At 68.0% G+C, this 57,671-nt stretch carries 50 protein-coding genes and 2 tRNA genes (2 of these 52 only partly in view); 19 read left to right on the top strand and 33 right to left on the bottom strand.

Annotation, left to right across the window (positions count from 1 at the left end):
• Both ACVUH9_RS00755 and ACVUH9_RS00750 read left to right on the top strand, forming a co-directional pair.
• Positions 1-170: the 3' end of a hypothetical protein gene (locus tag ACVUH9_RS00755; protein WP_475752958.1), read on the top strand. It extends 1,075 nt beyond the left edge of the window; the window shows 170 of its 1,245 coding nt (coding positions 1,076-1,245); its start codon lies off the left edge, out of view; it ends in the stop codon at positions 168-170.
• Positions 171-853: 683 nt separating this feature from the next.
• On the top strand, positions 854-1,813 hold the full coding sequence (locus ACVUH9_RS00750) for a hypothetical protein (protein WP_475752956.1): 960 nt from the start codon (positions 854-856) through the stop codon (positions 1,811-1,813).
• Positions 1,814-2,114: 301 nt separating this feature from the next.
• Here ACVUH9_RS00750 and ACVUH9_RS00745 read toward each other — a convergent pair whose 3' ends face one another.
• The 5 genes from ACVUH9_RS00745 to ACVUH9_RS00725 all read right to left on the bottom strand — a co-directional run bounded on the left by ACVUH9_RS00745 (position 2,115) and on the right by ACVUH9_RS00725 (position 9,907).
• Positions 2,115-3,371, bottom strand: coding sequence for a DNA cytosine methyltransferase (locus tag ACVUH9_RS00745; protein WP_475752954.1), 1,257 nt, complete (start codon positions 3,369-3,371; stop codon positions 2,115-2,117).
• Positions 3,372-3,501: 130 nt separating this feature from the next.
• The gene (locus ACVUH9_RS00740; protein ID WP_475752952.1) at positions 3,502-4,563 is read right to left on the bottom strand and encodes a hypothetical protein; all 1,062 of its coding nucleotides are present in this window, start codon (positions 4,561-4,563) and stop codon (positions 3,502-3,504) included.
• Between the two features lie 460 nt (positions 4,564-5,023).
• On the bottom strand, positions 5,024-6,634 hold the full coding sequence (locus ACVUH9_RS00735; RefSeq protein WP_475752951.1) for a hypothetical protein: 1,611 nt from the start codon (positions 6,632-6,634) through the stop codon (positions 5,024-5,026).
• Between the two features lie 33 nt (positions 6,635-6,667).
• Positions 6,668-7,999 (bottom strand): serine/threonine-protein kinase, encoded by a 1,332-nt coding sequence (locus ACVUH9_RS00730; protein WP_475752948.1) that lies wholly within the window; start codon positions 7,997-7,999, stop codon positions 6,668-6,670.
• Positions 8,000-8,374: 375 nt separating this feature from the next.
• Entirely contained in the window at positions 8,375-9,907 is a 1,533-nt protein-coding gene (locus ACVUH9_RS00725; protein WP_475752946.1) for a hypothetical protein, read from the bottom strand.
• 70 nt (positions 9,908-9,977) lie between these two features.
• Here ACVUH9_RS00725 and ACVUH9_RS00720 point away from each other — a divergent pair, with 70 nt between their 5' ends.
• On the top strand, positions 9,978-10,910 hold the full coding sequence (locus ACVUH9_RS00720) for a hypothetical protein (RefSeq protein WP_475752944.1): 933 nt from the start codon (positions 9,978-9,980) through the stop codon (positions 10,908-10,910).
• A 490-nt stretch (positions 10,911-11,400) separates the two neighbouring features.
• Complete coding sequence (locus ACVUH9_RS00715; protein ID WP_475752942.1) at positions 11,401-11,814, top strand: hypothetical protein; 414 nt, start codon at positions 11,401-11,403, stop codon at positions 11,812-11,814.
• A gap of 24 nt (positions 11,815-11,838) precedes the next feature.
• Here the strand turns inward: ACVUH9_RS00715 and ACVUH9_RS00710 are convergent, their stop codons facing one another.
• The 4 genes from ACVUH9_RS00710 to ACVUH9_RS00695 form a co-directional block, all read right to left on the bottom strand.
• Positions 11,839-12,210 carry a hypothetical protein gene (locus tag ACVUH9_RS00710; protein WP_475752940.1) on the bottom strand — a complete coding sequence of 124 codons (372 nt, stop codon included), beginning with the start codon at positions 12,208-12,210 and terminating at the stop codon, positions 11,839-11,841.
• Positions 12,211-12,371: 161 nt separating this feature from the next.
• A complete protein-coding gene (locus ACVUH9_RS00705) occupies positions 12,372-14,309 on the bottom strand; it encodes a hypothetical protein (protein WP_475752939.1) in 1,938 nt (645 codons plus the stop codon).
• Between the two features lie 124 nt (positions 14,310-14,433).
• The gene (locus ACVUH9_RS00700; RefSeq protein ID WP_475752937.1) at positions 14,434-15,078 is read right to left on the bottom strand and encodes a hypothetical protein; all 645 of its coding nucleotides are present in this window, start codon (positions 15,076-15,078) and stop codon (positions 14,434-14,436) included.
• Between the two features lie 40 nt (positions 15,079-15,118).
• Positions 15,119-18,559, bottom strand: coding sequence for a DNA polymerase III subunit alpha (locus ACVUH9_RS00695; protein WP_475752935.1), 3,441 nt, complete (start codon positions 18,557-18,559; stop codon positions 15,119-15,121).
• A gap of 22 nt (positions 18,560-18,581) precedes the next feature.
• Here ACVUH9_RS00695 and ACVUH9_RS00690 point away from each other — a divergent pair, with 22 nt between their 5' ends.
• Positions 18,582-18,866, top strand: a complete 285-nt coding sequence (locus tag ACVUH9_RS00690; protein ID WP_475752933.1) for a hypothetical protein — start codon at positions 18,582-18,584, stop codon at positions 18,864-18,866.
• A gap of 802 nt (positions 18,867-19,668) precedes the next feature.
• Here the strand turns inward: ACVUH9_RS00690 and ACVUH9_RS00685 are convergent.
• A complete protein-coding gene (locus ACVUH9_RS00685; protein ID WP_475752931.1) occupies positions 19,669-19,935 on the bottom strand; it encodes a hypothetical protein in 267 nt (88 codons plus the stop codon).
• A 209-nt stretch (positions 19,936-20,144) separates the two neighbouring features.
• On the opposite strand from ACVUH9_RS00685, the gene ACVUH9_RS00680 reads away from it, so the two are divergent.
• The 12 genes from ACVUH9_RS00680 (at position 20,145) to ACVUH9_RS00625 (ending at position 30,801) form a co-directional block, all read left to right on the top strand.
• The gene (locus ACVUH9_RS00680; RefSeq protein WP_475752929.1) at positions 20,145-20,600 is read left to right on the top strand and encodes a hypothetical protein; all 456 of its coding nucleotides are present in this window, start codon (positions 20,145-20,147) and stop codon (positions 20,598-20,600) included.
• Positions 20,601-20,728: 128 nt separating this feature from the next.
• Positions 20,729-21,166, top strand: coding sequence for an autotransporter (locus ACVUH9_RS00675; RefSeq protein ID WP_475752927.1), 438 nt, complete (start codon positions 20,729-20,731; stop codon positions 21,164-21,166).
• A 204-nt stretch (positions 21,167-21,370) separates the two neighbouring features.
• Positions 21,371-22,006 (top strand): hypothetical protein, encoded by a 636-nt coding sequence (locus ACVUH9_RS00670; RefSeq protein ID WP_475752925.1) that lies wholly within the window; start codon positions 21,371-21,373, stop codon positions 22,004-22,006.
• Between the two features lie 123 nt (positions 22,007-22,129).
• On the top strand, positions 22,130-22,720 hold the full coding sequence (locus ACVUH9_RS00665) for a PadR family transcriptional regulator (RefSeq protein ID WP_475752923.1): 591 nt from the start codon (positions 22,130-22,132) through the stop codon (positions 22,718-22,720).
• Positions 22,717-23,463 (top strand): ATP-binding cassette domain-containing protein, encoded by a 747-nt coding sequence (locus ACVUH9_RS00660; RefSeq protein WP_475752921.1) that lies wholly within the window; start codon positions 22,717-22,719, stop codon positions 23,461-23,463. The genes ACVUH9_RS00665 and ACVUH9_RS00660 overlap by 4 nt, the downstream gene beginning before the upstream one ends.
• On the top strand, positions 23,460-24,206 hold the full coding sequence (locus ACVUH9_RS00655) for an ABC transporter ATP-binding protein (RefSeq protein WP_475752919.1): 747 nt from the start codon (positions 23,460-23,462) through the stop codon (positions 24,204-24,206). The genes ACVUH9_RS00660 and ACVUH9_RS00655 overlap by 4 nt, the downstream gene beginning before the upstream one ends.
• A complete protein-coding gene (locus tag ACVUH9_RS00650) occupies positions 24,203-26,767 on the top strand; it encodes an ABC transporter permease (protein WP_475752917.1) in 2,565 nt (854 codons plus the stop codon). The genes ACVUH9_RS00655 and ACVUH9_RS00650 overlap by 4 nt, the downstream gene beginning before the upstream one ends.
• Positions 26,742-27,893, top strand: a complete 1,152-nt coding sequence (locus ACVUH9_RS00645; protein ID WP_475752915.1) for a DUF2600 family protein — start codon at positions 26,742-26,744, stop codon at positions 27,891-27,893. Before ACVUH9_RS00650 ends, ACVUH9_RS00645 begins: the two co-directional genes overlap by 26 nt.
• A gap of 517 nt (positions 27,894-28,410) precedes the next feature.
• Positions 28,411-28,632 carry a hypothetical protein gene (locus ACVUH9_RS00640; protein WP_475752913.1) on the top strand — a complete coding sequence of 74 codons (222 nt, stop codon included), beginning with the start codon at positions 28,411-28,413 and terminating at the stop codon, positions 28,630-28,632.
• 54 nt (positions 28,633-28,686) lie between these two features.
• Complete coding sequence (locus ACVUH9_RS00635; RefSeq protein WP_475752911.1) at positions 28,687-29,298, top strand: hypothetical protein; 612 nt, start codon at positions 28,687-28,689, stop codon at positions 29,296-29,298.
• Positions 29,299-29,426: 128 nt separating this feature from the next.
• Positions 29,427-29,651: a hypothetical protein gene (locus ACVUH9_RS00630; protein ID WP_475752910.1), complete on the top strand. Its 225-nt coding sequence runs from the start codon at positions 29,427-29,429 to the stop codon at positions 29,649-29,651.
• A 40-nt stretch (positions 29,652-29,691) separates the two neighbouring features.
• A complete protein-coding gene (locus ACVUH9_RS00625; protein WP_475752908.1) occupies positions 29,692-30,801 on the top strand; it encodes a hypothetical protein in 1,110 nt (369 codons plus the stop codon).
• A 470-nt stretch (positions 30,802-31,271) separates the two neighbouring features.
• Here the strand turns inward: ACVUH9_RS00625 and ACVUH9_RS00620 are convergent, their stop codons facing one another.
• The 16 genes from ACVUH9_RS00620 to ACVUH9_RS00545 form a co-directional block, all read right to left on the bottom strand.
• On the bottom strand, positions 31,272-32,417 hold the full coding sequence (locus ACVUH9_RS00620) for a tyrosine-type recombinase/integrase (RefSeq protein WP_475752906.1): 1,146 nt from the start codon (positions 32,415-32,417) through the stop codon (positions 31,272-31,274).
• A gap of 302 nt (positions 32,418-32,719) precedes the next feature.
• Entirely contained in the window at positions 32,720-33,163 is a 444-nt protein-coding gene (locus tag ACVUH9_RS00615; RefSeq protein WP_475752904.1) for a hypothetical protein, read from the bottom strand.
• A 2-nt stretch (positions 33,164-33,165) separates the two neighbouring features.
• Positions 33,166-34,068, bottom strand: coding sequence for a replication-relaxation family protein (locus tag ACVUH9_RS00610; protein WP_475752903.1), 903 nt, complete (start codon positions 34,066-34,068; stop codon positions 33,166-33,168).
• The gene (locus tag ACVUH9_RS00605) at positions 34,065-36,656 is read right to left on the bottom strand and encodes a type IV secretory system conjugative DNA transfer family protein (protein WP_475752901.1); all 2,592 of its coding nucleotides are present in this window, start codon (positions 36,654-36,656) and stop codon (positions 34,065-34,067) included. The genes ACVUH9_RS00610 and ACVUH9_RS00605 overlap by 4 nt, the downstream gene beginning before the upstream one ends.
• Before the next feature lie 35 nt (positions 36,657-36,691).
• The gene (locus tag ACVUH9_RS00600) at positions 36,692-36,865 is read right to left on the bottom strand and encodes a hypothetical protein (protein WP_475752900.1); all 174 of its coding nucleotides are present in this window, start codon (positions 36,863-36,865) and stop codon (positions 36,692-36,694) included.
• Positions 36,862-38,079: a DNA cytosine methyltransferase gene (locus tag ACVUH9_RS00595; protein ID WP_475752899.1), complete on the bottom strand. Its 1,218-nt coding sequence runs from the start codon at positions 38,077-38,079 to the stop codon at positions 36,862-36,864. The genes ACVUH9_RS00600 and ACVUH9_RS00595 overlap by 4 nt, the downstream gene beginning before the upstream one ends.
• Positions 38,072-39,394 (bottom strand): lysozyme family protein, encoded by a 1,323-nt coding sequence (locus tag ACVUH9_RS00590; protein WP_475752898.1) that lies wholly within the window; start codon positions 39,392-39,394, stop codon positions 38,072-38,074. Before ACVUH9_RS00590 ends, ACVUH9_RS00595 begins: the two co-directional genes overlap by 8 nt.
• A complete protein-coding gene (locus ACVUH9_RS00585; protein ID WP_475752896.1) occupies positions 39,391-39,930 on the bottom strand; it encodes a hypothetical protein in 540 nt (179 codons plus the stop codon). Before ACVUH9_RS00585 ends, ACVUH9_RS00590 begins: the two co-directional genes overlap by 4 nt.
• Positions 39,931-39,947: 17 nt before the next feature.
• Complete coding sequence (locus ACVUH9_RS00580) at positions 39,948-42,242, bottom strand: hypothetical protein (protein ID WP_475752895.1); 2,295 nt, start codon at positions 42,240-42,242, stop codon at positions 39,948-39,950.
• Positions 42,239-44,674 (bottom strand): ATP-binding protein, encoded by a 2,436-nt coding sequence (locus ACVUH9_RS00575; RefSeq protein ID WP_475752893.1) that lies wholly within the window; start codon positions 44,672-44,674, stop codon positions 42,239-42,241. Before ACVUH9_RS00575 ends, ACVUH9_RS00580 begins: the two co-directional genes overlap by 4 nt.
• Positions 44,671-45,396 carry a hypothetical protein gene (locus tag ACVUH9_RS00570; RefSeq protein WP_475752891.1) on the bottom strand — a complete coding sequence of 242 codons (726 nt, stop codon included), beginning with the start codon at positions 45,394-45,396 and terminating at the stop codon, positions 44,671-44,673. Before ACVUH9_RS00570 ends, ACVUH9_RS00575 begins: the two co-directional genes overlap by 4 nt.
• Positions 45,393-45,782, bottom strand: a complete 390-nt coding sequence (locus ACVUH9_RS00565; RefSeq protein WP_475752889.1) for a hypothetical protein — start codon at positions 45,780-45,782, stop codon at positions 45,393-45,395. The genes ACVUH9_RS00570 and ACVUH9_RS00565 overlap by 4 nt, the downstream gene beginning before the upstream one ends.
• Entirely contained in the window at positions 45,779-46,756 is a 978-nt protein-coding gene (locus ACVUH9_RS00560) for a hypothetical protein (protein WP_475752887.1), read from the bottom strand. Before ACVUH9_RS00560 ends, ACVUH9_RS00565 begins: the two co-directional genes overlap by 4 nt.
• 203 nt (positions 46,757-46,959) lie before the next feature.
• Complete coding sequence (locus tag ACVUH9_RS00555; protein ID WP_475752885.1) at positions 46,960-47,409, bottom strand: ArsR/SmtB family transcription factor; 450 nt, start codon at positions 47,407-47,409, stop codon at positions 46,960-46,962.
• 134 nt (positions 47,410-47,543) lie between these two features.
• Positions 47,544-47,702 carry a hypothetical protein gene (locus ACVUH9_RS00550; protein WP_475752883.1) on the bottom strand — a complete coding sequence of 53 codons (159 nt, stop codon included), beginning with the start codon at positions 47,700-47,702 and terminating at the stop codon, positions 47,544-47,546.
• Between the two features lie 318 nt (positions 47,703-48,020).
• Positions 48,021-48,686 carry a hypothetical protein gene (locus tag ACVUH9_RS00545; protein WP_475752881.1) on the bottom strand — a complete coding sequence of 222 codons (666 nt, stop codon included), beginning with the start codon at positions 48,684-48,686 and terminating at the stop codon, positions 48,021-48,023.
• A 149-nt stretch (positions 48,687-48,835) separates the two neighbouring features.
• On the opposite strand from ACVUH9_RS00545, the gene ACVUH9_RS00540 reads away from it, so the two are divergent.
• Positions 48,836-49,183 (top strand): hypothetical protein, encoded by a 348-nt coding sequence (locus ACVUH9_RS00540; RefSeq protein ID WP_475752879.1) that lies wholly within the window; start codon positions 48,836-48,838, stop codon positions 49,181-49,183.
• 322 nt (positions 49,184-49,505) lie between these two features.
• Here ACVUH9_RS00540 and ACVUH9_RS00535 read toward each other — a convergent pair whose 3' ends face one another.
• The 6 genes from ACVUH9_RS00535 to ACVUH9_RS00510 all read right to left on the bottom strand — a co-directional run bounded on the left by ACVUH9_RS00535 (position 49,506) and on the right by ACVUH9_RS00510 (position 56,429).
• Positions 49,506-51,770: a penicillin-binding transpeptidase domain-containing protein gene (locus ACVUH9_RS00535; protein ID WP_475752877.1), complete on the bottom strand. Its 2,265-nt coding sequence runs from the start codon at positions 51,768-51,770 to the stop codon at positions 49,506-49,508.
• 419 nt (positions 51,771-52,189) lie between these two features.
• Positions 52,190-53,896, bottom strand: coding sequence for a hypothetical protein (locus ACVUH9_RS00530; protein WP_475752875.1), 1,707 nt, complete (start codon positions 53,894-53,896; stop codon positions 52,190-52,192).
• A 21-nt stretch (positions 53,897-53,917) separates the two neighbouring features.
• Positions 53,918-55,141 carry a hypothetical protein gene (locus tag ACVUH9_RS00525; RefSeq protein WP_475752873.1) on the bottom strand — a complete coding sequence of 408 codons (1,224 nt, stop codon included), beginning with the start codon at positions 55,139-55,141 and terminating at the stop codon, positions 53,918-53,920.
• A 364-nt stretch (positions 55,142-55,505) separates the two neighbouring features.
• Positions 55,506-55,853 (bottom strand): hypothetical protein, encoded by a 348-nt coding sequence (locus tag ACVUH9_RS00520; RefSeq protein WP_475752871.1) that lies wholly within the window; start codon positions 55,851-55,853, stop codon positions 55,506-55,508.
• The gene (locus ACVUH9_RS00515; RefSeq protein ID WP_475752870.1) at positions 55,802-56,089 is read right to left on the bottom strand and encodes a hypothetical protein; all 288 of its coding nucleotides are present in this window, start codon (positions 56,087-56,089) and stop codon (positions 55,802-55,804) included. Before ACVUH9_RS00515 ends, ACVUH9_RS00520 begins: the two co-directional genes overlap by 52 nt.
• A 266-nt stretch (positions 56,090-56,355) precedes the next feature.
• Positions 56,356-56,429 (bottom strand) — tRNA-Val (locus ACVUH9_RS00510).
• A 116-nt stretch (positions 56,430-56,545) separates the two neighbouring features.
• Between ACVUH9_RS00510 and ACVUH9_RS00505 the strand changes: the two genes are divergently transcribed.
• Positions 56,546-56,616: transfer RNA gene (locus tag ACVUH9_RS00505), tRNA-Cys, on the top strand.
• 27 nt (positions 56,617-56,643) lie between these two features.
• On the opposite strand, the gene ACVUH9_RS00500 is transcribed toward ACVUH9_RS00505, so the two are convergent.
• On the bottom strand, positions 56,644-57,671 hold the 3' portion of the coding sequence (locus tag ACVUH9_RS00500) for a glycosyltransferase family 39 protein (RefSeq protein WP_475752868.1). The gene runs 397 nt beyond the window's last position; 1,028 of the gene's 1,425 nt are visible here — the last part of the coding sequence; its start codon lies off the right edge, out of view; its stop codon occupies positions 56,644-56,646.

Here is a 57,671-nt window from a genome sequence, read left to right as displayed (position 1 = left end):
CGAAGGGCATGACGGCGGGGCCGTGGTTCTCGACCGTCCGTTGGAATGGGCTCCAGGCGTTGAGCTCGAACGTCTATCTCAAGCCGGCCAAGGTGCAGCGTCGGGCGACGAAGAAGACCGCGCGCCCGAAGGCGACCTCGGCTGCCGCTGGGGGCCCGCGGCACCGTTAGGCGGGAAGAGAGGCCGATGCTGTCTCGGCCGCGTTCCTGGACAAGGGATTGAGCCCCGCCGGGTGACGTTTTGCGCCTCGCCACCGAGAGTGCCCTGGGGGTTGACCACCCGGTCGTCTTTCACCGGGCGTCGGGCGTCCAGTGTCGCGGGGGGGCGAAGGCTCCGCGGTGCGAGCCAGGCCAGTTCGGCACGAGACCGACCTCGATCAGGCCACGAACCCAAAAACCTGGCGCGTAGCCGCTCAAGGTGGCCTCTACCCGAAAGGACCCCAGAAAGCAGAAAGGCCCCGGAAACCGGGGCCCTTCTGAACTTCTTCGAGGTGCGCGATACAAGACTCGAACTTGTGACCTCACGCATGTCAACGACGCGGATTGGTCACGGGTTTGCCGTGATTTGCAGGGAAAAGGTGCCGACGTCCGCGTGGGCGATATGCGCGGATCTGCGCGGTTTCGCGGGGGTTAGGGCCACGAGGCCTGTCGCCGTGGCCTAAACCGTTGCGAGCCTGCGCCCCGATGCGATCGTCGGCATTTCGTGCCAGGTGCGCCGGTCAAGAATGCGACCTCGTTATTTCGGGCGGTGCCCTCCCACTGCTTGAAGAAGAAACCCACACCCTCTTCGTCACACTGCTTGCGGCTCGATCGTCTCCGCCGCAAGATAGGACCGCCCTCTAGGGTTGCCCGTGATGACGACGTCCGGAGCCGCAACCGCCGCTCAACTTCGCCGTGCGATCGTAGATGCGCTCTACCCGATCAGCGCGTACGAACTAGAGGACGCGTGCGTCGCGCTGGGGCTTGCGCCAGCCGACGAAAATGAAAACCCCTTCCACAGCAAGCGGCAGTACGTGTCGCGGCGGCTCGTTGGACTGGCGCTCCCGGGGCTCGTCGACCTCGGACGCAAGATCGAGGACCACCACGAAGACGAGGTACTGTCGCGACTACTGGCGAGTACCGGCGCGTCCGGCGTGGACGGTGAACTCAAGAACCTGATCTTCGCGGCCGACGGGCCGAAGCCGCGCATCGTTCTCCGTGACGCGATCAACAACGTCGTCGACATCGTCGAGAACGCCCAGTACTGCTTGGTCTACGATCGACCGCTTTCGGCGCACGGGCTCACTTGGGGTGAACTCACCGCCTGGTGGGCAAGGCGCGAAGCCACCGACCCCGACGAGCCGACTACACCCAGGAACCTCTATCGGCGGCTACGCGAATCGTTGAGCTCCGAGAGTCCTCCTGAGCTGGTCCTGTTCGAGGCATACGCGAGCCGGTATCGTCGCGAGCTCGGCGGAGCGATGCCGGCGCTGATCCCGCAGGTCTACCTCCACTACGACCCCTACACCATGCGAGAGCTTGCGGCCCGGAACGGCAGCTCAGCTTTGGTCCGGCAGCGAATGGACTTTCTACTGCTCCTGCCCAACAAGGCCCGCGTCGTGATCGAGGTCGACGGCAAGCAGCACTACGCGATCGGAGATCGAGCGAGCCCCGCTCTGTACGCCGCGATGGTTCGGGAAGACCGGCGTCTCCGACTCGCGGGCTATGAGGTCTACAGATTCGGCGCGGCCGAGTTGATGGCCGACGACGGAGCCGCCGCTGCGGACGCGTTCTTCACGGCGCTGCTGCAGCGCCATGGCATCGGCACCCAGTAAGGCTCAGTACGTGCCGGGTGACGGCGTGCCGGCCGCCAGGAACCCCGCGAGGGCGCGCGCAACAAGATCCGGTGCCTTGCGAGCCGTAGACGGGCTGTACATAGATATCTAAGGGGCAAGGTGACCCTGGCTGGTCTGGAAGCCGACGCACCGTTCGTGGCGAGCGAAGTCGCGCGCTGGGGCCTCAAGCCTGAACCGTAGCGTGCTAGGTAGGTCACGATCCACGTGGGCTAGCCAAGGGCGGTTCGGCCCGACGCCGCTGCCGAGCCGAGCGGATTCGGTGCTGTGGCCAGGTAGCCAGCTAGCAGGGGGCCGGCGTCAACCTCTCCAGGAGGCTGGCCACCTGGCGACCGATCGCTGCCGCCAGCGGCGGGGGGACCGCGTTGCCGACCTGGCGGTAGCGTGAGTGGCGTGCACCGTTCTTGATCTGGCCAGGAGTTCCCGGGGCCGCGGTCACGAAGGTGAAGTGGTCGGGGAAACCCTGGATTCGGGCTGCCTCACGGACCGAGAGTCCGCGAGGTGTCTGGTAGTGGTACGCGAAGTCGGCCTTGGTGTTCGCCGTCCAGGCCAGCCAGTCGGGATGAAGGCGGCGATAGGCGTAGAAATGCCGGCGGGCAAGCCTCTCACCATTGCCGGCCGGACCCCACTTGTCGGTGCCGAGATACCGCTTTAGCAGGTGCTCTGGCAAGTCGTACACGTTTCCGCCAGGAGGTATCGCTTCTAGCCGCAGCTTCGTGTCGTCGCGGATCCGCGACGGGACGTGATCTTGGGCGGCGATACTGCTCCGGCGCATGAGAGTCTGATACGCCGACGACGGATCGCTGGAGTAGAGTTCCCCGGGTTCGAGCAGGTCACTTAGCGCCTGCCGGACCGTGACCGCCCGACCGTCCGCAGGATCGGCGAGGATCTTCTGTAGTCGGGTTGCGGTCTTGCTGTCGACCGATGCGATGTGTCCGCCAGCTCCGTTCCGAAGTAGCTTCGACAGTCCCGTGCCGACGGGCATCTCGGGGGTGCCGATTTCGGCGCGTAGGCCGATGAAGACGAGGCGAGGTCGACGCTGGGGGGTCCCGAAGTCACCAGCGTCCAGGACACCAGATGTGACGTTGTACTGGCCGCCTAGAGAAAGGTCGTGGGCGATCTGCGCCCTGACCGCGCCGCCCTTGAGCTGGCTCATTCCAAGGACGTTCTCGAGCACTAGCGCCCGAGGCTGAAGCTCCTCGAGGAGACTGACGAACTCGCGGTATAGGCGGTTTCGCGGGTCGTCTATGAGGCGGTCGTGATTTCGGACCTGGCTGTATGCCTGGCACGGAGGGCCACCGGCAAGGATGTCGAGTTCAGTATCGGCGAGGGCTGCAATGAGCTCTTGCTGCTTCTCGGGCAGCGTAAGGTCGCCCTCAACTACCGTGGCCTCTGGGAAATTCTTCCGATACGTCGCGCAGGAATCGGGATCATGATCAGCGGCCGCGACGAGACGAATGCCCGCGTCGGTGAAGCCCTGAGACAGGCCGCCGGCCCCGCAGAACAGGTCGACGGCAGTCATCGGAGTCTCGCGCGCCACCGTCCCGACAATACGCCAGACGTCGGACAAAATGAGCCTGCGATCGTCTGGCCCGGTTCCTGAATCGTCGGGGTTCGTTCCGGCTCTCTGGCCGGGAGCTGCCAGCTTCGGGGCTCGTCAGATCCGTCCCTCAGCTGCCATACGACGGCGTCAGCGAACCGAGCTGCTCAAGCCATTCCCCGAGACCGATGATTCGCCCGCTCTCAATCAGTTCACGGAGCGCCACGCGGTTCCGGCCCGTCGGGCTATCGAGATTGTGGACCGTCCAGAGCGCTTCGGGGCAGATGTGAACGACGGAGTCGAGAAGCATCCGGTTCATCGCACTATCGGTTGCATTGGCAACGAGCCGCGCGGGATCGAATTCGTTCGTCACCCACACGTATTCGAACGGGTCCCGAAGAATGTTCGCGTTGACGTATGTAGCAAAATCAACACCCATCTGCTTCTCTCGGTCAGCTCGGACTGACCACTTCGCAGAAACGAGAATCCTCCGCGTGTCGTCGTCTCCAACCCAGAGGTCGACCTTCTCGACTTTGTCGCCTACTCGAGCGGGACGAAAGCCTGGGATCGTCGCGAGCGCTGTCTGGGTGCCATACAGCGCGGGCGGGCTCGGCAGCCGGGCTATAACCGCAGCCAGTACATCTTCGAAACCTCGACCCAAGAGATTCGCGCGCTTGTTACCCGAGCCGATGTAGGCGTAGATCTTACGGATGACGTCATCAATCAGGTCATCGTCCGGGTCGTAATCATCCGAGCCGGAAAACAGTGGCTCAAGGATCGCTCGAAGTGCCGGATCGTCACCTGGCTGCGGCATCTCGTCGCGCGGGAAGAGCTTGAACTGGGTCTCAGTGGCTTTGCGGACCATTTGATCTGCTTCCGCAGCGGTGACCGCACCGATCACTTCACGGAACATGAAGTCGATCTCGTCCTTAAGTGCGGTCGGGGGCGTACCCAGGTGGGCTGCGAGCCACTTGTGAAACACGAGGCTGCGCGGATACCACGGCTTTCCAGGCTGCGACTTATCGGATTCGTAGCAATGAGCGAGGCCCGTGCGGCTATCCACCCAGAGGAGGAGCCGGTAGACATCGCGCCACGCATCTGCTGGGTTGATAGCGCGCGGCCCGAGGAATTCATCTATAAGGCGCCGACGGTTTTCGAGGCTAAACGGCGCGAGCACAGGACCGATCTCCATCCTGGACACTATGACCCACGCGGCGGCGGATCCAGATCAGTGGCAGTACGGCGTTGGATGCTGGCGAGCTGACGGACGTAGGCGCAACCTGGGCTGATGGAGGCGTCTGTTGCCGAAGCCGTCGGGTACTCGGTCAGCGTGCACCGCTCCGTGGACACCGCGAACTCCTGTTGCCGCGTTCCTCGAGATCGAGCCACGCAGCGGGACGGGGTGCTCACGAGCGAACTTCACGCCCCCAGCGCGGGCGGACTGGGCGGAGGTTCTTCGCTGCCGTGATTCCCTGCGCGCCTGCGCGCCGCGATCTTGATGGAGCTGACGACGCCTTGGGAAGCCGCCGAGTGACATCTTCGACGCCGAAAGCGGAGCCCGCGTGTCGCCGCAAGCGCTAGGCGCGGCCGGCCGTCGGCACGCTGATCGTCAGCCCCAGTGGGGCAACGAGTGCGGTACACAGAAGATTCGTCTAGTCCGTTGTTCGCCCAAGAAGCAGCGAGTTGAGCTCCTGCTCAAGTTCGGCTCGAAGGGCTAGCGTGCTCGCTCGTTCGCGGCGGACGTGCTCGACTTGGTCGACGGCTTTACGGATCGCTGACCGAAGCAGGTCAAGGCCCGAATCGTCAATCCTGAAAGCATCGAATCGTATGGCAGCGGGTGCCGACTTGAGCGACGCGAGCACTCCGCCTTGCGCTTGGAACACGCTACCGACGACGGCCACGTCGTTGGACGGTCCGAGCACCTGCGTCGTGACGACAACGACTTCTCCTCCAGGTCGAAGGTCGTGTTCGCCGCTAACGGCACCGAACAAGCCTGAATCATCTTCGTCGAATACGGCGCGAATGGGCGCGACCAACGCCTCCACGTCTCGTCCTCGAACCTCGTCCGGGAGGCGACGGCAGTGGTAAGAAGCGGTGGCCTCGATCAGAGCGGCTCGGACGACCTCAGCGATCGCGTCCGCCGGAGCTCCGGGTGCCACAAAGAAGGTGAAGTCTCCGGACAGGCTTTGGGAGCCGGGCTGGATCTGGAGGTCCGCGTGGCCCGTTGCTTCTCTGGCGGCATCTAGCGCGTACTGCATGTCCTGGCCCCAATCGCTTCGACCTTGCTCGGGGAGATTGGCGATCGTCACGACGAACTCGGTACGGTGCTGTCCAGCGATGTCAGCCTTACCCCCGACTCGCACGCCGACGGCGACCGGCTCTCCGCTTTCCTCTGTGGTCGGAGGCTTCATCTCGGCGTAGTGCGCGCGCCACCGCTCACGCGGGTAGCGAGCGTTGAAGGGCTCCCAGCGACAGATCCAGTCAAAGACAAAGAGCATTGCTCGGTGCGCATCCTGCGCGGCCAGGGGCACCCCTTCGGCGGCCTGGCGACGTGTCGCTGCGAACCAGTGGTACTCCCCGAGGTCGGCGGCGAAGACCCCAACGTCGAGCCACTCCTCGCTTCGCTGGTGTGCGTCCCACAAGCGTGGATCTCGATCAAAGCTCGAGCTGTAGAGGCCTGAACCGTAGGCGTCCTCCTGCTGCGCGCGCCACCGCCCCAGGACGTCACTGAATGCCGCGACAGCATGTTCGAAGGCGGCAGTGGGATCCTTCGCCATCAGCGCGCGGTCGGCCGCGGCGATGCGCGCGCGAAGACGGTCGTCAGCGATGGCCTCGGCGTGCGTGATGTCGCGCAAACTCACAGCGAAGACCTGGCGGATGAGGCCGTGAATGAACTCCAGTGCCGCGCTAGCCCATTCACGCAAGTGCCCAGCGTCGGGGATCACGGTCTCATGCTGAGCGGCGTTCCGTGCGCGATGGAGTGCCCGGACCTCACGCCTGCGAGGCGAGCGCCACGACGCGAGCTCCTCAACCTTCGCGAGTAGCTCCGGGACGTTCTTGTAGGACCTATCCGGTGCTTCGAGGCGTGCCGCTGCGAGACCGAGTGCGAGTTCGCAGGCGCCGTCGATCGCGACCAATGCGGCGTGCCGTCCGACCAGGGATTGGTCGCGGCTGGCGATGTCGGCTCGCTCCAAGAACAGCCGCAGGCGAACGAGCGCCAGGAGATCCGAAGCGGGTAGTTCCGGCTCGCCTATCGGGCTCACGCGTTGTCCTGGGAGGCTGGCCGGGATGGGCAGCTAGTTCTTGGAACCTGCATCTACGAACGCCTTGATGATGATCGGGTGTACTGAATCGTTAACGCGAAACCAGGCAGCGTGATCTTGCTGTGCCTTGACGGCCGCGCCCACGAGGCGTGCGTCGCCCTTTGAATCGATGTCATCCAGTGTTGAGCGCAACATCGAAGCCACGGCGTAGCGGTTATGTGTGGCGCCGATGCGAAGCACCTCTTCGAGCGCCTTGACCTGTAGGTCGGAATCGGTACTGATCTGGAAGATCGTCAGATAGAAGCGCGCGAACCCATCGCAGTCGTCCCACGGAAGGCTCCCGGCCGAAGCACGCATCACCTCGGCGACCATCTGCACGAATCCCGCTCCGCGCTCGGTCATCCACGTCTGGAGGAGAGCGGGGGGCAAGAACGGCGCGATCTCGTAGTGCAGCTCGAAGTCATCAGCGTGGCGCTGGAAGTGCTCGTCAAGTTCCTTGATGATTCCGGCGCGTGCCAGAGACCCCGTGTCGGCGTTCCAACGTTCGACCAGGTCCTGCGCAATCTTCTTGAGGCTGCCCGAGGGAGCTGCGAGGAGAGATTCGAAGGCCCGCAACATCTCGGTGGCCGAGCTGTGACGATCGTCCTGGCGGTACTCGGTCGCCTTTTCGATGAAGGCTCGAAACTGCGCGGGGACTAGGAGTGGATCAAGCGGAGCCAGGTGGACGGGATCGCGATCGGTCAGCATCCACCAGAGCACGCGCCCGAGGGCATAGACATCAGCTTGAGCGCCTACGCGTTTGAGGTCGGTGCACTGCTCTGGAGCCATGTAGCCTTCAGATCCGAGCCCGACTGAGGTCTCGGTGATGCCGCGGCCCGCGTTGTTCGGACCGATGTCCTTAGCTAGGTCGAAGTCGCTGACGACAGGCGCCCCATCGAGCAAGAGGATGTTCGGCGGCTTGATATCGCGGTGCAAGATCTTCTGGCCGTGCGCGTAGGCGACGGCCTCGAGCACATTCCTGAACAGATCGATGCGTTCGGATTCCTCGGGATTCTCGCGCCGAATCCAGGTCTGAAGATTGCCGCCGCTGGCGCGGGGCATGATGATGAAGGGGGTGCCGTCCTTTCGATTGCCGGTGGCTTCCACGGGCATGATGTTCGGATGGCGAAGGCGCTTCCCGAGCTGCCCACCGTTGCGGAACCGCGTGATCCACTCCTCCGCATCGTCCCCGTCCGGGACGGCACAGATCTTGACTGCGTAGTCGTCGTCGACTACTCGGCCGTCTTCGACGAGGTGGCACGGATAGACCGTCCCGAAACCACCTTCGCCTAGAGGTTGGTGCTGCGTAAGAAACCGCCAGGGCATCGTCGGGAGTGTAGGGGAGCTACAGCCAATAGCGTTTCTTCGCGTTCGTGGCGATGGCGGCAGAACCTGCACGGTCGGCCCGGGATCCAGGCGTTAAGGGCAAGGCTTGGAGTCGACCGGTGGTTGACACTGGACGCCGCCCTCTAGGGACGCGACGAGGGGCCCGTCGAAGTTCACCCCATGCGACCGATCCACCCGCTGCTCCAACTGGGCGTAGACGTCCATCGTCATCCGGGAGTCGGCCTGGCCGACCTAGCTCATGACCTACATGACGTCGAACTGGTTGGCGCGTAGAGCGATCGAGATATAGGTGCGCCAGAGAGGCTATGCGGGCTGATGCTCGGCAGCGCCAGGAGGCAGTGGACGGCGCGTTGCTCACTGGCAAACGCGGCTGCCTCGCCGACGATCGTCCCGACCCGCTCGCGGGCGAGCCGTCCTCCGTCTCGGTTCTGGACGGGGTAGTCGCTGGGCGCGGTCGGGTGCCCGGCGCGTTGGAGGCGGTCGCGTGAACGACGAGGGTGGTGGTGGGGGGCCAGTGCACGTCACTGTAGGCCGGGAGTCGGCGTCGAGAAGAGCCGGCGTACCTAGCACACAATCGACGACGTTCGCGCCGATCCAGAAGATGTCCCGCAGCTCGTTCATCGTCGAGAAGAGCGTCATGCGGCCCAGTGGCCCCGCCTCCTCCAAACGAGCTACGAGTTCGGACTTCGTGTTGGCGGAATGCAAGTAGTGGCCATGGAGATAGGCGTCCAAGAGCTGCCGCACGTCGATCGAACTTTGCTCGTCGCTGTCGCCGACAACCACGCCGGTTCCGAGCCCTGCACGAACGCGATTGCGTTCGGAATCCACGTGCGCGTCGAGTTCCTGGATCGCCTCGCCCGCGAGGGGGCCGCCGCGCTCGTGAACGCTCCGCTTGAGGAGATTGAAGGTCGGCCTATAGCTGGTGGGCTCATTGGGGTTGTAGACCTGGCGGAACTGCGTGATGGCCGCCCGGACAGCTTCGTCGTCCGGCTCCCGCATCTCTTGGTGAGAGCGCCGTCCGCCGAGCGCCAGCTTGGCGGCCTTCGGCGCCTGCTCAAAGAAGCGCATGTGGCCCAGGCGGCGGACATTGGCAGCATAGGCACGAAGGCGCGTCGTCTCTTCCCTGGTGAATGGACGGTAGATCTCAGCGGGTCGATCGAGGACGTACGGCTTGGCGGCACCGGCCCGTGTTGGGCTGCCAAGGACTATCGGAGTGGTTTCCGCGGAGTAGAGGGCTGAGCGACGATCTACGTCGAGGACGCCGAGGGCCCCGCGGACAACCACATGTGTCTCGAGGACTGCTCCACCGAGGCTGCGCAGCGCCTTTGCGACGGACCACTCGTAGGTGATTCCTGACCACCGTTCGACGTTGGCGCGCTTGATAGCGTCGCCGCTGACGACGGTGCCGTGCAACCAGTCGTCCAGGACTCGAGCTGCGTCGAAGGTCTCGACAGGCTCGGGGAATCGACCCGCGTCGAGGTCAGCCTGGTCGACGCGGTGCATCAGAGGCTCGGCTTGAGCGGAGTTGAAGCGGCGTTGCAGCTCCTCAAGCAGAGCATGGGTGCGGGCCGCGCTCGGACCGGGGCGGACACGACGCCTCAAAATTTCGACGACCGTGTCGTGGTTGGTGGCTTCTCCGGCGAGCAACACGCGCCGAAGGACTACTCCGGCAACCTCCATGGCCTCCTCGTTGGCGCCGCGCATGATGGTGTAGCTCCCGAAGTGGAGGCCGGAGGGCTGCGTGAAGAACGTGCGGGTAGCAAGCTTCCAGCACAGATCATTGAAGGCGTCGAGGCAACGCCTATCGCGGTCGGTGAAGGGCTGGAAACTTTGACCCCAGTTCTCAAGGAGGAGGGCGTCGACAAGCTCTCGGGGCCCGGTCGGCATGGCGCTAGCCTACGGCCTGTCTCCTGGGTAAGGAAGCGTCCAGCGTACGGCGCCGACTATGGTGATGGCGATGAGCGAGCGTCCTGCGGGTGAACCACCGGAGAGCCTTCTCCCTAGCGTGATGCGGCAGGCGGAGGCGTTTGGCGCCTCTTTGCGGCCAATACGGCCGATGATCCAACAGGCGCAGCAGTGGGTGGCGGACCTGGAGATCGCGACGCGTCCCACCGTTGAGCGCCTCGACAAGTGGGCGGACGGCGTTCAAGCGGCCGTGCAACCTGCGCGTGATTGGCTCGACGCCAACGGCGACAGGGTGATCGAAATCATGGCCGCGGTGCAGTACGCGGCTGCCAGCGGGCGGGTCGAGAACTGGATGGATCTCGACGAGCAGGAATGGACCGCGGCGCTCAAGCTGATGGCCGCCGACGACGGTGTGCCCCTGGCCTGGGTGCCGCCGGGCGCGGTCGTCAAGGCGCTCATCGCCGCCAGCGACCATGAGGCACGGGACGCTGTGCTCCTCGCCCACTCCGACGAGATCGTCGAGTCAGCGCGAGAAGTCGTAGCGGCCATCACCCATCCGGAACTAGCCGACCTGCGAGCAGCGGTTCTCGCCGGCTGGGATGCTTGGGAAGCTGGCCTGGTCACACCCGCGCAGACCACAGCGGCGGCCTGCGTCAGCGAGATAATCAACGCCCGGTACGGATTCAATCGCTTCGAACAGTTCTGCAAGGAACTTGCTCCGTTGCGTGACTCTCACCCGGAAACCTGGCAACTCACCCGACTCCGCGCGACCGCGGTTCGATGCAGCCTTAGCACCGCCGTCCAGAACACCAGGCGGCGTCTTCCGGGCTTTAATCGACACGCGAGCGTGCACGGCGTTGTCGCGGCAACCTTCACCCGTCCTAACGCAATCCGGGGGTTGATGTTGGCGACAAGCGCGGCTCGGGAGCTACAATTTGAGCGCTCCGGCGAATGGCTCAACGGCGCTGATTCTGAGAGCCGGTAGAACGGCGCGAACACGGGGACATAGCTTCGAGGAGAACCGTTCGATCGGTGGGAGTGGCGGTCTCGCGATACTCCGGTTGGGTTCAGGGCCGTTCGACCGAGCGGTTCGGCTATCGGCCCGCTTAGAAGCCGATCGCCTTCCTTCAGGGGCCAGGGGCCGCCCGATGGGATGCCCGCTGCAGTAGATGGTGATGACGGTAACTCGTTCGTCACCGAGAATGGGAAGCTCGTACGTGCGACTGCCTGGCACCTCGGACGCAGCGACAGACCGCTGCCGCTCGTTCCGGCTCCCGTCGAACTCGCCAAGCCCGCGTTCGCCTCCTTTGACGTCGAGCTCGCCGAAGCGGCGTTCGTTGCCCTCGGCGCCGAGGGGAAGGCTGCAAACCGCCTGGCCGTGGTGCTGGACTGGTACCGCCTCGCTCTGAGCAACGCCGAGGCCGTGACGCTCGAAAATCCGGGTCGGCGCGACACGCGCGGCCCTAGAGGTCTTGGTGGACGAAGGCAGGATCGGCAAGCTGGCAGACGCCTACTGTCACCTCGTCAGCGAATCTGACCCGCCGAAGACCATCTACACCGAGGAACAATGCGGGAAGGAAGGTAAGCCGCTCAGCGACAACGGGTTCTGGCTCGCGCGACTTAACTTGCTGCGCAACGCGATCATGCACGGCGACGGAGACGGTATCCCCGATGAGCTGTGGGAGCACGACGGCCATCCCCAGCTCAACCACATTCACGATCGCCTGATCGACGCGCTTCGGGCATACCTGCGGCCGAAACGAACGACCCGTTGCTTCGCATTGAGCCCATCGAGCGAGATTCCCGCCGGACCTTCGAGAAGTGGGCCGCCCAACACGTCACAGAAGTGGGCCGCTCAACACGTCAAGTCTGACGGCGCACGCGAGTGACGGGAAATGGATGCCCTGCCGGGGTCACCGCATCGCGGCGGTGATGAAGCCCGGGTCGGGCATCGCCACGGTGGACTGTCCGAAGTCGGGGCAGACTCGGTTGAACCGGTACCCCTCGTACGGCGCGGCGAGGGTCCACCCCGTTCGCTGCAACAGGCTGGGCGGCGCGCTACCCCAGCGACCACCGACGCCGCGAACGATGACCCGACCGTCGCTTTCCTGCACGTAGGTCTCAAGGTAGATCGGCGGTTTGTCTGGCGCTACGAACTCGGCCAGCTGCCGATCGGAGCGCCGTCGCCGCATCCAATCCGGTCGGCGACGCCAAACCCAGACCGCCCATATGGCGAGGGTCGCCAACGCGACCAGAAGCCCCGCATACAACGCGATCGTCTCCACACCGCAAGTGTCCTCGATGTCCCCGACGGATCGGGGTACATGTCGAACTGACCATCGGCGTGGCATCCGCCGTGATTGCGCTGGGAGGCCAACTGCTCGGCGGCTGACGGCCCGCTGCGTTCTGAAGCGGCGACGCACCGCCCGCCGGCTCGGCCGGTTCGCTATTCGTCGGCGAACCAGACGTCGAGGGGACGCTCACCTGCTTCGAAGCGCGACCGCTGGTCCGCCAACTCGTTGCGCCAGCGCTCCAATTCGACAAGGGGCACCTGTTCGGTCTGAGCGCTACGCATGCTTTCCTGCGCCACCAGGCGCCCCAGGTCGCGAACGAACCCGTCGACGGTCCCAAGCGACCCAAGACTCGGCTGCTGCCCATGAATCACCGCGTTGCGACACCTCTCCGCACGCTCCAGGAGCCGGACGAAGAGCCTTCCCTGCTCGTCCAACCAAGCTGTTGCGGCCTTCGGCTCGCGGAGCACCGTGATGGCCTCCCGCACCAAACGGTGTTCTGGACGCTCTACAGCGATGCTCGTGGCCAACGGGCCAAAGTACAGCTCCAGCCGGGTGAGGCCCGTGGCAGACCAGTAACTCACTGAGGAGTCCTTCTCGTCGCGCGGCCACACCAGGTCCTCGACCATCTTGGCGAACGGCCCCGAACGGCCATGCGTCTTCCACACCCCCGTCCGCGCATTCAGGCACATCGCTTGAGCCCACCGGAGCCGCTGCAGCCGCAACCACGGAGCCAGCAGGTAGCGCTCTGTCACCTCGGGCCAGGCCTCACCCTTGACCTGCACAACGCTCAGCGTGCGCTCCAGAGCCCTGGTGCCCAACGCCACTCTCTGCTCCGCACGAGGGATACGCGAGACCGCCACAACCCAACGGGCATCCTCAACTGCGGCAGCCGCCAACGCGTCACCGGACGCAAGCCGCTCGGTAAACGCCGTGCCGATGTGGCGCAACTTCGCCGGAGTGCTGTCGAACGCCGGGTGCTGCGAGCCTCTCCGTACGGCCTCCGGGTGAAGGTCGAACCGAAGGCGCGAGCCGTACCACCCCGCCTTGTCGCGGTACACGGACTCGCCCGAGCAAAGAACCCAGCCCGAGTGGTCCTCGGCGACCTCAATCAGGCCCTCCAGGAGGTCCCGGGCGCGGGCGGGCGCCTGCCCAACGGCCGTGTCGGTCAGCGACACACGCACGAGCACGCCCTGAACGTCGTCCGGCAACTCGAGATGACCAAGCCACGTCGAGGCCTCCTCCCAGTCGGCGAGTTCGCGCGGAGGCACGTACCCCTCGATTTGCTCCAGCGGTCCTCCGGCCCCAGCACCTTCAGGCACCAAGCCCACGTTGAAGAGCTGAACCGGTCCGAGCGGCTGCCAGAAGTCGACCCATGCGTGAGCGAACAAGAGCCACACGACGACGTCACCTCGTTCGGCGTCGGCAGCGACCGCCTCACGACAGATGGCCCGACGACGCGACTCTGAAAAGCCCGCCGGAGACCTGGGGTCGCAAGTATCAGCTGCGTCGATCGCGCCGGCATGAGCGGCCGACGTACTGGAGTCGTTCAGCAGGCCGGATAGAAGCTCTGCCAAACCTCCGAAGTCGGACCAGACATGGCCCCGGAGTTCACAGAGTTCCCGCAACACCATGATGCGGTGCTCGCCGAGCTCTGCATCAACCGCAGCGTCCTCAAAGGCTTGAACAACGTCATCCCACGCCGCCGCCGCGACCTCCGGCTCACAGAGCCGCTCGGTCAGCACCTGCGCAGCAAGGCTCACGGCCCTCGAGCCAGTGCCCGTCGACAGCTGCTTTGGCCCCACCGCACCTCGAAAGCTATTCAGAGCAGCGCCAATCGCCTTCACGGTCGAGGGTCCAAGACCCCTGCACATGTCATACGCATCGTTGGCGAGCGAGGCGCGGTCATCCTCGTTCGTTGCGCCGTGCCCCGCCAAAATCGCCTCACACGTGTTCCCTATCTCCTCAAGAACTGTCCGCGGTCCCAACGTGAGCAACGAAGCGCCTGCACCGCCAGCCGCTAGCTGACCTTGCAAGGCTGAGTGCCAAGCGGACATGCGGGAGGACATCGGCTCCTTGTTCGTCACGAACATCGGCGCAGCCTAGCCGCCGGGCCGGCTGGCCCGGCGCGTAGCGCTAGGAGACCCGCAGCCTGCCGATAAGTCGAGTCGGTCGCTCAGCGGCTAGCGGCGGATTGCAACGACCGGGCCGGGGTCGCTAGTACCAGACGATCTTGAATCGCTGGCCGCTGCAGTAGCGCCGAAGCTTGATGCCCTGCGCTGAGCCGGCGCCGCGATTCTGGCTGGAGTCAACGTACTCGACGTCCGCTTTCACGCTGGTTCGGGCCATCGCCATCGGATACTCGTCGCGATCTTTGCCCGTGCGGGTCGGCATGCCGGCGAGCAACTTGGCTCGGCGCTGGGCAGCGCCCTTGCGGTGGATCGTCAGGATGCGCGGCCAGCCCTTCTTGATTGCCCGTTCCCAGTGGTCTCGGACGGCCGGGTACTTCGTTCGGGAGAGTCCGACTGAAACGGTCTTGCGAACTACAACGCAGTTCTTTGGGTCTGCCTCGGTGCGCTGAGGTGTCGGTACAGGCTTGGAGGGCTCGGGCGAGTCTTTCGATGGGCTCGAGCCGGTGTCCGACGGGCCCGCGCAGGGGCAGGACAGTCCCTCGCAGTAGATCCCGTCACCGTCGCTGTCTCGGGTGTCTTTGGCTGCTTGGGCTGCCGCCTGGTTGGCGTAGTCCGAGCAGGTAGCAGCGACTGCTCGCTCGACGCCAACCGGGGCGCCTCCTAGGGTCAACGACAGTGCGAAGAGGCCGAGCAGGCAGAGGCTGACTAGGGCTCGGGCGGGGCGAAGCACCGCGGCAGCGTAGCGGGCGGGGCAGCGGCGTGGCGCTGGGTCATCTCCCTCTTCGGCCCTGCCCGAAGTGCTGGACGCTGGGCGGGTTTCGGAACTGCTGCGGTACTGGGGTGCCGTCGGCGGTCGGGCGAAGCTGCCCTCCCTCCCGCTGGCGCCACCTCTCCAGTTGCTCGGGCGAAAGCTCGTGTAGCCGCCGCGCCGGGGTGTTGGCGGACGCGAGGACATCGTCGAGGGCTCGGACGCGGCGCACGACGATGTTGATCTGTCCACCTCCGGCTGCGTGTCGTTCGAGGCGCCCTTCCGCGGCGACCAGCGGTTCGGTTCGGACCACGAGGCGATCGCGGAGGTAGACGGCGGGCGGGACGACGAGGTTAACGGTGCCCTCTTCGTCCTCCAACAACAAGAACGTGACGCCCCTGGCACTGGCAGGTCGCTGCCTGGCGAGTACCAGTCCGGCAACCCGGACTGTTGAGCCGTGTCGGGTCCGCGGGAGCTGGTCGCTCGGCAGGACGCGTGAGGTCGCGAGTTGCGGCCGCAGGAGCGCGAGGGGGTGGGGCCCGGTGGTCAGGCCGGTGGCAGCGTAGTCAGCGATCATGCGATCCCACGCCGAGGAGTCCTTGAGATCCGGCGTTGCATGGGCGCCGGGGGTCAGCTCTAGCGCGAGCTGCGTGCCGGCCTTGACGTTGTGGCCGGGCGTGAGGAGCCCGACCTGCCAGAGCGCGGCGCGTCGTCGACGAGGGACCGGAACGCCGTCTTGGCCGGCGAGCTCGTCGCAGGCGCCCGCCCAGGCCAGGCGCTCCAGCGACGGGACGCTGAGCCCCAGACGGGTCGCGAGGTTCCCCAACGACTCCCACGGGCCGTGTGCGTCGCGTTCGGCAACTAGCGCATCGGTCTCGTCGGCTTGGACGCCCTTGACGTATCCGAGCCCGATCTGGATCGCTCCGTCGTCGGTGATCGTGCAGTCGGTATCGCTGGTGCGCACATCCGGGGGTAGGACGGTGATTCCGCGGCGTTGGGCGTCGTGGATCAGCGCATCGGGCGGGTAGAACCCCATCGGCTGCTCGTTGAGCAGCGAGACGCAGAACTCGACGGGATGGTGCACCCGCAACCAGGTCGACTGGTAGGCCAGCAGTCCGAAGGCGGCGGCGTGGGCTTTGGGGAAGCCGAAGCCGGCGAACCCGCGGACCATGTCCCAGACCTGCTCGGCGGTCTCGGGCGTGACGTCTCGGTGCGTCTTTCGGGCGCCGTCGACGAACTGCTGGTGGTGGGCCTCGATCGCCTCGGCGGAACGCTTGCGACTCATCGCGCGTCGTAGCCCCTCGGCCTCGCCGGCGGTGAACCCGGAGAAGGCTTGGGCGACCTCGATGACCTGGTCTTGGAAGATCAGCGTCCCGAGCGTTTCGCGGAGTGCGGGTTCGAGGGAGTGGTGGAGGTAGGTGATCTGGAAGTTCGGGTCTGCGCGGAGGCGTTGGAGGCGGTCGATGTAGGGGTCGATCGCGCCGCCTTGGATCGGGCCGGGCCGGACGATCGCGACCTGGATGGCCAGCTCGTCGAGCGTCGCCGGGCGGGTACGCAACAGCGACCCCATCTGCGCGCGACTCTCGATCTGGAAGACGCCGGTGGTCTCCGCGCGCTGGATCGCACCGAACGTCTGGGGATCGTCCAGCGGGATCCGCGAGAGATCCAGAGGGTTCTGTTCAGGGTGGCGCTTGGAGATCAGCTCGACGCTGCGCTCGACGCAGGAGAGCATCCCGAGACCCAAGAGATCGATCTTGAGAAATCCGCCGTCTGAGCAGCTGTCTTTGTCCCACATCACCATCTGCCGGCCTGCCATCGCGGCGGGTACGGCGGGGCAGCAGTCGATCAGCGGTCGGGTCGCGATGATCATCCCGCCCGGATGCTGCGAGAGATGGCGCGGCAGGCCGTGGGCCTCGTTGGACAGGTGAGCCAGCCATTCCCACCGGTCGCGCGGCGCGTTCTCGTCGGTACCGCGCAGCCTGGGTCCGTGGTGTGGGGTGACCTGGGCGGTGGCGATGTCCTCGGCGACGTTCATCGCCGACCAGCCCTCGGAGCCGCGTGCGACGCGCTCGAGCTCGGCGGCGGGCAGGCCGAGCGCGGCTCCGAGCTCGCGAATCGCTCCGCGGGAGCGATAGGTCGGGAAGGCGGCGACGAGGGCGGCGCGGTCGGTGCCGTAGCGCTCGTGGACCTGCACGATCAGCTCCGCTCGGACGTCGCGCGGAAAGTCCAAGTCGATGTCGGGCACCCCGCTGATGTCTTCGTGCAAGAACCGGCCGAGTGACAGTCCGGACTCGATCGGGTCCACGTGCGAGAGACCCGTCAAGTAGCAGACGATCGAGGACACCGATGACCCTCGGCCGCGTCCGGGCGGCAGCACTGATCGAGCCGCCGAGCCGCCACGCACCCCGACGGCGACTTCGCGGGCCAGCTCCAGGATCTCGTGGTGCAAGAGGAAGAAGCCGTCGAGCCCGAGTTTGCCGATCAGACGGAGCTCTTCGTCCAATCGCGCCTCGGCGGGGCGCCGGAATCGGTGCCCGACCGGGTAGCGGCCATCGAACGCGGCACGACAAACGGCGGTCAGCTGGGCGCCGGCCTTCGCGTTCTCAAGCCCGGGGTAGCTGTAGGGCAACTGCTCGGTGAGATCGAACCGCAAGCGGTCTGCCAAGCGCACGGACTCGGCGACCGCATCGGGCTGGTCGACCTGGCGCGAGAACATCGAATGCGGCGAGGCCAGGACGTGGCTGTGGTTGCCGCGGCGGATCGGCTCGGAAGCGTCGAGGGGCGTGTGGTGACGGATGGCAACGAACGCATCCTGTAGCCGGGCGCGCGCTCGCGAGTGCGCATGGACGTTGCCGGTAGCCACGCACTTCAGTCCGAGCCGGCGAGCGAGCTGCCTCTGAATCCGCACGCGGTCTCGATCACCGCGCAGGTACTGGCGCTGCAGCTCGACGTAGAGGTCGTCGCGACCGAACGCATCGCGCAGGATCCGCAGCGTCGGCTCATCGCGGACACCATGATCAGCGCAGCCGCTGAGACAGACCAGGCCCTCGTGGTGGTGGCAGACGTCGGCAATCGTCACCCACGGCTGCGTCCGCTGACGCTGCCGATGCTCACGCGTGTGCTCGTGCGCGCGGGTCAGGAGCCGGCAGAGGCTCTTCCAGCCGCGAGCGTTCTGGACCAGCAACGTCAGGTGCCGCGTAACGTCCGGACCGGGATCCCGGCCGGCCGGAGGCCGCGGCCCAGCGACGACCGTGACCTCAGCCCCGTGAATGGCACGAAGGCCACTGGAGCGAGCGGCCTGGGCGAACTCCATCGACCCGCTGACGCTGTCGTGGTCGGTCAGTGCCATCGCGTCGTATCCGAGCCGCGTGGCGGCGAGCACCAGTTCCTCCGGCAGCGACGCGCCGTCGAGGAAGGAATAGGCCGAATGGCTATGAAGTTCGACGTACAACGACACGAACATACGTTCGCATATTCGCGCTGCGATGTCGCGTATGCCGGCGCCCGAACCGCTCCCGCTCGAAGGCGTCGACATCGCTCCCGAGGTCGCCGAGGAACTACGCAGCGGTCATCGCTGGGCAGCGTCACTGGCGGCCGGTGATCGCGTCGCGAGCCACGCGGGCGGTGCGGGAGCGCCGATCGTCGACACGATCGCGGCCCCGGCCGGTTACATCCGTACGACGCATGATCTCCGGCTCCAGCTGCTCGACTGGTTGAACTGGAACCGCGACAATCTCGGGTTCATCCACGACAGCGCCGCCCGCTGGTAGGCCAACGGGGAGTCGCAAGCCGACGTTGTCTGAACCAGTGGTCTCGATCGGGGGGCGAGATTCAGAGGGTCAGTGGGTATCCAGTGTGGGCGGGCCGCTCAGGTAGCGCAGCGCACATGCGGAGAGACGACCGGTCGGTCCGCCCCTCAAAACGCGCAGATCTCCGTCCGTGTCACGTGGACGTTGCGCACGACGCTGCACGCGCGTCTGCGGCGTCCCAGCGGCAACGGGAAGCCCCGATCGAGTGCCCGGCAGTTCAGGTTGGATCGAGGCAAGACGGCAGCGTCGCCCGTCGTTTAACCCTGGTGGCCCCAGCATTGGGGCCACCAGGATGAGCGCTACGGCGGGTGCCGTCTGCGGCAAAGCCCGCGAGCTTCGCCGTCTTGGATTCGGCACTCCCGCTGGACGTGACGGTCACGGACACGGGCCGGTCCGCCTTGGGCGTAGACGGGTCGAACGACTTCGCGTAGGTGTTGCCCGCGAGCAGGGCGCCTGAAGTAGCGGTCGGTATTAGGGGGCGGCTGTATCGAGCGACGGTTGGCGAGCAACCCGGGCCCCGGTGCGCGTTTCGTCGTAGGGCGGGGATCAGTGGGTCGGTGGCGCGGCGGGAGGCCAATCAGGACCGCGGCGAGAGTCGCCTTCAAGGACCAGTGCGCACCCGGGACGATGCGCAATGCGGCCATCAGGTTGTTGACTGCCCAGTCCTCTCTCGTCCTCTGATGGGGCGGGGGGGGGGAGGCATGAAACACACGCATCGTTGGCCCGGGGCCGTGGGTTTCGGGGCGACGTATTTTGCGTGGGACTACGCGATGCAGTCGGCTACGCGGAGGGCGCCGATGGCGGGGCGCGCGACCCAGACGGCGTCGCGATGGCGCATCAGGATGCCGGCCCTTTCGAGCTTGGAGACTGCGTTCTTCGTCGCTTCGGGATCTGAGCTGGCCCCCATTTCGCGGACGATCTCGTCGACCGCAAGCTGGGCCGGGTACTCGTCGGCGAGCAAGAACAAAATGGCGCTCTGTAGCAAATTGACCTCGTCGTCTGGCGATTGCTGGAACGTCTCATCGTGCATGTCGATCCTCCTCATCTGCACGCCCCGGACGGTGCGTCTGGGCATGGCGACACAATAGAACGAATAGCAGAATTGCGGACGTCGTCTTCGTGTCCGTTTTGGACTAGTTCAACCTCTCTATTCCAATCTAACTAGTGCAATACGGGTATTGCGAGGAGTGTGCCTCGGCGCGTAGCCTGACTGCCACGCTTCATCGACGTACAACACGCATGTCCTCCTCTCCGTTCGACGAAAACCTGGATTCCGGCTCGCCGTGGCCTCGCCCGCTGGCTCCGCGGTTGAGGCTGCCGGACGGTTCCAGTGCTTCTGTCGAAGAGCACGCCCTCTTGCGGCTGGAGCAACGGTTCGCCGCCGCGCTCATCGGACGGGCGGAGATTCTGGAGCGGGTGCAGCTCCTCCTGGACCAGGTTGGGCGTATGTCGACGGAGCAGCCTGAGTGGCTGCGAGGGCCAGGCCGCCGGGGGTATCGCTACGCCCTGATCGGCGATGACCTACTGCTGATCGTGCGCGGCCCCACCGTCGTGACGGGAATCGCGCGCGGCGCACTCTCCGACCAAGCCCGGGCTCGCCGGAACAAGGAGGCGGCCGATCGTCGCAGCTGGCGATCACGGCCACGGCACCGCGAGGGGCGACGCCATCTGCGACTCCGGAGCGACTGGTGGTAGACGAGCAGAGCGGCATCGACGCGCGGGAGACTTGCCTGTGTGCAATGCACTGGCTCTGGTACGTTCGCCGCATGCGACGCGATCTAGCACCTGGAACGATCCTGGCCTGGAAGCCTAGGGCCGCGTCGATGTTGTCGACGGTTGCCGTCGTCGCGGCGAGCGTCAGCGCGGTCCACGGCCTCACCGCAAGCGACGCGGCCGCCGCGCGAACCATCCAGGTGCGCGAGAACGCGAGCTTGAAGCTCGTCAAGAAATCGGGATCGACCTTTACGCATTCGGGCAAGGTGACCGGGACGATTCCGGGGACCGCCCGCTCGCGGATGACACTGAACGCGCTGTCGCTGAGCGGCACGGTCACGATTCGCGCCAAGGGCGGTTCGGTGAACCTCCGGATCAACGGTCAGGCTCGATCGGGCGGGTTGCGGTCGAGGTTCAGCGGGACGGCGACGATGGCCGGCGGGACCGGCCGCTATGCCAACGCCCGTGGTAGAGGGCGGTTCGACGGCGTGGTCAATCGTCGTACCTGGGCGGCCACGATCAATGCCAGCGGCTCGCTGGCGTACTGACGCACTTCGCTCTTGCGTCGATCACGCCTAGCACTCGCGGCGTCGCTGCTTGCGATCTCGTGCCTTCCCGAAGCGGCGGCCACCGTCAATGCGGCGGCACCGCCCGTTCGGTTCTCGGTTCGCCTCTCCGACGGGGCTCGCCTCGGGGGGCAGGCGGCAATCCGTGTCGGATTGGGGATCGATGTCGGGCGGCTCCGGTCCCCGGTGACCGACCTGCAGATCCGGACACCCCGCGGGCTGGACGTCGCCACCAGCGGACTCGGCATCGCCACATGCAACCGCCCCAAGGCAGAGATCACGAGCGTGATCGTGCCCGACGATGCGATCATCGGCTGTCCCAGGAACTCCCGGCTGGGGTCCGGGACCGCCACGGCCACGCTGCTCTTCCCCGACGAGGACGACCACAGGCCCATCCGCGGGAGTGCCGACGTTCAGCTGTTCTCGGGAGCGACGGAGTCCGACCGGCCCGGGCTGGCACTTCTGGTGACGACGAGCAACCCCCTGATCGCGCAGCTTTCTTACACCGGCGAGCTGTTCACCGCGCCGCGCCCGTTCGGGCTCGCGCTGCGACTGAAGGTGCCGAAGATCCCGCGGAACCTCTTCGGGATCGAGCTGAACCTCGCGCTGAGCCGGATGGACGTGGTCATCGGTGGGCCCGAGATCGTCTATCGCGTGACGCGCAGCGGTCGAGGCGTCTTCTACCGGCCCGGCGGAGTCGTGTTGCCCGACCGCTGCCCTCGCCGGGGCCTTCGGTTTCAACTCGTGCTCCGCTTCCTGGACGGCACAGGTCGGAGCGCCGACGCGACCGTTCGCTGCCCAAGGCAGCGGTTGGGCGCCTGAGCTCCGCATGGACCGCAAGTAGACACGATACGTCTATAGATCTTCCACCAGGGAATGCGGGTGTGTCATCGATCACATATGCTCGCGGTCCCGATGTTCACCTTCCGGTTCTGAGCCTCCGTCATGTCCTCGTCGACGAAGTGGATCGTCCTCGCGCTGGTGGCCCAGCGTCCAAGCTACGGCTACGCCCTCACGCAGCAGCTGACCGAGTGGGCGGTCGATCCGGAGTCCGAGTCGCTGAACGGATCGTCGGTCTACCAAGCGCTGGTGAAGCTCCGTCAGATGGGCCTCGTTGAGCCACACCGCTCACCGTCCCCCTCCAACGCGGAGCGCGGCAACCCGCGAATGCTCTACGCGATCACCGAGGACGGTAGGGACCGCTTGGGGGAATGGTTCGCCGAGTCTCCGGCTTCCTACCACGAGTTGCGCGCACGGATCGGGCTGGCGCGTCCCGATCACCTGCATCTGCTGATCGACTTCGTCTCACAAGCCGAACGAGCTTGCCTGGCGCGGCTTGGAGAGCGACGCGGACCGATGGTCCAAGAGCTGGCTGAAGCTCTCGATCCGTGGGAAGCTCTGTCAGCCCGCCTACTCGGCCGCCTGAGGGCAGCGGAGCTTGCCGGCCGGGCGAGGTGGCTAGCGGACATTCGCAGCGAGTTGATGGCGGTGCGTGACCAGACTGATTCGGGCCGGCTCGACTCCTCGACATCATGACCGCACCCGCACTGGTTCTGGAGAACGTCAGTTTGCGGCGCTGGCGTGGCGACCATCGGCTCGACGTGCTTCGGGACGTCAGCCTCGAGCTCGAGTGCGGCGAGATCGGTGCCGTTTGGGGAGCGCGGAGCAGCGGCAAGACCACGTTGTTGGGCCTCTCCACCGGTCTGCTCGAACCCGATAGCGGACGTGTTCTCGTCGGAGGCCGGGATCTCGCGGTGCTCTCGGTGCGGGAGCGGTCGGCGCTTCTGCACCACGAGATCGGAATCGTCACGCGGCGGGGACCGAGGATCCGAGGGATCTCGGTTGCCCAGTGGGTGGCGATGGCGATCATGGACCGGGTCGACTGGCCCGTCGCGCGGCGGCGTGCCCACGAGGCGATTCACCGGGTTGGCGCGCATGGTCTGGCGGATGCCGGGTGGGATCGGCTCTCCGACGGTGAACGCACCCTCGTAGCGATCGCGCACGCCGTCGTTCGACGGCCGCGACTCTTGTTGGTGGATGACCTGAACGCTGGCCTCGGCCTGCTGGAGCGCGACGAGATCATGGCGCTGCTGCGGTCGCTCGTCGCAGCCACCGACACCGCCGTCCTCGTGACGACCGCCGAGATCACGGATGTCGAGGGAGCGACCCCGATCTGGTCGCTGTCCGGCGGGCGCCTCGTCGGCCGAGAGCCCAGTGGCGACGCCACCGTCGTCGACTTCCCTCGCAGGCCCGCGCAGAGCGACGGGTCGCGGTCGTGATCGGTCCGGACCTGACAGATCGTGAACGTCAACCGGATCGCTCGGGAGTCCTTGAGTTCCGCCACGTACGTAAGCACTACTCGACGGGCGGAGAGGTCGTGCGGGCCGTAGACGACGTCTCACTTGAGGTCGCGCCGGGTGAGTTGGTGGCGTTGTTTGGTCCGAGCGGGTCGGGGAAGTCGACGCTGATGCTGATGGCTGCGGCGGTGCTGCGCCCCGACAGCGGTGCCATCTACGTCGGCGAGCGAGAGGTCTCTGCGCTTTCCGAGCACGATGCGGCCTGCTACCGGATGCACGACCTCGGCTTCGTGCGCCAGTCGTTCAACCTGCTGGCCGGGGCCACCGCCCTGGACAACGCGGCGATCAAACTGCTCGGAACCGGACTGAGCGTCAAGCAGGCACGGCGACAGGTATCTCCGTTGCTGGAGGAGCTCGGCCTGCAGGACCGGCTCAAGCATCGGCCCGACCAGCTCTCGATGGGTGAACGGCAACGAGTGATGATCGCCAGGGCCCTCTCGACCGGACCCGGAGTCGTGCTCGCCGACGAACCGACCGGGAGTCTCGACAGCAAGCGGACCCACGAGGTACTGGGGATGCTGAAGACGATGACGGAGGAGCGCCGGATGGCGACGCTCCTGGTCACCCACGACGCCCATGCCGTCGAGTACGCCGACCGCATCTACGTCCTGGAAGACGGCGCGCTCACTGAGACCACCCTTCCCGCGATCCCGTCACGCCCGTGACCAGCACCCTGGAGCGCGAGCACGAGCTACCGGCGGGATCTCGGCTGCGGTGGCGGGCGATTGCAACGATCTACCGCGCCAGGCTGCGCCACGAGTGGTTGCAGGAGCTGCTGGCGGTCACCGGGATCGCCATCGGCGTCGCCCTGCTGTTCGCCGCGTCGGTGGCGAGCACCAGCCTGTCGGGTCCGGTCAAGGCACTCAATCGCGGACTGGTGGGCAACAGCCAGGTCCAGCTCGTCGCCCGGGGAGCCGGTGGCTTCCCCGAGCAGGTGGCCGACGCGGTGCGCGACATGCCGGGGGTACGGATCGCCGCACCGGTCCTCCAGATCGAGGCGCACCTCGTCGGCCCGCGAGGCTCCCACCCGGTAACCGTCTTCGGCGCGGACCCCCGTGCCATCCAGCTGGGTGGGTCCGTGCTGCAGGGCTTCAGTCCGAGCGAGGCAGCGAAGCAGCGCGCGCTCGGGGTCCCGGCTCCGATCGCGCGGCCGATGGGCATCAGGTTTGGCGACCGCGGGCAACTCCAGATCGACGGGCGTACCGTGACGGTGCCGGTCGCCATCGCCGGACGCGAGGAGATCGGCGCGCTCATCGACACCTCGATCGCCCTGGCGCCCCTCGCCTACGTCCAGAAGCTCGCACGGCTTCCGGGCAAGGTCTCGCGGGTTCTGGTCGAGGCCGAACCGGGCCAGTTGGGCGCGGTTGGAGATCGCCTACAGCGCCTTGAGGCTGGCGGGCTCGACGTTCGCCCTTCGGACTACGAGTCTCGGCTCTTCGATGTTGCGTCGGAGCCTGCAAGCCAGTCGACGATGATCGCCAGCGTTCTCAGCGCTATCGTGGGGTTTCTGTTCGCGTTCTGCGCGATGCTGGTGTCGGCGGGCAGCCGGCGTGCTCTGGCGATCGACCTTCGCCTGGACGGATTCACGCCGTCGCAGGTGGCGCGAATACTGCTCTTCGATGCGCTGGTCATCGGCGTGGTGGCGGTGGCCGCCGGGCTTGTTCTCGGAGAGGTCGTCTCGCGCCGGGGCTACGGCTCCGACGTCCGGTTTCTCTCGGGCGCGTTCCCGCTCGGGGACATGCGGATCGTCACGTGGGTGAGCTACGCGATCGCCATCGTCGGCGGACTGCTCGCCGCCACCCTCGGAGTCCTCGCGCCAGTACGGCAGGTGATCTCCGCCCGCGTGCCGCAAGCCAGCGCGAGTACGGGCGTGGACAGCACCCGGTCCCAGCGAATCGCGCAGGGCGCTGGCGTCGCCTTGCTTGTCGTGGCGCTCGTCATCACGGTGGCCCTACCGGACGCCGCGCTGTTCGGTCTGATCGCGCTCGGGGTCTCGCTGGTGTTGCTCGTACCAAGCTTTCTCACCGCCGTGATCGTGGTGCTTGCGGGATTCAGCGAGCGGCGGGCGCGAGCGGTCATGTCCATCGAGCTGGCCCTTCCCCAACTCCGAGCACGGCAGTGGCGAGCCCGGTCCCTTGCCATCGCGACCATCGGTGCGGTCGCCGTCTTCGGCGCGGTCTCGTTGGAAGGGGCACGGAACAACCTCCAAACCGGCCTCGACGGGGTCAGCCACGACCTGAACCACGCCACCGACATCTGGGTCTCTCCCTACGGCACCGGCGACCTACTGGCAACCACAGCATTCACGCCCACAGCGGAACGAGCGCTGGCGGGACTTCCGGGCGTTCGGCGCGTTGAGCCGTACCGGTCGAGCTTCTTCGACATCGCGGGGCGGCGGGTCTGGGTGGTTTCCCCACCTGAGCCAGACCGGCCACCGGTGCCGGCCTCCCAGATCCTCGACGGGTCGGCACAGGACGCCGCCATTCGGATGCGCGCTGGAGGATGGGCCACCGTCTCGCGCGCGCTTGCCGACGAGCTGCACCTGCGCATCGGCGAGTCCTTCGTTTTGCCGGCACCAACACCGACGCGTCTGCGGGTCGCGGCGATCACGACCAACCTGGGCTGGTCGGGCGGCGCCATCGTCGTGAGCCCCGAGACCTATACGGGTGCGTGGCGCAGCGACGCCATCAGCGCGTACCACGTGAAGCTCGACCCGGGCGCGGATCTGGTTCACCAACGCCAGCTGATCGCGGACGCCCTCGGGTCAGACTCCGCGATGCGTGTCGAGAGCGCCGCGGAACGGAGCGGGCGCCAACAGGCATCAGCACGGGGTGGCCTCTCTCGACTCAGCCAGATCTCGACGCTGACGCTCGCGGCGGCGGTGCTCGCGATGGCCGCCGCGATGGCAGCGCTCCTTTGGCAACGGCGGCCGATGGTCAGCAACGAGAAGCTCGACGGCCATGCGACAGGCCGGATGTGGGGAGCCCTGGCGATCGAGAGCGGAGCGCTGTTCGTCACCGGTTGCCTGGCTGGAGGCGTCTTCGCGCTGCTGGGACAGGCGCTGCTTTCCCGTGCGCTGGCGAGCATCAGCGGCTTCCCCGTTGTGTACACGATCCAAGGCACGGTGGCCCTGGTCAGCTGTGCTCTGGTCATCGGCGTCGCGATGCTTGTCGTGGCGATCCCCGGCTACTTTGTGGCTCGTGTTCGACCGTCGCTGGGTGACTAGAGGGCGACGATCCGACGCACCAGGCGCGATCGACCGCAACGATCCGGCGCCACTTTCGCTCGCTCAAGTTCGTGCGCTCGGCGGCGCAGTAGGCCGCGAGCTGGGATGGGGCCTGCGGCTGGTCGGCCGACAGGTTGGCGTCTGGCGACAACTCGCTGACGCGATTCCGGATCGGTCGATGCGGGCCGAGGCGCTATCGGCGTTGGACGAGAAGCGATCCTACGCCGACGGCGCGGCGCTGTTCTGGATCCTCCCCCCTCGACGCTCGCCGGAGCTCCTGCGGCTCCTCGTCGACTTTCAGGTCCTGGCGAACTTCCTCGACCACGCCAGCGAACACGGTGCCGCCGCTCGCGGCGCGAGCGGCGGCACCCTGATGCTGGCGTTCACCGATGCCGTCGACCTCGACGCCGACGCCGTGGGACGGGACTACTACGACGACCACCCGTGGAACGACGATCGCGGCTACCTCTCCGCGCTCGTCTCGGCGTGCCGCACCGGCTGCGCCGCCTTGCCTGGCTACCGGCAAGTCCGCGACCGCCTGGTTCGCGAAGCCGCGCTCGCGTCGTCGCTGGACATTGGTCACGATCAGGTTGCCGAACGACGCGATGCGGCACTGCGGCGACTCGTGTTCGCGTCGCACGGCCCCGAGACGGACGCGAAGTGGTGGGAACTGGCCTCCGGCGCGGCCTCTGCGATGACGGTGATCATCCTCCTGACCCTCGCGGCCGACAGCCACACGACCGAGGAGGACGTAGCAGCCGCCGTTGCTGCGTACACCTGGGTCGGCGCGCTGTCGACCATGCTCGACAGCTACGTTGATCAAGCGGACGATCTCCGGACAGGCAGCTGGAGCGCCATCGGCTACTACAGCAGCGAGACAGCAGCGACCACGCGCCTTACGTACCTGATCGATCGATCCCTGCGAGAGGTCGGAACCTTGCGTCAAGGCGAGAGCCACTTGGTGATCGTCGGCTCGATGATCGCGTTGTTCCTCTCGCGAGACGATGCCCGGAGCGGCGAGCTGTTGGGAGCGGGCGAGTTGACCTCAGCCGGAGGTCGCCTCACCCATTTCCTCATTCTTCCTCTACGGGCCTGGCGCTCCGCCCACCAGCAAACAGGTCTCTGATGCCGGAACAGGGTCGCCATTCTCGGGCAGGGTTGGCCCGCCGGCACGTCCCGATAGCTGGGCCCCACGTGCGCGGCACAAGCCGCCTCGACGCGGAAGGTGGCCAGTTGCGGGAAGCAGCGCGAGCGAATGAGCCCAGGCTGGCGGCGGGGTAGTCGGCAGATCGTTCGCATCCTGGGCTCCACGTCCGGATGCGCGGCTGACGGCTTGCCTAGCTCGTTCTGAAATGGACCTTAGACGATGGTCTCTGGTCGTATGAGTCTACTTAGGCCTACGCTGCTCCACGCGGTCACGGATGTGTCCGCTAAACAACCTAAGGAGTACGTTCGTGAGCATGTACCAGGGGCATGTCCGTAGGGGTATGAATCGCCGACTGGCGCTGCTGTTGACCAGCGGCGCCGCCGTGGCGGGGGGCCTGGTCGCTGCCGCGCCCGCCAACGCGTGGACGAATACGGTGCCGTGTCCGACGGCTAGTTCCGGAGACGTTTGTTGGAACAACTACGACGTTGCGAGGCCTGTGGCGTACCAGAACGTCGACTCGGAGTACCACCGCGACCAGGTCTGCACGAAGGCCCGCGATGGGCTGACGACCGGTGCCGTCTCGGCAGGCAGCGTCTGCGGAACCGGCACGAACAACTACCACACGTGGTTCGCGTCACCGTCGACGCCGAAGAAGGCCTACGGCTACTGGGCGGGCAACGGCGGCGTAATCTGGGTACGTAGCCAGGCGTCGACCTGATCGCGTGACCAGGTCATCCGGTTCGTCTCAGTCCCACATCACTAGGAGCAATTCATGATCTCTCGACGACTCTCCGTGGTCGCTGGCTGCGCAATCTGCGCTACCGCCGGCGTCGCGTTCGGTATCACCAGCGGCGGCGCTGATTCGCCGTCTACGCCCTCCAGCAAGACCGCAGCCACCGATGTTCAGAGCGCCGCGAGCGCGTTCTTGGACAAGGTCGCCACCAGCGCTGGAGGACCGGTCAGGGACGCGACGACCGTCGCCACCGACGCCGGAGTGGTCCGCTATGGCATCACGTCGGCAAGCGCGAGGGACGGGGCGGCCAGCCGGTCGTTCTGTGTCGCGCTCGCGCTGCCGCAGGGCGGCGGCTCCGGCGGCTGCCAGGATCTTCGTGACGGACAGCAGAGCATCGACAGGCCGATTGCCTCGGTCACGGTCCTCGGCGAAGGGAAGTACGCGGTCAGCGCGGTCCTGCCGCCGAAGGCAACCGATGTGCAGATCTCCGCTCCCGGCGGCTCGGGCGCGCCCCTCGCACTTCGGCCGGTCAACGACGTGGTCGGGGTGGTCCTCCCCGTCGACCAGATCGGCACACTGACGTACCGAGTCGATGGCCAGCCCGGCAAGCCGGCCGACCTGGCATCAATGGCCCAGGATCCGGGCAAGTAGCCATCTAGGACCGCCCCCGCCGGAGCGGCGGGGGCCGTCGCTAGAGCGGTCATGATCGGCGACCCTATGCGTGCCGATCACCGGACCGGCACACCGGGACCGAGAGCGTGTCGGTGCGATCAAGCGCGGTGATCCTGGCGGCCGTCGCGGCTACGCTTGTCGGCGCTTGGCCTGGACGTCGGACCTCCCCGTTCGATGTCGGGAAGATCGAGTACATCCGGTATCTCTCGCGGTATCGCGCCAAGAACCCGTCCAACGGGGATCAACTGGAGTACTGGATCATGACCCACACCGACCGGCCCGACACGCCGTGGCTGTGGTTCCCGGCCAGCTGCAAGTTCCAGCTGCAGTAGCACCAACCTCGCTCGTCACCGACCATTGAGGAGAACGTTCATGCGTACGCGGCGAGCGAGTTTCAGGAAAGCCGGTCCGTTGGTGGCCGTCGGGGCTGTCGCTGTCGGTTTGGCGGCGGCCCCGACGAGCCAGGCGGCGACGTTTGAGGTCGGGTCCGGGCAGTCGGTGGTGAAGATCAACCGACCCGGCGCGTACGTCGATGAGTGGGCGTCCTCGCAGGCGAGCGGCACGCCGTCAGTTCCGCACCGCGTCGTTATCGCGTGGACGGAGGTCAAGCGCGCCAAGGCTCGCCGTCACCGGTGGACGTGGCGGACCTACACGGCATGGTGCGGTGGCGGGACGTGCACCCGCCCGGTCAAGGCGCTGGAGAGCGTGCGGTCCCAGTCGAAGACGCCCGGTTCGTCGGTGACGCCGTGGCGGCTCTGGGTTTCGTCGGACATGAATAGGTCGCGCGCGGTCGTAAAGGCCGGTATCCGCTGGGGCGAGCGATGGGCGATCGTCGATCAGCATCGCCTCGTCGGAAGCGGCCCGACCGACAACGTCTGGAACGCCGGGTACCCGTGGCTGACGCACACGACAGATGGTCAAGACTGGATTACCTGGAACAACGACCACGCGAAGATCCGGATCTCCCAGGCCCGCAACGGCAAGCGGCTGAGTGGGCCGATCGTCGCGACAGGCGACACGGCGGTCGCGGCCACCGTTCAGGGCCGTTGGGTACTACTGTCGTTTGGGCGCGCCCACGACGACGACACCAGGTTCCCGGTGAACCTCAAGACGGCGCCGACCGTCTCCGAGCTGAGCTCGGCGCCGACGACGCAGCTCGCTCCCGTTGGGTTCTTCGGCGGAAACCCCGTCGTGCTTGGTGCCGATAGCGGACCGCTGCTGGTCGCGTGGCAGGCGGACAACCCGCCCGTGACGCGGGCCACGTGGGTCGACGGGGCCGGCGCGTTGACGCCGACCCAGACGCTGCCCGATGTCGGATCGGCGTCCGGCAACGTCTACTCGATCCCCACGGCCGGCGGGGGCCTGGCGATCTGTCCGTGGAACCTCGCGACGGCCCCGCCGCTCGGCGCTGCGATCCAGGCGCAGGCAGGCGTCTGCAACGACAACCGCGATACCAACCCCGTGCGCCTCAGGCAGCGATAGCACCCGACCGCGGCGTTCACGGCACCGGGTGATCGGCGGACGCCGGCTGGGTCGGTAGGGAAAAGTTAGATCGCTGGGCTGTTGAAGCCGCCGACGGTGCACCGCCTGGGCCCGCGGACGCTGCACAGGTGTTCGACGCCAGTCCCGTCCCGGGCGAGAGCAGGATCCGGTGACGCCCGGCAGTTCGTCTGGTGACTTCCGACCTGCGAGTTGTCCGTGCCCTCTCGTTTCAAAATCAGTAGCGAGCGGTGGCTAGGAAACGGTGAGGCTCCTCAGGGTGATGACCGAGAATTTGGTCATCGAGACTGGGGCAGGGACCGACAAGACTGCCACGCTGCTCCGCGAGGCAGCCACCGGAGGAGGATAAGCCGGCCGGGTCTCGGCGGCGACGAGCTGCGTCCGTGGTCCGAGGCCAGCGATTGCCCGACGGACCTCCGGGCGGTTTGGGCGCCAGCGATCCGACGTAGTCGCTACGCCGCTGCGAGCAGCCGATCGAAGTTGACTCCGTGCGACCGGTCGACCCGCTGTTCGAGCTGCGCGTAGACGTCCATCGTCATCCGCGAGTCCGCATGGCCGACCTGGCTCATCACCCACTTCACGTCGAACTGGTTCGCGCGCAGCGCAACCGAGATGTAGGTCCGGCGCAGGCTGTGCGGGCTGATCTTCGGCATCTGCGGAAGTCCCTCGGCGGCGCGCCGCTTGGTCGCTAGTTCGGCGGCGTCGTTGACGATCGTGCCGACCCGCTCCCGGGAGATCCGACCACCGGACTGACTCTGGATCAGGTAGTCGTTGGGGCCGGTGGGGTGATCGGCACGTTGCAGGCGGTCGAGGTGGTCGACGACGGCTTCGACCAGCGCCGGGGTCATCTGGACCTCGCGGATGCCGGTCTCGGTCTTGGAGTCCGGGATCCGGAACCTCGCGCCGTCGGGCTCGTGCAGGCGAACGTGGCCGATCTTCATGTCGCACAGCTCGCTGACGCGCACGCCGGTGCGGCCCAGGATCTCGCAGACGACGCGCCGACCAACGTATCCGCGGCCGACGACCTGCGCCCCGAGGCGCTTGGCGTGGAAGGTCACGGTGGAGCGGGCGAGTCCGAGCCGTTCGGCGATCTGCGCCGGACGCAGGCCGCGCATCAACAGATCCGCGACCGCCTTCGCGGTGGGTCCGACATCGCCGACCGGCTCGCTCAACGGCTGATCCTGCTTCGACGCTGCCGCCAACAACGCGGTCAGCTCGTCCACTTCCAGGAAGCTCCGGCGCGACTTGGGCACATGCACCTTCATCCGGCGACCACGCGCGGCGTTGGAGGCGACGTGGCCGTCCTCTATCGCCTCATCCAGGATCGCCGCCAGCGTCGTGATCAGCCGCGCGAGCGACCCGGCCGAAAGCGGGCGGGCCGGACGGCCGATGCGATCCCGTAGGTCGGCTCCGGCTTCCAGCGCCTCGCGCAGCTCTCGGGATTCTTCGAGCTTGTAGCCCTTGAACCGTTGACAGAGCGGCCGGTCGATCTGATCCAGCCGATAGCCGCCGAAGAACCGCACCAGATGGCCGAGCTGGACCCGGTAGCCGTTCTCGGTGTTCTTCGCGATCGGACGGACCCCGATCTCGCCGGTCACCTTCGCCTGGATCCACCACGCGGCGTAGTCGCGAAACAACGGCACCGCGCCGTCGGAGTCGACCGGTTCGAGGACGGGCGTCGGCGGCTTCCAGATCCCGACCCGGATCCTGGCGAGGATGTTCCCGAGCTCGGTTCGAGCGGCCGGTTCGTCCCAGCCGCCGCCGCACCCGCAGACGCACCCGGCGATCTCGTGCAGCACGACCCGCACGCGCTCGCCCTCGAACGGCACGCGCAGGTGAAATGCGCGGGTGCCGTCGGTCAGCGAATGCGTGTGGATCGTGCCGGTCGTCGGGCGCGGCATCAGCGACGCCCGTTCGTGGCGCTACGGTGGCGTTGCATCGGGTGGCTCGTGCTCCCGGTGTCGGGCCGGGGGCGTTGCCGCGCCGCCCGGCCGCTGTTCGTACTGCCCTTTCGACTGTAGGTGGTGCATTCGGCAAAGCCAAGGCCCGAACGTCCAGGCCGATTCGGCTGCTCGGCCTTGCCCGCTTCCGGCTCCTCGTCGCGCTTCCTCAGGGCCTGGTCGAGGTCGAACCTCAGTCGGCCGTGCGGGCCGCCGAGGCGTATCGCCCCGAGCTGCTGCGCGTGCCGGTAGACCCACTCGCGACGCACACCGAGCCGGCGGGCGAGCGTCGCGGCGTCGACCAGCCGCACCGGTGCCGGCGGGACGTCCGAGGGCTGACGCTCGCGCAGCAACTCGGCGACGCGCTGCGCGATCCGTTCGATCGTGTCGGCGTCGAGCTCCATACCTACGGCTCCGCGTCTTGGCTCGTCGCGGTCGCCGGCCGTCCCAGCCAGTCGACGGCCAACTCCGGGTCGACCAGTCGCCGCCAGATCGGGGCGAAGGGCCCGTCGGTCCGGAGGTCGTCCAAGAGGCATGCGGCGATGTCGACCTGCGGGGTGCGGCGCAGGTCGCGATCGTCGGCGCAGAGCGCGAGGGCGGCGTAGCGCCGTCTCGTCAATCGCTCCGGGGTATCGCCGTCGAGGACGAGCGCCACGGTCGGAAAGACCGGGTAGCGGGTCTCCCAGAACCGCAGCGGTGAGACGTTCGGCCTGGTCGCGATCGTGTGGTGGTAGAGCCGCGCGTAGCGGGCGAGCTTGGCGGCCAGCCGTGGAGCGGGCATCGTCGCGCGGTCCAGCTCGAGGAGTCGATAGAAGACGCGGATCCGTCCGTCGTCGTCCTGCTGATAGGTCAACAGGGCGTCGGCGATCAGGTCCTCGCCCCGCTTGCGGCCCGGCGGCGCTCCGATCGGGTGGGCGATCTCGTGGTGCCAGGACAGCGGCCCGAACTCATCGCCCCGCGTTCGCGCGGCGCGCACGAACGCGATCCCCACGTCGTTGACCGCCAGGGTGTGGCGTTGCAGCGGACCGCAAGCCTGCTCCGGCTCGATCAGCTTGCGTCGGCGCTCGGCCGTCGGCGCGCTCTCGACCGTCTCGGTCCCGGTGGCGGTGAGATAGAAGACCTTGCGCCTGCCGCCGGTGACGTCGGGCGCGGCCGCGACCAACCCGCGCTGCACCAGCTCACTGAGCGTCGCGCGAGTTCGACGCCGGAGCCGGTCGGGCGTATGGAGCACGTGAATCTGCGCGGCGGTCAGCAGCCGGTGCTGGTACAGCCCCTCCATGACCGCTTCGGCAATCGGCGTCCGGGTCATCGTGCGTTCCTGTTCGTGCGACCGGCGGTCTGCACGCCGATCGCCTCCGACGTCGCGCCCGGCCGCGCACCGGTACGCCCGGGTTGCCGGTCCCGCAACGCTTCGAGGATCGCCGCGTCGTGGCCGTCGACCGCATCCAGCACGTCGACCACCGCCCGTCGGCGGGTCGTCCGGTCGATCGCGTGTTCGAGCTCCGTGAGCCGTTCCGGACCGGCGGCGTCGCCGTGCAGATCCTCGACCGGCGCGCCGTGGACGAGAAACGGCGAGCTGACCTGCATGTCCAGCGTGACCGACGCGAGGTAGGTGTAGCGCTCCAACCGGGTGACGACCTCCGGGGCGACCGCCCCGGCCCATTCCCGGGCCAACAGTGCGGCGGCCTTCGAGGCCAGCGCGGTCGACGAGAGGTGCGAGCGGTTGGTCGAGACGGCGTTCCAGGTCGCCCGACTGAGCCGTTCGGGGTTCTGGTTCAGCAACGTCACCCGCAGCCCGAACTTCGCGCTCTGCTCCAAGAGCGCTGCGAGGGTGTCGGACCCCTCCGGGTCGTAGGTCTGCACCTCGTCGAGGAAGACGTAGAACGGGCGACGCTGATCAGGAGGCAGATCGGCGCGGGTCTTGGCCTGGTGCAGCAGGTCGTAGACGAGCAGGTTCGCGACGACCCGGTCCCGCGTCGAACCGGTCCCCGGGCACGCGAGGACGATCATGCCGCGGTCCATCGCTTGGCGCACGTCGTAGCTCGAGACCGGGGAACCCAGCAGTGCAGCGACCTCCGGTGCGACGCGCAGACGGTCGATCAGGTTCGTCACCGGCGTGATCGCCTCGCTACTCAACCGCGGGAACCGCTCCACGAAGAACGCACGCGTCGCAGGCGTCAAGAACGGCAGCACCGCGTCCCGCCATGCGTCGTTGCCCAGCAGCGCGGGGATCTGGAAGATCGTCGGCGCCAGCGCGGCGGGCAGCCGCGCGGCGAGCTCCGTCAGCGCCTGCGCGGACTGGGAGACGAGGTTCAACGCCCGGGTGTTCTGCTCGCCCCAGTTCATCGCCGCCGCGAAAGCGTCCACGATGGCGTCGACGCGCTCGGTGCGTTGCATGGCAGAGAGACCGTGGCCGGCCAGAGGATTCCAGCCCGGCTGCCGGTCGTCGGCCAGGTTGATCTCGATCACCCGCTCGGCGAGGCCCCGATCGGTCAGGTACGCCTTGGCCCGATGGATCGCGTCCTCGTGCGGGTCCAGCAGGAAGCACCCGTGCCCCGAGCGCGCGAGATGCAGGAACTGGCCAAGCGCGGTCTCCGTCTTGCCGTACCGGCTTCTCCCACCCATGTAGGCGAAGAACGTGTCACGCAACGGCACCCCGACCAGCCGGTCGCCCGTCTCGGTGCGCACCCGGCCGAGCGGCAACAGCGACGCCTGCCCGGCGAAGGTCGGCAGGTTGCGCGGCGGCGGGGGGACCAGCCCGCCGGAGCGCACGACGTTGGCGGCCCGGCACTTCGCCGTCGGGGGCTTCAACAGTCCCGCGATCTCCGATGCGGCGACCAGCGATCGACCTGGCGGCCGGAACAAGCCGCTTCGCAACCGACGATCGAACCGGCGGCGTCGCAGCGGCCCGTCGGAGGCGGAAAAGCCGACGCCGCCCGGCAGCCGCAGGCCCCGGGTCCGGAAGTAGTTCTCTCCCGCGTAGGCGTCGAAGGTCGACGCCAGCCGCTGGGCGAGGTCGATCGCCCGGCCGCGCGTTGCTGCGGTCGCTTGGATCAGCACCTGGAGGTGCAGCAGCGGTTCCGGCGATCCGAGCTTGTTCCCCAGCGCTCGCTGGCCGCTGCGGCGCTCCACGACCTCCGCGAAGCCGCGGGACGCCCGCGGCGCTCGCGGTGTTCCGTTCAGGAGGTCGAGCACCGACACCGGTTGCCGTGACGGCCGTTGCTGTCGGCGCGCCTCCCGCAGCAGCCGACGGTGCGCGCGACGACGCCCCGCAGCACCGACCGGCAGCAGGTCCACGCAGATCACCGCAGACTCCCCGGCGCCAGGGCAAATACTCTCGATCGCCCGCGCGACGGCCGTCAGCGGGTCCGGGCTCAGGTCGACTTCGCGCAGCGGCTCGGTGCTCGGCCGGGCGAGAACCAGTTCGATCCGGGCCACCGCCGCACGACGACCGGGTTCGTCGGGTACGCGCGGAACATCGTTCAGCTCGACCTCATCGAAGCCCGCCGTCGACAACGGACCGCGGGCGTGTTCGGGCAGGTCGACCTCGTAGCGAAGCCGTCCCGCTTCATCGTTCGACAGCCGCACTCGAACCGCGCTGGCGGGACGATCGAGCAGACCGTGAACCGCGCGGCGGCTGCGGCCGAGACCGGCGGCGAACCGCAGGATCGCCTCGGGTTCGGGATCGAAGCCGTCGGTGGGAACCATCTGCACGCGCACACGGCGGCTGAGTGCCCGACCGATGCCCCAGCGGCGCAGCGCCAGAACCGCAACCAGCGCGATAGCGCCGACGGCGACTAGAGCCAGCGTGACGGGTTCGAGGACGTCGACCTTCGGAATCGGGAGGCGTTCGGCAGCGTCGGCGAGCATGCCAAGGCCGAGGATGATCGTGAGCATGACCAGCAGCGCGGTCCCGTCGCGCGGGTCGGGCTTCATCGCCGCACCGCCTCGGGATGGGAATAGATGTCGTCCCCTGTCAGGGGTCGCGAGAGCCGTTCCGCACTGACGATCCGCTCGTCGCGCACCAGCGCCGTGGGTCCCCCGAGCGGCCGGGCGAACGGCCCCTCGAAGGGCCGGGCGAACGGCATAGCAGGCAGCGGGTTCATCGCGTGCTCCGCGACTGCTCGACGTTCAGGCTCGGCGCCATCGCCGCACCGAGCACCGCCCGGGCCACCGGCGGACAGACCGCGTTGCCGATCTGCCGGAACTGGCGGGTCCTCGCGCCCTGCCACGGGTAGTCGCGTCGGAACCCCTGGAGCACTCCGGCCTGCTGCGGCGTCACGCGCACGGCATCACGACCGGCGCGGTCGTGCCCGTGCGGACAACGACTACTGCGCTTCGCGCCCGGCGTGTGGATCCGCGGATCGCCGAGGACCGTCGTCGCCGGCCGACGGTGCGCCCATGCGGGGCCCGACAAGGTCGAGGACGTCGGGGTTTGTGACGGACAGCCGACGGAGCGGGGGAGTCTTGTGGGTCGCCGGTCGTCGAAGGCGCTCGGCGACGTTGAGTCGATGCGGTCGACGGTCCAGACGCCGGCCATGGTGTCTACGGTTCGGGCAGGCCGGTTGGTCGGACGCGACAGGCCGCGTGGGCGCCGCCCGCTGTCGGTCTGACAGTTCGTGTGGGTCATCCGCGGCGTCCGCCACCCGAGCGCGCGCGCCATGCTCATCCACGGCAACAGGTTGTCCTCGCCTGGCTGGACCTGGTCCGGCCGTCGCGGGTTGTACGAGCGGTGGGTCGGCGCTGGGAGCGTCACCGGCCCGTCGAGCGAGGCGATCAGGAAGCATCGACGGCGGCTTTGCGGCACGCCGTACTGCTCGGCGCTCAGGATCCCGACGGCCGCGCGGTACCCGTGGCCGGTGAGCAGTTCGCCAAAGAGCTCCCAGAGCTCCAGGACGGGCGGCACCTGCTCCATCGCGACCCACCGCGGACGGAGCGCGAGCGCCCAGCGCAGCGGCTCGACGGTCAACAGCGACCGGTCGTCCTGGCACTGCGCGCGGTGCGCGGTGCGGTGATCCACCCCGGCGGCCAGTTCGCGGGCACAGGCGATGACGTGCTGCTTGTCCTGGCGGCCGAGCTTCCGCCCGGCCGTCGAGTACGCCTGGCACGGCGGCGAGCCGATCAGCCCCCAGACGGGATCGAACTGGTCGGGGTTCAGCTCGGCAATGTCGGCCATGAGGCGCGGATGCCCGGCCGCCTCAGCGGTCGCGCACGCCAAGGCGTCGGTCTCGATACCCAAGGCATCGTGGCCGAGTTCGCGCAGGCCCTCGTCCCATCCGCCGGCTCCGGCGAACAGGTCGATGATCGAATGGTCAGTCATCAGGGTCCTTCGGTTGATGGGTGGTCCGCGCGGCGAGCACGTCGATCCACGACGGCGCGAAGTACCCGGTGCGCGGGCGGTTCTCGGATTGGCCCTGCGAAGCGGACGTCTGCCACGAGAGGTGCAGATGTGGACCGCCCCCGCAGGGAACGCAGGTGGTGGGGTCGCCGTGGCCCGGGAAGCCGGAATAGCCAATGAACCGAAACGGCGGATTCGCGCAGATCGGCGCGGTCCCGCTGGCGGCGCACGAGCGCCGCCAGCCCAAGGCACGGGCAAGGCGTTCGACCGCCGCCCAGCCTCCGGTCGGTCCCGGGACGACGTCGATCGCCGCGCCGAGCGGATGCTCTCCCGACAGCGAATGGATGCTCTGACACGCCGTCACCCGCGTGCCGAAGCGCCGCATCAGGAAGACGACGTCCGCCACGATCCGCGCGTCGCAGCGCATCGACCCGAAACCGGATGCGACCACCGAGGCGGGAAGCAGCGCGAGGCGTCGGGGTCGGTGGAGCCTGCGGGCGGTGCCGAGCTTCTTCGCTCCACCGGCCGCCGGTTCACCGACACGGTCACCGCAATCGGCATCGCCGCCGCTCGCGGACGGAACGCTCGAGTCCGGTCGTGCCGTGGCGGCGTCGGTTGGGCGCGGGCTTCCCGCGCCGCGGAATCCGTACTGGATGGCGCGGCGCATGACCTGTTCCGCGTAGCTGGCTACGGCATCTGCGCAGGCACCGTAGTAGCGGCATGCGGCCTGGCGGTACTCGGCGTAGGTGCCGCCCGTCGGGGGTGCGTTCTTCTCGCGGCGCAACACCCTCGCGGCGGTATAGATCGCGTCGGCCGGATCGTTGATGTCCAGCCGTCCGTCGCGGTTGCCGTCGGTCTTGTAGCGGTCCCAGAGCGTGGGGCCCGGTCCGGGGCTGCACGGCGAGCCGCGGCGCATCGCGATCTGCATCGGACCGGCGCAGCCGTAGCCGTTGTCGCCGGCACAGGAGCCGTGGTCGCACTCCTGTGCGCCGATCGACGCGAGGAATGCCCAGTCGATGTTCATCGCCCGCCCTGCGCGGCGGTAGAGCCGCAGGCGGTTGGGTGGGATGTCGGCGACCGCGGACCGGCTCGGCGTCGGTCCGGCCGGTCCGCGACCGCCGACGCTGGGCGCGGCGGGGCATTGGTCGATGCCGCCGCCCAGCGCGAGGGCAAAGCTGAGCATCGCCAGCACCACCACGCCGACCGGCAGCAGCACGAGCGCCCAGAGGCACCACCGCGAACGACGATGCCGCGATCCGACCGCGCCGAGCAGCAGCATCGGGATCGGGGTGGTCATTCGCTGCTCACCTCCGCCACTCGCGCGCCGTGCGCCTGGGTGGCGATCAGCAGCTCGATCGGGTACCGGGCGACGCCGCCGTCGGCGACGGTCGCGACGACGTGCCAGCGGTCGCTGTCCAGCGGTTCGGCGGTCACGCGAACGACGCGCGGGTGGCGCCGTCGTGCCGCCGGCGAGACACGGAGCCGGGCCGTCGATAGCCGTCGGCGCAACGCGTCGGTGCTTCCCCGGATCCCGCGGACCGGTCCCCGGCCGTAGAGGTAGGACAGGTAGCCGGACAGGAACCGTCGTGCTTGTCCGATCACTGCATGGCGACCGCTGTCGGTCGACGACGCAGCGTGTGGATCGTCGCCGAGCGGCGGCGTGATCACGGCGGGCCGTGTCCCGTTGGAGACCGTCGTGGTCGCGCTCGGGTTCGTGGGTGCCGGCGCTCCATCGTGGGCGGTGAGCGCGAGGCCTGCGGCGACGAGCAGCAGCACGCACGCCGCGGACGCGAACGCGCGCGGGCGCTGTGCCTCCAGCGAGCGACCGGCCATCCGATGCGACCATCCGGTCATCCGGTCGCCTCCGAATCGGTCACGTGCTTGGCCATGTCGCTCCGAGGCGAGGTGCGCGGTGCGGACTGGTGCAATCGCTTCGTGTCACCCTGGAGTTCGCGCTCCAATGGGTTGCCGGCCTCGGGAGCAGCGCGCTCGGGATGCGGCGCAGCGTCGTTCGGTGTGGGGCGAACGCTTGCCGGCTGAGCGATCGGGACCGAGTCCCGACCGGTCGCGGACGAGGGCGGCGCCGCAGCGCCGGGCTTGCGTGTCGCGGGTGAGCCGTCCGTTCGTCCTCGCCCCTCGCGGCGCGTCGACGGGTTTTGCCGGTTGGGGGCGGCTGTCCCATGCGAGGACGCAGCGGCATCCGGTGCCCTTGACGTCCGGTCCGCCGATCCGCCGCTACGCGGGGCGTCGCCAGCGGTTCGCGCGCCCGCAATGGGATTCGATGACGTCCGCTCCGCGGAAGCGTCCGGGGGCGTATCGACGGACGGCGGGGTGGTCCGGGCCCGGTCGTTCGGCGGGTTCTTGGCACCGGCGCGGCGTGGCGGCGCGGCGTCGGTGGCCGGGCGGTTGGGTGGCGGGCTGTTCGGCGGCGCGCCTGGTTCGTCTGCGTCTGGAGGGGGCGGGGTGTCGTCGGGCGGGTCGCTCGGTCCCGATGTCGGTCCGGCAGCACGACCGCGCCGGGCCGGGAAGCCGCTGCTTCCGGGCAGGGAGCGACGGGCGATCCGGGCGACGGCGTAGAGCGAGGCCAACCGGACCGCCTGACTATCGGGCCCGCTCTTTGTGCCGGTGGTAGCCAGAGCGAGTTGTCCCGCGAGCTGGTGTCGGAACAGGAAGACCGACCAGTAGAAGGCGGCTTGCAGTCCGAACGCCATCAGCCATCCCAGGCTCGAGGTGGCCTCGTTGATCGCCGCGCCGACCGCCAACAGCACGGCCAGGATCAGGCTGTAGATCGCTTTGCGCACTACGAACCCGACCAGACGCGACAGCCAGCCCACGAAGAATTGGTGGCCCCGGCCGGGAAAGACCCCAACGACCAACGCGACCGGTGAGAACGCCAGGAGCAGCAGGACGAGAACCTGGGCGAGGATCACCGCGACCGAGAGCGCGCCGAGCAGCAAGAAGATCCCGAGCTCTCCGGCGAACACGACGATCGCCATCAGCAGCCGCTCGTACTGCGAGCCTTTGCCCATCGCCTCCGCTGCCGGTTTGTCGGCGGGGCCGAGGCGGTAGCTCGCGTCGCGCTTGGCGGGATCGTCGTCGTCCAGCTTGTCCTTGTCGCCGTCCTTGAGCGCGTCGTAGAGCTTGTCCCGCTCATCCGACCCCGACCCGAACCGCAGGAAGCGTGGGGCGTGCTTGTTGCGGTCGCTGACGCAGACCTTGCCGTCGGCGGTGACGCCGTCGGTGCGCTGCAACCGCCGCGACAACGTGCCTTCACGAGCCGGGTCGGTGGAGAGCGGTCGGACTGGCACCGACTGCGATCGATCGGCACCCGTTGACCGGACGCAGTGCTCGCGGCCGCCGAACTGCAGGACCGTCCACGGCTCGTAGACCAGCAGCGTGAAGAGCTGGTCGGCCGCGCCCTGCTTGGCGCGTCCCTGGTCGGCCAGCGAGCCCTGCGACGTGAGCGAGAGGAACGCGCCGGACATCGCGTTGGACCAGGCCGAGGCGGCGCCGATCGTGCGTTCCGGCTGGGTCACGAACGCGAGGGCGATCACGACGTAGACGACGGAGACCGCCAACGATCCGGCGGTCTCGACGTAGCGGCGGCGAACCAGCGCGTTGTAGATCGCCCACAGCCCCGCCAGCAGTACCGACACGATCAGCCATGGCTCACCGAACGTCTGCTGGTAGATCGACCGCACCGCCCGCGACACCGGCTCCAATGCGCTTGCGCCCCCGGTCGCGCCGGACCCGTTGACCAAGTCGAGCGAGAAGGCGAACGTGAAGAGCGTGATCAGCGCGTGCGCGATGAAGGCGGTCAACTGCCACAGCGTGTTACTGAGAAACCACGCGATCGTCGGGGGGATTCCCGACACGTCAACCCCGGACAAGACGCCGGCTTTGACGGCCGAGAAATGGTGGTCGAGGACGTAGTGACCGAGCGGGTGGGCATCCATCAGGGCCCCGTCCTGAAGCTGCGACGCCGGTCCGACGTTGGAGAGCAGGTCGCCGCCGATCGCGGCCGGACGCGCCAGCAGCACCAAGGCGACCGCGCCGCCGATGATCACGAGCGCCCACCGAACCGACCGGCGCCTCACGGCCGCGGCGATCACGCCGCGGCGGCGGTTGTTCCCCGTGGCGCTCACGATCGGTTCCTGCGGTTCGGGGTCGTGTCCAGCGCGGTGAGGAGCTGCGGGTCGACGTCGACTTGCAGCTCGCCGACCCGTCCGTCCAAGTCACGCATCAAGCAGCGGCCGCGTCGAAGTCCGCGGACGCGAGCGACCAACGCCTGGTCGTCCGGATCGAGCCCGAGCAGCCGCAGGGCACGCGCGGATTCCGCGTCGCTCTCCTGCCCGAACACGAAGTAGGTGCCGACGAGCTCGGAGAGATCGCCGAGGTCTTCCAGCCGCTGCGTGGCCAGGAGCACGGTCGCGTTGTTGGCCCGGCCGAGCCGAACGAGCCGGTTGACCAACGACCGGCCTTGCGTGGACGCCAGCAAGAACCACGCCTCGTCCAAGAGCACCACCTTGTGCCGCGACCGATCGCCGGATACCAACCGCAGCGCGTAGGCGGCGACCAACGAGAGGGTCGCCACCGAGATCCGCTCAGCGCGCGTATACGTCTCCCGCGAGGCACGGGGATCGGGAAGGGTCAGGCCCGGGGTGCGGATCGTCGTCACCGGCGCCACCGCCTCCGGGTCCGCGTCGCCGGGCTGGTCGACGGCGAAGCCCAGGCGCGCGAGCCCGAAGTCGCAGGCGACCTCCAGCGCATCCGCGGCGTCCTTCGCCGCCGGCCGGTCAACGGTCCGCAGCTGGTCGATCACCGCAAGCGACGAACCGGCGCCCCGGGCGACCACGTCGCGGACGGCGCGTTGGATCTGGTGCTCCCACGACGGCGCCGGATCCCGCAGCAGATCCAAGTAGTACGAGCACGCCAGCTCCTCCCGTAGATCCGGGAGCCCGATGCGGAGCGGATCGAGCTTCCCGCGGTGCTCAGGGTCCGCCGAGAGTTCCAGCACGTGGATCCGGTCCTCGAGAGCGGGGATGCGGTGCAGGCCGTGATCGGGCTTGGGGTCCAGATCGACGATCGTTGAGCCGCGCCGCTCGGCCGCGTAGGCGATCACCTGTGCCGCCACGGTCTTCCCCGACCCGAGCGTGCCCGCCAACAAGACCGCGGACGCCCGGGACTCGCGCGAGGGCGCGGTCGGGTCGTAGGTCACCGGGCGTCGGGCCGGCGTCGTGCCGAGGTAGATGCCGTGATCCGCGCCCAACCGGTCGCAGCCGATCGGCATCAACGCCCCGAACTGCTCGACCGTCAGTTGCGCCGCGTAGTCGCGGACGATGCCCCCGCCGGGTTGTGGCAGGTGGTCCAAGAACAGCGCCTCCTGCAACCCCCTCGGGCGATGCAGGCGGACCTGTCCGAACTGGTCACGCAGCGTGGCGACCCGCTGCTCCAACTCCTCGGCGCTCGCCGCCCCGACGGCGAGAGAGATCGACGCTTCGAGCATCGGAGGATGCGTCGAGCCTTGGAGGATCGCTTCGTACTCGCGAGCCAACTGCCGGTCTTCTTCCGGCACCAGCCCCGGCCCGTACGCCGAACCTTCCGCCTGTTCGCGGTAGACCTGTTCGACGTCGACGATCCGCTTGCGCACCTGCGCCAACGCGCGACGGTTCCCGACCCAACGGGCACGCAGCAGCGCGTCGACCTCGAACCCCGCCGATTCCAGCGGCGTGAACAGCAACTCGGCGACCGGACCAGGGAATTCCGCCTCGTCTGCCAGAGCCCCGGCAGTGAGGAACGTCTGGTGAGAGTCGCCCTGGTCGGTCTCCAGCACCAGCCGGGCCGGGCCGGTGCGCGGCTCGGTCAGCGGCGCGGCGATCGTCGCCGTGATGTCGGCACCCAGCGGCTCGTAGGCGACTCGCCCGGCGTCGGTGCGGATCATCAACGCGTCGGGCTGCCACCTGCCGTCTACGACGGGTTCATCGAGGCCCCGTAGGACGCTGCGGCGTAGCAGCCATTCGAGCTCCTTCGTGGAGGCGCGGCGGCAGCCGATCACGGCCGCCACCTGTTCGAATGTCCGCTGCTCGACGGTCGCCAACGAGCGGAGCTCGCGGTCCGGGATCGGCTGCGTTCTGCCGACGCCCGCGAGGTCTTCGAGGCGACGCCGAGCGCGGCCGAGCTGATCGGCCATGGTCGCCCCGATCCGGCCGTCCTCAGGAGATCCCAGCGCAACGGTCAGGTACACCTCAGGCCAGAACGCGTTGAGCGACCGCAGCCGCTGTTCGTGCCGCCGCAGGAACGCATCGAAGGCCGCCGGGTCCTGGCCGTCCGGGTCCAGCAGCTTGCGGGTTCGGTCCCGGTAGCGCTCGGCCGGGTAGGCGCGGGTGACGCGGTGCACCGTGAAGTCTGCTCCGACCACGGTCGCCAACCGCTCCAACGTCTTCAACCACCGCCATTTCTCCCCGGCCGGAAGAAACGGGTACGCGACGGTCGACAGGCGGTAGAGCGCGGCGGCCTCGCCACCCGGTCCCAACAGGACGTTCTGGCGGGCGTAGCGCAACGGCACCGGCCAACTCACGGCCGCACCTCCAAGCGCTCCCCGTCCTGCAACGCCAGCGGACCGGCCAGGACACGCCGACCGCGGCGCGGCGAGCACGCCGACGGTTCCAGCGCTGCCCGCCGGTGAGCGAATGGCCCCCGGCCGATCACCAACGCGAGCGGGATAGCCGGGGCGATCGTCGCCGGACCGGTGATCCGCCCACGGCGCAACCAGGGGGCGCGGTGGTCGGGTGAGACCCCGACCCGGAGATCGAGGCGTCCGCGTTCGTGGACCGGAAGTGCGCGACCGAGCCACCGCCGCGGCGGACGCACCTGCAACCACAGCCACGAGAGCGCATAGCGATGCGCCGGGCGCCCGTCCGGGGTCGCCTGCATGCCCAGCGTCGCCACCAGGCCGGGCAGCACCACCAGCCGCAGCGGCCAATCCACCACGCCCAACAGCAACCCGGCCACCTGCGCCGTCGCGAAGACCACGGCGCCAGCCACGAGCGCGAGCCGCCGATCGCCCGCCGCGCTCACGGCGAGCGCTGAGGCGACGGCCAGCAGTACGCCGAGCATCGGCGACCGCGTGCCGAGCAGCAACACGGCAAGCAGGGCCGCCGTCGCGTATCCGAGCCAGACCAAGGGGACGCCGCCCGGGATAGGGATCCGGCGCCCCTCGACCTGGTAAATCCGCCTGTCCGGCCTGAAGATCCGCTGATAGGAGCGGACCACGCCACGCTGAGAGCCCGGGGCGCTCATCCGAGGACCTGCCGTCCGATCGCCCGGGCGGCCTTGGCGATCGCGTCGGGTGAGAACACCATCCAGCCGACCACCACGGCCGCGATCAGGAACGACATCAACTCGACGTAGCGCCGGTTGATCAAGAAGATCAGCGAGACGATCGCGATCACCCCGCCGTAGAACTGCGCCGCGTAGCCACGCAGCAGATCCCCGAGGTTCTTCGCCACGTCGTTCCCCGACGCCGCGAGCGCCCCCGGGGCGAGCACCAGCAGCACCCCGATCGAGACCAGGAACGCGAGCGCCACGACCACCCGGCCGCTCACGCCTCGACGGTGCTTCGACTTGACGATCTGCGCGTCGGTGCCCGCGCCCGGAGCCGTGTGAGGGGTCTTGCGGCGGCTCACGAGCTCGGCCCTCCCGCGACGGCGCGCACGTACCACCGCTCCCGCCTGATCACCGCGAGGCGGTAGCGCAAGACGAACTCCGCGCCGCTTGCACGGTCATGGGCGCGGACCAACGCGACGACGGCGAGCCCGTCGCCGACGGGCCGGGGGTCGCGGGCGATCTGTTCCACCGCGACCACGTCCAGGCCCGCCGCCATCTGCACCAATCGCGTGCCCGGGGCGAGGAAGTACCCCAGCGCCGCTCGGTCACCGCCACCGACGTAGGCGGTGAGAAAGCGCGTGACCAGGTCGGTGATCGGTCGTGCCTGCGCGTCGGGCAACGTCACCGGCTCGGGCACGTCGACCGCGCCCACAGGGGGCGGTGCACTCAGTGCGGGCAGATCGGTGACCACGAGGCCTCCCGCGCGGTCGCGGGCGATCGGCACGCTCAGATAGCGGACCACCCCGTCCGACGCAGCGGCGACCGTGATCAGCGCGCGAAACCGGCCCAGGGCGGACTCTCGGGCCACCGTTGCCCACGCGACCTTCGCTCCCGGCCCGCGCGACGGCAGCAGCGCCGCCGTCTGATCGCGCACGTCCTCGGCGAAGAACGACGCAACCGCCCGTCGGTACCCGTCCGAGCGTTGCGACGTCCCGCCGAGGAAGGCGTGGGTGAAGCGCAGCGCGAACGCACGGGCTTCGTCGTCGGGGAACCGCGAACCCTGTGCAGCAGAGAGGGAGCCGCGGTCGGCCCCATCGCTTCCGCCGAGGATCGTCCCCAGCCCGCGGACCAGCACCAGGCCGACGAACGCCCAGAGCGCGACCCGGCCGACCGACGCCAAGCCGTTGCCGCCCCGGCGGCCTTGGGCCGCGCGCTGATCCGGCGGCGGCTCGTCGCCTCGCCCGTCCCGGGCGGCGTCGGCCAGGGTGCTCTGGGCCAAGAGCCGCGGACGGCCTCCATGGGCACCATCAGAAAACGCATCAAGCCAACGCATTGCCACCCCTTTGACGATCAGTCAGCCCGGCGGGCTGATGTCTCAGTGGTGGGTTTGTAACCGGGGCAGCTCTAGAGGTCTACAAGTCGCGGCTTACACAAATGAACAAGTGATCAAGCCATCTTGAATTCTTGGTGGCAAAGAACGGGCCCGGCCGTCTGGCCGGGCCCGTCGCCCACCGCTCGTTTGTGCCGAGCGCGCGCCTACGTCGATCCGGTTGTTCCTCGGGTCAGCAGCGAGCGCTGGGCGTCGAGGTGTTCCTCGACGCTGGCGGCGACCTGCTCCAAGAGCCAGAGCGAGGTCCAGTCGGCCAGCCCGTAGCGGATGCTGTGCCCCTCGCGCTCGCGCCGCAGCATGCCCGCTTCGTAGAGCACGCGCAGGTGCCGTGAGACGTTCTGATGCGTGACTACACCGGGCATTCGGTCGACCAACTCCTGAACCGTCGCGTCACCGCGCTCGTCCAGCAACACCATGATCTGCACCCGTGTCGGCTCGCCGATCACGCGCAACCGCAGCTGCACGATCTCCAGCACCTCCGTCGACGCGATTGCGCGCAGGCGTCCGCCCGCTCCCGAGGCTGCTCCGTCGCCCCGGCGCACCGTATGCCGGGCCGTTTGCGCGGGCGTCGTCGACGCCGATTCCATCGTCACCATGCCACACCTCCCATCGCCTGAACCATGCCCTTGTCCTATCTCCCGATAGGATCGGAATCAACGACCACATGTGACTACTGGTCAGATGTGACTACTAATCATCCGGCGAAATAGACCGTGGCAGGCCGATCGGTTCAGGCGATATCGGAAAGGTGCAACACGCGCACGACGCGGACGTCGACGACGTTGTGCGTTAGCAACGTCGCGTCGTGCACTTGGGCCATGGCCGCGATCAAGAGGTCGGTTTTGCGGGTACGCGGCTGCGCGCGGGCCCCGACGAACGCGAGCGGCAAGGCCGCCCCATCGTGTCCGCACCGCGTATCCGTCGTCCAATGACAGCCGGGTCTTCAGCACGTACATGATTCACTCCCAGGCAGGCCTGGCCGGAGGCCTCGCGAAGTTCCGATGGACGAGGCATTCGCGAAAAGCCGGGAGGTAGTCCGGACCATTCGCCTCACCAACCGAACCTCGCCGTAGAACAAATGGCATAGCGCCTCACGACCGCTCTACTGCGGAGTTCGTGCTACCGGGCACCGATGCGACGCCCGTCTCCGAGCCCGCACCGGCCCCCTCCCCGAACGAAAGGGGAGGGGGCCGGTGCGGGCCGGCCCTTACGGCCGGGACGCGGCCCGGCTGTAGGTCTTCCCGGACGCGGTGGTCCAGCTGATCTCCTTCATGCTCTTCACGTCAGCGACCGCGATGCTGTTGGCGATCGGCACATCGACCGTCGCACCGGAGGTTCCGGTCACCTGGACTCGCTGCACGCCGTCGGGCGCCAGCAAGACGACCGGGCCGTCCTGGCCCTCAGCCGGCGCCGAGTACATCGGCGTTGCCGGATCGTTGGCCGTGTTGAGGGTCGAGCAGAAGCCACCGCCTCCGGCGCCGTTAGGCCCGACGCGAATGCGCAGACAAACGTCGTCCTCGCCCCAGAATGCGATCACCTGGCGATCCTGAGCGGCATACACGATCTTGCTGTGGGGAAGCGAGCCGGAACCGTCCGCGTTCACCTGCTCCATCATTTTCTGGTTGCTCTTCATTGTTGCTGCCGCAACGCTGGTCGCCGAGACGCCAGGAGCAGCAGCCGCCGCCGTGTCTGCCAGCACCGCGATCGGATCGTGCGTCGCGTCCGGCCGCGCGGCATTCGGCGCGGGCGCGAGCGCTGCCTCGTTCGGGGCAGCGCTCGACGGGTCTCCCGAGCCCTGGGCTACGGCAAGCCCTCCGGCGCCAGCGACCACAGCGGCAACGGAAGCCACGATGACGGTACGTGTCCGGCTCATATTCATTCCCTTACTAATGGTCATGGTCTATTCACTCGCATCCCGTAATCGCGGCGCTTCCGTCGATGTGCCGGACGGTCCCGGCGCCTCCCCAGTAGACGTAGGCGTTCGCAGCAGGACCGTTCCCGAAGCACGCCATGTTACCCCTCGTGTTGTACGAGCAGGCACTACCGCCCGTCACCGTGCGCTGGGAGCCCGCCTGGGTTTCCATCTTTGTGCAGACCTCACTTGAGGTAGCGCTCATGCTGGCGATCACCCGGGTCCATCCGTTGTACCCAGAACTGGAGCAACGGACGCCACTTGCCACATCACACCCCCAAGCCGACGCAGTGGAAGCGCTGGACGCCGCTATTCCTGCCGTCAACCCGCCCACGGCCAAGACCGCCAGCGCAGTCCTTCCAACATCCTTAAAGCTGATCATTACGCGTACGTCTCCCATTTTGGCCCGTCATATCTACACGCAGACGACACATAGCTATGCGTCGTTCGCGCCTTGACGGATAGACGGCTCGCTTCATCAAGCGGGCAGACGCGGATCAACGAAACAGAGGACAGGCCTCTAGAGATCTTCACGAACTTCACTCCTGGGACGTGCTGCACCTGCGCAGCGGGACGTACGCAGCCCTCACGCGGTGGGCTTTACTGACGCCTACGTTAGCAGAGTTTCCAGTCTGGGTGGCGATGTTTTCGAGCGCTGATCACGCTGCTACTGACGCACCTGAGCGATGCCAGAGCAACCGCACACGTCCAGGCTCCTAGCCCAGGGCGATTGTTCGCCCCTAGCCTCAGCCCTTCGGGCGACAGCATGACTCTCGTCGGCTAGTCGACCTTCCCGGCGCTGGCGTCACCGCGGCACGGCACGCTGCTCGGTGATTGCCGGTACCAGGTGCGCAGCATGCGGCAGACGATCGGAGCCGCGGAGCTTGAGCCGTAGCCGCCATCCTCGATCGTGGCTACAACCGCGATCGGCCGCTCCGGGTCCTGCACCATTCCCACGAACCAGGCCTGTTCAGGGCAGGTCGTGCCGCCCGCGCGGTCGCAGCGCTCCGCTGTGCCGGTCTTGCCGAGGATCGGGTACCGACCCTGATCCCAGCCCTGAAAGACCGACGCGGCGGTGCCGTCGACGGTGACGCCCCCCAGACCTTGCTTGATCGCCTGCTTGAACGGGGCAGCCAAGCGAACGACGCGCGGTCGAGTCGTCTCGAAGGACTGAAGCAGCGCGCCGTTGGGCTGCTCAACGCGCATCGCCAGGTGCGGGGTTGGGAAGCGAAGGTCCGGACGAACTGGACCGTTGTCGTAGAGCCCTGAATAGGCCACAGCCAGCTGGAGCGGCGTGATCTGGAGATCACCCTGGCCGACCGCGAGGTTGACGTTGTCGCCGCGACGATAGCTGCCACCGAGTTCGGCGACCAGGTGACAGTTGGCGCGTTTCTCGCGCTTGCGACAGTTGCGCTCGGCAACATCGCGCCCTTCTCGCCACTTTTGATCAGGAACGACACCGGCCGCCTCACCGGGAAGGTCAATTCCCGTTCGGCGCTGGAAGCCGTAGTGCCGCGCCCACGCCTGCAGTGGCGACCCAGGGAGCGGGAAGACCTTCCAGCCAACGTCGTAGAAGAAGGTGTCGGAAGACACCGTCAGCGCCTGGGAGACGTTCTGGTCGCCATGATCGGCGTGCCCGGCATTGCAGTAGGTCGTCGGCGGATGCCCGAACGACGCGCAGGACCCGCCACCCTGCAACGACGTCGGTGTGATCACGCCAGAAGCCAAACCAGCGGAAGCCGTCACCAACTTGAAGGTCGAGGCAGCTGGATAGACGGAGTCGATCGCTCTGTCGACCAGGGGCGCACCGTTCTGCGCGCTCGTCAGCCGCCGGAAGCGACGGGCACTGATTTGGTTGAAAACCGCAGGGTCCAGCGACGGGTAAGAGGCCAAAGCCAAGACCTCACCGTTTCGCGGGTCGATCGCCGCGACCGCGCCACCGGCGCGCCTGTGGGTCTTCTGGTCGATCCGCTGGCCGATCTCCCCCTTGAGCCCGGCCTGAGCCACCTTGACAAGGCCAGTGTCGATCGTCAGCCGCAATCGGTCTCCGTCCGCAGCCTGACGTTCGGTGACCTTGCCCGTCGGGGCATTCGACGAGTCCACCTCGATCCGCTGCTCACCATCTCGACCGCGCAGATAGTTGTCGTACTCGTACTCCAGTCCGCTCTTACCGATCCGCTGCCCCTGTTGAAGCCCGCGGTACCGCTTCTCCTTCAGCTCCGCTTCGTTGATCTGGCCGACTTGCCCAAGGACCTGCGCCATCATCGAGCCCTGGGGATACTGGCGCGGGTACTGGCGGGCGACGGTCACACCGGGGAACTTGGCCGGGTGCTCGAGGAAGTAGTTCCGGATGCCGGCGTTGACACCCTTGGACTTCAGCGGCACGCTTGCGTAGGGAACCTGCACCACGCTGGCCACCACCCGCCGGTAGAGCGTCCTCGTCGAAGTTCGCAGCGGCCGACTCATCTGTTCCAACTTGATCCGCAGCGCCGGTGACGCGTCGCGGCTGACCGAAAGTGCCGCCGGGCGGCGACTACGCATCCGTCGCGCGGCCTCACGAGTGGCACGTCGTTCGCGACGAACCCGTTGCCCCTCGGTCTGTCGCTCGAATCGCCTACGCTGCGCGCCGCTTGTCGGCGCCATCAGTTGGGCAGCGAGCCGCTCCTCTGCGAGGTCGAAGCGGCCTCGCCGCTGGCCCCAGCCGTTGATCGTCGCGACGTCCGCCGGCGGGATCGACTTCGCCTCCAACGTGACGACGGTGGCAACGCGGTTGTCGACGAGCGTTCCGCGACCATCGCTGCCGTTGCGGTCGATGATCGACCCGCGCGGGGCCTCGACTCGAACCACGCGGGCACGATTGTTGTCAGCCTGCGCTAGGAACTGGTCACCTTGAAGGATCTGCAGAAACCACAGCCGCAGGAACAGCACCGCGAAGACGCCCAGGGCAATCAGCGCGAAGGCTGCAACGCGAATCGCCAGCTGCGGTGACTCGGCGCCGGAGCGACGGTTCACGGCGCCGCCCGCCCGTCCGCCCAGACGCGGCACGACGTATTCCTGGCAAAGTCAGAGCCACACACGTGGCCGAGAGTACGCCCGTTGCGCGACAAACACGCAACGAACCTTTCGCCCTTAGACGCTCCGTCTTGGCATCACGCCCTCGTTCCTCGCTAACGCATCAAGCCGCGCGCCGCCGACTCCAGCCGATCACCGGGGGTCGGCGGCGGGCGCCGTAGTCGACATGGCGGCGGGCCGCGCGAGTGCCTGCCTGCCAGCAATCACCAGGCTCCCGGGCGGTTGCGGCCCTGCACGGCGATGGGCCGAGCAAAGCTGCCGTCGCCCCGGCGATGTCCTCGAACCGTCGGAGTTGGCTAATAGGTACCCCGCTCACCGGGGCGGACGGTGCCGCTTGCTGCGGCCCGCGTGCTGGGCTTCGGTCTGCACCAAGATGGGGGAGAGGCGGATTCTCAGCGGCCGGCCCGGACAATCACGCGCCGTTGTCCGCTGCTCCCCGTCGCGTACGGATAGCCCGCCGACGGCTTCACCACCGCGCGCATCCGGTATCGCCCGCGGAGCTGTTGCGGGATCCGGTAGATCGCCGACCACCGTCCGTTCGCGCGCGCTCGGACGGTGGTCACGGCGCGCCAGGTCGTGCCCGCGTTGGCCTGGATCGCGATTGCCGTTCCCTGCCGCGTACCGGTCCGGCCAAGCAGCCGTCCGGTGAACTCGAGACGTTGGCCGCGGTAGACGATCGGCCGCGGCTTGATCGAGAGGGTCGTCGACGCCTTGACCCTCCGTCGAAGCTCAGCCGTTGCGGCGGGCAGCGTGTCGCGCGAGCGTGCGCGCCACTGAACGCTGTAGGACGCCGACCCCGATGCCACCGGCACCTGCGCCGAGAACCGGCCCGTCCCATCCGTGCTCACCGTCGCCACCACGCGCGGGGTGGCACCGGTCGCGGTCGGCGTCGCCGCCAAATGCAGCGTCGCCCCGGCCACGCCACGACCCGCCGGGGCAACCAACCGGCCCCGGATCACGTTCGACTTCCGCGCGCTGTACCCGGCTCGCAACGAGCTCCCTGGCGCCCGACCTCGACAGGCGACCTGGTGCGCCCGCCGGTAGCGCGCCGAGCGCTTGCACCGCCGCTGCACCGTTCGACTCTTCGACCGTGCCTTCCCGGTTGCCGGCCACCACGCCGTCAAACGGGCGTCGTCCGCCTCGTAGGTGCCGTTGGAGTTGCCGCGCAGCGCGGGATCGGAACTCGGGCCGACCTGCTCACGGTTCTGCGTCACGATCGTCGTGCTCGCGAGGACACTCTCGTTGCCGCCGACGTCGATCGCGATGATCTCCAAGCGGTGGGTCCCGTCGTCGACCTGCGCCGTGTCGACGGTCAACCGGCCGATCGCGCCGGCCGGGCACGCTCGCATCGACGCATAGGGCGGGCCACACTGCTCGGGCGACACGGCGACCGCTCGGCCGTCGACTCTGGACTCGACACGCCGCACCCCCGACCCGTCACCGTCCGTCGCCCGGTACTCGACCGATCGGCTGCCGCGCACCGGCGCGCCGGACGAGGACGCCACCAGCTCGTCGACCGTCGCCGTCCCGGTAGGCGGCTGCACGTCCCTCCAGGTGACCTCAAGCAACATCGCCTCGACCGTCCCCGAGGCGTTCTCGCAGAGGGTCAGCAGCGAGCCGGCGCAGTTCACGCCGATCGAGAACCGCTGTCCGGGGTCGCCGGCTGCCTCCGATACCGCTCGATCAACCGTGACCGACGTCGTCTGCCCCGACGGGCAAGGGTCGCCCGCGTCGCTGGTCCGACACAACCCGTAGGGGTTGATGCCGCCCTCGGCGGCCCCCGTGCCCGCGTTCAGCACGCGGTTCGCCTGGACCCGCAAATGGATCGGCCGGATGCCCGAGGGCCACCGCAGCATCCATTCCACGCGCGAGTTCCCCGATGCGTTGCTCGGTTCCAGCGTCGCGGTCAGGCGTCCGGGGCCCGCGGCGCAATTTTCCGTCAACGACCCCGGCGCGTCTCGGTACGGCTGCCAGTCCTGTAGTACCTGCCCGAACTGGCAGTACTTCACGACGTAGTCGCCTGCCTGCGCCCCCGGGGCGCCGGCAAGCCAGCCCACCCCGACGAGCCCGCACAGCACGGCAACTCGAACGATGCTCACCGGACGATCACGCTCCCCATCTCAGAAAATCCCCGGATCAACGGTCTTCTCGGATTCGCTGCTCCCGCCGCCAGAGCGCTTCGCCGAGGACGAGCCTGACGACGCCGTTCCCGACGACTGAGGCGTGGCGGACTGCGAAGGCGTAGCCGTACTCGGTGCGGACGAATCGCTGGATCGGGTCGAGCTCTCGGCCGGTGGTTGCGCAGCCTGTGCTGCGGCGGCTCGCCGAGCGGCCCCCCGCTGTTGCTGCGCACGCTTCGTGCGCTGACGTTCGACGGCGCGGATCCGTGCCTCGACTGCACTCGCGCCCGGCGTCGTGCCGTAGCGCCGCTTCGCCCTGCGCAGCCGCGAACGCGCCAACGGCAGGTCGCCACGGCGGGCGGCCTTCTCCGCGCGGCCGACCAACAGTCGCGCTGCGGCCTCGCGATAGCCCGATGCGGCAGCGGAATCGCCGAGCTGAAGCGCCAACACGATCGCCGCGTTGTAGTCGCCGCGATCGGCTGTCGCCCGCATCACCGCCAGGTTGCGGGCTCGTGCGTCGGCCCGCTTCCATTCCTCGACCTGCTGCGCTGTTGGCGGCGTCGAGGGTCTGCCGTCGTCGGATCGTTCACCGAGCGCGCTCGCGGCGACCATGCCCGCACCACCGATCGCCAGCGCAGCCCCGAGAGCCATCGCCACGCGTTTTAGGTGCCCACCCGTCGGCGGACGGGCCGCGCGCAACGTGATCGCGCCGCCCGTGCCTTCGCCCACACGTTCGCGCTCTGGCCCGCCGGTCGGAACAGCCGAGTTCGACGTCACCGGATCGCCCGATGGCTGTTCGATCGGTGGCCCGAAGGCAAAGTCATCGTCTGGCCACGGCGGAAGGCCCTCGAGGCCGGACATCGGCTCGGGGTCCTCGACGCTCGGCACCGCTCGGGGTTCGGTGTCCGCGGAAGGCTCCGACGCGGTCTCCTCCAACGAAGCCGTGGAGGGCTTCTCGGTCAGGATCTCGACGGGTTCAGCCGCGGCCGGGAGCCTCGTACCCGTTGAACGTTGCGGTGGCTCGTGGCGCGGCGATGCGGCGCGCTGGCGCTCGTGTCGCAGCGCCTCCGCGACGAGTGGGTCGTCCGTCGCCGGCCAGATCGTCTCGATCTGCGTCTTGAGCACCGCGGCGAGCAGCTGCATCTGCTCAGGACGCGAGGGCCGATTGCGATCCTGGTCCCACCGCCGGAACGTGTGGATCGAGACGTTCATCCGCTCGGCCACTTCGTGCTGCTTGAGGCCAGCCCGCTCACGAGCAGCACGCACTCCCGGCTCCAAAGCGACGCCGGTCCGGAACGCAAGGGGGACTTCCCGGTGATCAGACATACCGATCTCCCCGAGTATCCCCGGCCCATACGCCCCTGACAACTCCGTCAGCATCCCTCGCCTGGCGTGCTCGACGGATCGTCCATACGGCGAGCAGTCGCGGGTGGCGGGTAGTCAACCTTGCCTACCCGCCCTCGGAAGGAAGCCCGATGCCCTGCAACCAACGGGGCTTTGGCGGCGACTACCTTCTCTCCGGCATCGGCCGGACGCGCGCCGCGGACTGCGCCGCAGCGCGCGCCTTGAGCAACGTAGTCACATTTGCTCAGTAGTCAGATGTGACTACCAATCCGGCCAGCTCACTGAGTCGCGACGCGGCTCGCGTCGGCAGGACGGACCCGTCGCGCTCGTGCACCAACCCCGCGCACGCCAGGTCGCGAACGGCGCGACGGATCGCGTCGGTCTCCAGGAACGACGGATCGAACGGCTCTTGGAACGCCGTCACGATCTCGTCGAGGGTGAACGGTGCCGGGTAGGCGAGCAACAGGTGGATCATCACCGCCATCTGCAACTGGTCGTCGAGCTCCGCCTGGCTCAGCGTGGACTGATCGTGCATCAGGATCACCCCGCCGTCGTCAGGACAAGCGCGGCCCGCGCCGCGCGCGTCGGCCACACGAACGACGCGTGCTGATGCAACAGGCCGCGCGCCGTCAGGTCTTGGATCGCGGTCATGAAGCTGTCGCGCTGGCTCGCGGCTCTCGTGCCCGGCGGGGTGAGCTCCGACACCAACTCGTCGAGGCTGAACACCGCGGGGTAGGCGTCGAACAGATGCCGCAACACGTCGTTCTCGTGCTGGGCCTCCAATTCGACGGGGGACAGCACTCGTCCGCAGGTAGGCTGGTCGTGCATGGGAGGTCCTTGCCTCTCGTGCCAGCCCCAGGGACGTCTCTAGCGTCGCCTGGGGCACTCTTGGCGTTGTCAGTAGCCATCGAAACTAGCTGGCCCGAATCGGGAAGCCAAGGCCTTCGGGCGCGGCTTTCGCGGTCAATCGGAAGCCGAACTAGGTGGGTTTAGGCCACGAAAAGGCCACGAGACCGCTACTGGCACGTAGGCGCTCGCTTCCTACGGGCCCGTAGAAAGCGAAAGGCCCCGCGATTTGCGGGGCCTTTCTGAGGTGCGCGATACAAGACTCGAACTTGTGACCTCACGCATGTCAAGCGTGCGCTCTAACCAACTGAGCTAATCGCGCTGGTTGCTCGGGGCGCTCCCAAGCGATGCTGGAGGTTAGCAGCGAGATCGAGAACGTGACGTCCGGGTGTCGTCGCCACACGAAGCGGCCCGAAGTCGGTACATTGCGTGCCCCTGGGCACCGTGGCGGAGTGGCTACGCAGCGGCCTGCAAAGCCGTCCACACCGGTTCGATTCCGGTCGGTGCCTCTAGGTGACCCGCACGATCCCCGGTCTTCAGAGACCGGGGGTCGCGGCGGGTACGGTCCCGTCCGGCAGCGACGTCTCGCGCCGACTGCGGGCCTCGCGCCACTCGCGCAGGAGCAGCGTCCAGCCGGCCAGGCCGCCGACGATCAGGATCGGCATCAGCGGCAGGTTGTAGCGCCCGTGGGCGACCGCGAGGGTGTGCACGCCGGTGGCGGCGGTCACGCCGAGCAGGATCGAGGCGATCGCCGGATCGCGCCGCCGGACGACGCCCCACAGCAGGCCGAACCCGGCCAGGGCGACGATCATCAGGTGCAGGCCGAGCCAGATCGGGCTGGTCGGGGTCGCGCCGCCGCGGGCGTAGCGCGACCACATCTTGCCGGCCTTGAAGGCCATCATCTTCGCGAACGCGACCGGCTGGCCGAGCGCGTAGGTGCGGATGTTGTGGCGGGCGGCGATCGAGAGCGCGGCGTCGCGCTCGAGCTTCGGATCGTTCTTCCGGTACTTGGCGACCACGTCGTCGAGCACGACGATCGCCGGGATCTGCGTGTACGGCCGCGAGGCGAGCGACGGGTGGCGACGGATCACGTCGTCGCGCATCGCGAACTTCATGTCGAAGGTCGAGCCGTTGCCGGGCAGGTAGGTGCCGACGAACAGCGCCGAGCCGCCGCCGGTGGTGACGGGGACCAGGGTCTCCGCCTTGTTCGACGCGTAGATCGTCCACGGCAGCACCACGACCACGCAGGTCGCGACCAGCAGCGCGGCGCTCTGGAACCCGCGCTTCCAGCCGACGGTGTTGCCGAGCACCACCAGCGCCAGGGCCGCGACGAGCAGCGGGACGAACAGCAGATCGGTGCGGGTCAGCAGCACGCCGCCGAAGAGCGCCCCGGTCAGCGCCCACCAGGGGCGCCGTCCGGTCCGCCAGGCGAGCGCGGCGGCCGTGAACGCGCAGGTCACCAGCAGCGCGCCCAGTGGCTCCGACAGCAGTGTGCTCGGACCCCACGCCAACGGGGGATAGAGCGCCACCACGGCCGCGGCGGCGACCCCCGTCCAGGCGCCGG

It is taken from the genome of Patulibacter ginsengiterrae, assembly GCF_056269115.1.
The sequence above is the reverse complement of the archived record's forward strand: the minus strand, read 5'-3'. Positions and strand labels throughout refer to the sequence as shown.

Excerpts from the sequence above, each read along its gene's own strand:
- ACVUH9_RS00705 (WP_475752939.1), bottom strand. The coding sequence starts at position 14,309 with ATGTTCGTGACGAACAAGGAGCCGATGTCCTCCCGCATGTCCGCTTGG.
- ACVUH9_RS00695 (WP_475752935.1), bottom strand. The coding sequence starts at position 18,559 with ATGTTCGTGTCGTTGTACGTCGAACTTCATAGCCATTCGGCCTATTCC.
- ACVUH9_RS00555 (WP_475752885.1), bottom strand. The coding sequence starts at position 47,409 with ATGGTGACGATGGAATCGGCGTCGACGACGCCCGCGCAAACGGCCCGG.
- ACVUH9_RS00515 (WP_475752870.1), bottom strand. The coding sequence starts at position 56,089 with ATGCACGACCAGCCTACCTGCGGACGAGTGCTGTCCCCCGTCGAATTG.
- ACVUH9_RS00590 (WP_475752898.1), bottom strand. The coding sequence starts at position 39,394 with ATGACCACCCCGATCCCGATGCTGCTGCTCGGCGCGGTCGGATCGCGG.
- ACVUH9_RS00595 (WP_475752899.1), bottom strand. The coding sequence starts at position 38,079 with ATGACTGACCATTCGATCATCGACCTGTTCGCCGGAGCCGGCGGATGG.
- ACVUH9_RS00635 (WP_475752911.1), top strand. The coding sequence starts at position 28,687 with ATGATCTCTCGACGACTCTCCGTGGTCGCTGGCTGCGCAATCTGCGCT.
- ACVUH9_RS00570 (WP_475752891.1), bottom strand. The coding sequence starts at position 45,396 with ATGAGCGCCCCGGGCTCTCAGCGTGGCGTGGTCCGCTCCTATCAGCGG.
- ACVUH9_RS00680 (WP_475752929.1), top strand. The coding sequence starts at position 20,145 with ATGTCCTCCTCTCCGTTCGACGAAAACCTGGATTCCGGCTCGCCGTGG.
- ACVUH9_RS00560 (WP_475752887.1), bottom strand. The coding sequence starts at position 46,756 with ATGCGTTGGCTTGATGCGTTTTCTGATGGTGCCCATGGAGGCCGTCCG.
- ACVUH9_RS00740 (WP_475752952.1), bottom strand. The coding sequence starts at position 4,563 with ATGGAGATCGGTCCTGTGCTCGCGCCGTTTAGCCTCGAAAACCGTCGG.
- ACVUH9_RS00545 (WP_475752881.1), bottom strand. The coding sequence starts at position 48,686 with ATGAGCCGGACACGTACCGTCATCGTGGCTTCCGTTGCCGCTGTGGTC.
- ACVUH9_RS00730 (WP_475752948.1), bottom strand. The coding sequence starts at position 7,999 with ATGCCCTGGCGGTTTCTTACGCAGCACCAACCTCTAGGCGAAGGTGGT.
- ACVUH9_RS00600 (WP_475752900.1), bottom strand. The coding sequence starts at position 36,865 with ATGAACCCGCTGCCTGCTATGCCGTTCGCCCGGCCCTTCGAGGGGCCG.
- ACVUH9_RS00685 (WP_475752931.1), bottom strand. The coding sequence starts at position 19,935 with ATGCACGATGAGACGTTCCAGCAATCGCCAGACGACGAGGTCAATTTG.
- ACVUH9_RS00720 (WP_475752944.1), top strand. The coding sequence starts at position 9,978 with ATGAGCGAGCGTCCTGCGGGTGAACCACCGGAGAGCCTTCTCCCTAGC.
- ACVUH9_RS00625 (WP_475752908.1), top strand. The coding sequence starts at position 29,692 with ATGCGTACGCGGCGAGCGAGTTTCAGGAAAGCCGGTCCGTTGGTGGCC.
- ACVUH9_RS00585 (WP_475752896.1), bottom strand. The coding sequence starts at position 39,930 with ATGGCCGGTCGCTCGCTGGAGGCACAGCGCCCGCGCGCGTTCGCGTCC.
- ACVUH9_RS00665 (WP_475752923.1), top strand. The coding sequence starts at position 22,130 with ATGTCCTCGTCGACGAAGTGGATCGTCCTCGCGCTGGTGGCCCAGCGT.
- ACVUH9_RS00605 (WP_475752901.1), bottom strand. The coding sequence starts at position 36,656 with ATGCTCACGATCATCCTCGGCCTTGGCATGCTCGCCGACGCTGCCGAA.
- ACVUH9_RS00660 (WP_475752921.1), top strand. The coding sequence starts at position 22,717 with ATGACCGCACCCGCACTGGTTCTGGAGAACGTCAGTTTGCGGCGCTGG.
- ACVUH9_RS00675 (WP_475752927.1), top strand. The coding sequence starts at position 20,729 with ATGTTGTCGACGGTTGCCGTCGTCGCGGCGAGCGTCAGCGCGGTCCAC.
- ACVUH9_RS00750 (WP_475752956.1), top strand. The coding sequence starts at position 854 with ATGACGACGTCCGGAGCCGCAACCGCCGCTCAACTTCGCCGTGCGATC.
- ACVUH9_RS00725 (WP_475752946.1), bottom strand. The coding sequence starts at position 9,907 with ATGCCGACCGGGCCCCGAGAGCTTGTCGACGCCCTCCTCCTTGAGAAC.
- ACVUH9_RS00615 (WP_475752904.1), bottom strand. The coding sequence starts at position 33,163 with ATGGAGCTCGACGCCGACACGATCGAACGGATCGCGCAGCGCGTCGCC.
- ACVUH9_RS00610 (WP_475752903.1), bottom strand. The coding sequence starts at position 34,068 with ATGACCCGGACGCCGATTGCCGAAGCGGTCATGGAGGGGCTGTACCAG.
- ACVUH9_RS00690 (WP_475752933.1), top strand. The coding sequence starts at position 18,582 with ATGTCGCGTATGCCGGCGCCCGAACCGCTCCCGCTCGAAGGCGTCGAC.